Source organism: Plantimonas leprariae (assembly GCF_008802405.1).
Classification (GTDB): domain Bacteria; phylum Pseudomonadota; class Alphaproteobacteria; order Rhizobiales; family Rhizobiaceae; genus Plantimonas; species Plantimonas leprariae.
The window spans coordinates 1-56,812 of record NZ_VZDO01000016.1 but is presented as its reverse complement, the minus strand read 5'-3'; the positions used below and the strand labels follow the sequence as shown (position 1 = coordinate 56,812).

Genomic DNA, 56,812 nt, shown 5'->3' with positions numbered 1-56,812 from the left:
CGGCTTCCAGTTGCTTCTCGTCCTTCAGGAAGCCCTCTGCCGTGCCGGACGGAAAGGTCGGGCCGCTGGCGAGCACGAAATCCTGCGTCGTGTCGCGATGGCTGCCGAGTTTCTCGCCCTCGACGCCGAACACCTTGATCGCCATGCCGCGATGCGTGCCGACCCGGTCGGCCAGCGTTTCGCCGGGCCCTTGCGCGAAGCGGATGGCGACGTCGAAACTGCCGGAGGCGGCGAACAGCCCTTGCGCCAGCTCCGGCGGCAGGTCGGGATGGATCGTCAGCGTGCCGACGGCGAGAGCCGAGCTCTTGGCATGCGAGGCGCGCACCGCGTGCCGTTCGCGTTCCGCCACCTTCTCGGCCTGATGCGTCATCGCCTCGATGATGCCGTCGATGGTCTCGGCCTCGTCCGGCGTCGGCGTTTCGATACCCGGCTGGAAGCGGATGGGCTGGGCGATCGGCATCGGGTATCCTCATCCGCAGTCCCGACCCGGGACATCGCACCGGCGCGTCGCGCTCGGACGATCGGGTCAATGCCACCTGTGCGGTGGCTGAACTCAGCTGACAGAACGGCACTTGATCAAGGCAAGTTCCGGAGAGCAACCGGTTGCCGGCTATGGGAAAACGAGCCCTCTTTGCTTCGCTTGCCGAAGTTGGACGATGGGGCACGCTTTGTGGACGATAGGGCGCAAGCTGCCGGACAAGACCTTGTGTCCGTCAGGACGAGAGCGTTTCCGGCAGGAGCGTGTCCCGAACGCTCTCGGGCTCGCGCTCCTCCTGCCCGCCGACTTCGCGGTAGCGTTTGGGTTCGAGCCCGTACGCGGCCCGAAAGGCGCGCGAGAAATAGCTGCGGCTGGCATAGCCGATGCTCGTCGCGATGATGCCGACCGGCAGATCGGTGGTCGTCAGCAGTTGCGCGGCGAGCCGGAGCCGCACCTTGCCCACAAAGTCGATCGGCGTCTGCCGGAACGTCTGCGAGAAGCGTTCGGCGAACGCTGCCCGGCTCATGCCGGCGACCCGTGCCAGGCTCTCGACCGTGTGCGGGTTCGCTGGTCGCTCGACGACCGCGAGGACCGCCCGCGTCAGCCGCGGATCGCGCAAGGAAGCGGTGACGGGCGAGGTGTCGTCTGACATCAAGTGACGACGCAACAGAAGCACGAGGCACTGTTTCATCAGAGCTTCAGTCAGAGCCTGCGTGCCGACCGTGGGCCGTTCGATCTCGGCGCGCATCAAGGCAAAGGCGTTATCAAAACTGCGGTCGGCGGGAAGGTTCTCGATCAGCGGACCCTGCAGGGCGGCGAGCAGGCCGAGCGCACCGTCGTAGGTCGCCGGGATCATGCCGCAGACGAGCAGCGTGTCGCTGCTGCCGTCCCCGCCGGTGAACGTCACCAAGCCTTCGTGCTGGACGGCGCAACGCTCTTCGCCACGAACCTCGCCGACTGGCGTGTTTGGCTCGCCGATCGCGTGCGGCCGTCGGGCCGGAACGATGATGACGCTGCCCGCATAGAACGGCACCCAGGCGCCACCGTCGATCCGGACGCCGCCGCTGCCGTTCAGCACGTAGTGGACCGTGATCGCCTCGAACGGACCGAACGCCAAGCGCCAACCGCGCTGGATGCGGCACACCGAGGAAATGTGCAGCCGCACCGCCAGCGTGATCAACAGGCGGTCGAGGACGTCCCTGCTCACCTACGCTGCCCTCGATCGTAACCGAGGCGGTCTGACTGATTTCATCTGCATCAGCAGTACTCGCAAACGAGCCGTCGACTTGTGGATCGAGGGAAGCTTACCACCGCTAAGTAGGCAAGCCGTCTGTTCCCAATTCGAGCGTCGGCGTTGCGACCGTCGCCGCGACGCTGCTCGGCTGCCTACAGGATCTCTGGGCGTCTGCTTGGTCATCCCGCTTGCTCGCGGTCGCCTCTCCATGGCTGCTGCCTAGCGCTGGCGGAAGAGGAGGCAGTCGGCGCGGCCGGCGATTTTCGCCATCGATGGATCGCCGTGATGGAGCCCGCCTGAGGCGCGAAGCGGCGAGGCAAGTCGACGGCCGCGGGGCCGTAATCTCAGTAGGTAAACCAGAAGCGCAGCAGCGAGGCGTTGAAGTCGGCGCCGTCGTCCGGTCCATCCATTACCGCCGTGTAGGTGTGGCTCAGTGATACGCGCAGCTTTTCGGTCAGGTACCAGTTGAGGATGCCGGTGCCGGCGATCTCGGTGCCCGCGTCGGGTCCCGCATCGCTGAGGTCGAGGTAGTCGAGCCGGCCGCCGACCTCCAACGCGCCGAAGCCGTCCGGCCCGGCCGGCGCCTTTGGCTCGACCTTATCGAACGTGCCGGTGGAGCCGTCGTAGGTGCGGTGGTCGTCGGTCAGGAAGGCGAGCAGCCCGACATAGGCGCCGTGCAGGAACGGACTGCCTTTCTCGCGATCGTCGAGCGTCGCGAGCGTGTACTCGCTTTCCAGCGTGAAGCGGCCGACGCTCGCCGCGAGTTCGAGGTTCGCCGCCTCGTAGGACTCGACGGCGGTGAAGTCGCCGGTGGAGATCGTCGACACGTCGCTGAACAGGTCGAGGCCCGGATCTCCCGCGAACGACAGCGCCGGTTCCGGATCGAAGGTGCCGACGAGGCTGAGGCCGAGATGCACCGCCGCGTCGTCGGTGAGAACCGGCCCATAGGTCGCCCGTCCCATGACGCTCGTGCCTTGGCCAAACGGCTCGACGTTGACGTCGGTGCCGAAGACGCCGGCGCTGACGCTCCAGTTCCGCGCGCCGTAGAGGGCTGTCGCGCCGACCGTGGCGACGCCGAGATAGCCGCCCGGCTGCAGCGCAGAACTCTGGCTGTCTTCGTTGAAGAGGGCGGGGCGGGCGCTGGTGAGGTCCTGCAGCGAGAACAGCGCCTTCTGCTGCCCGACCTGCAGCGTCAGCTCGTCCGTCACCGCGTAGTTGAGGTAGCCGTAGACGACGGTCGGGTCCGGATCGGTCGCGAGGTCGAAGGTGAACTCGCCACCGAACCGGTCGAACTTGAAGTCGGTGTAGAGCCGCGCCCGGCGGTACTGGACGCGGGTGTCGTCGATGCCGTCCAGAAAGTCGTCCGGATCGGCGTCCGCGTGCCCGATCTCGAACTGAACGAAGGGCGCGAACATCACGTACCGATCGCCGGAACCGAAACGCAGCGGGTCCGGTCCCGAACCGGTATCCTCGGCCAGCGCTGCGCTGGCAGACATGCAGGCGCCGGCAAGCAGAGATATAGCGTACCGCACCGTTTCGGTTAAGGTTGCCGCTGCCACCGATGTCGATCTCATCCTGCCTCGCTGCCGAGCTTATGCGCAATGTCGGCAAACGAAGAAGGGTCTCAGCGGGTTGTCGGGCTTCTTTTGTTGGTCTGCCGGCGACTGGGAATGGCCCCGAGCATACGTGCCGATGCGAGCCTATGAGGCGGGGTGGATGGCAGTCGTCCGAACGTTGAGTGGTCGCCTGCTATGTCTGCTTTATGGAAGCTCGGGAATAGCGTTGAATGTCTTCAAGGGGTCGAAACCGGAAAGGCAGCTTTCCCGGCCAATCGACTGAAAGCTGCCGGGCGGCTTCCTCTCAAGATCAGAACTGGCATCGGCAGACTGCGCCAGCGTGCTACGTCGCGACATAGCCTGCATGCCGCAGCTGAAAACGCTCCCCCATCTGCGGCTCATGCAGCTGGTTCGGCGCTGGTTTCGACGCTGTATAGAAGAGAGGGGGAGATGGCCCGAAAGCTGGGCTCCGCCTGAGACCGCCCGCGCTCTCCCTAACCCCGCTGCCGTCCCCGTGCTCCCTGCCGCCGCTCCCGCCGCCGTACTCTTTGACGGCCTGACCGCCGTGTTCCGCACTGCTTTGCTTCCCCCTCTCTCACCAACAGCGGCACCCCAGATTCGGAGACCGGACACCACTCATTCCACCACCAACACCACAACTTCTCCCTCCCTCCGCGGAAGCGAGACCTACGACCGCCAAGCTCCGGCCGGCCGAAGGGAACCCGCACCGCCATGACCTGCAGCGTCTACTCCGCCGTCACCGCCACCATCCTCCAACAACTCGAAACCGCCGACCCCGCTACCTTCGTCTGCCCCTGGCACCGCCCTGGCGGCGCCGGCCTGCCGACCAACGCCCTGACCCGTCAGCCTTACCGCGGCATCAACATCCTGTCGCTCTGGTGCGGCGCGCGGCGATCCGCCTACGCCGACGACCGCTGGGCCACCTACCGGCAGTGGGCCGCCCTTGGCGCCCAGGTTCGTCGCGGCGAGAAGGGCACGTCTGTCATTTTCTACCGCGACCGCAACCCCAGTTCCGACGCCATCACTCCTGGCAGCAGCGCCGGCAACCAGCCGGGAAGAGGGCAGGACGCCTCCGCCGCTGCCGACGCCGACAAGACCAATGACACCGCCCGCTTCGTCGCCCGCGCCTCGACCGTTTTCAACATCGCCCAGGTCGACGGCTTCACCCCGAACGATCCCGCACCGCCGCCGGCCGAGCTCGATCCCACCCCGCGCTTCGACTCCTTCGTCGCCGCGACCGGTGCCGCCGTCTGCTTCGACAGCGACCACGCCGCCTACCTCCCCAGTGCCGATCTCATCCGCATGCCGCCGCGCCAGCTTTTTCTTGCCGCCGACGGTTACGCCGCAACGCTCGCCCACGAGCTCATCCACTGGACCGGCGCTCGCCACCGCCTCGACCGCGACCTCTCGATCCGCTTCGGTTCCAGAGCGTATGCGGCTGAAGAGCTCATTGCCGAGCTCGGCAGCGCCTTCGTCCTTGCCTCCCTCCAGCTCGCCGCAACGCCGCATCCGAACCACGCCGCCTACATGGCGAGTTGGCTGCCGCTCCTGCGCGCCGATCCGCGTGCCCTTGTCACCGCCGCCGCGCAAGCCTCCCGCGCCGCCGATTGGCTGACCACAATGGCGACAACGGACGCCTCCGCCGAACTCGTTAAGGGGGACGCCTCTTGACCCGTCCCGCCATCGCCATGTGGAAGCAGAGTTCGCGCCGCCGCCTGCAATTGTGGGAAGGCAACGGCCGGTTCGGCGAGCGGCTCTTCGCGACGCTCGACCGCCAGCCCAACGGTACCTGGCTCGGTAGCTACGGCGGCGAGCACGACCTCAGCTTCGTCACTCGCGAAGCCGGCATCGAGGCACTTAGCCGGCGCGCCGCCGCTGACCACGGTGTCGCGGTCTGGACCACAACCCGCATCATCGTCTCATACGCTTCATCCCAGCCCACTACCACGTGACGAGAAGGTTAGACGGAACATGGCGATGTAGAGCGCAAAGCGGTGAGCGCTTCTAAGCGGTTAGTCTCAGGAAGTGCTATTGCTTCGATCTTGCCTTTCGTTTCGACGGCCTTCAACGACAAGGTTTAGTCTAGATGTGCCGCCATTGGACAATTTTCGCTCTACGTGCACTGCGAGCTTCGCCGCAGGACGAGTTCGTGCGGCAGGATCTTGATGGACGCCTCGCCGTCGCCTTCGATGAGGCGTTTCAGACGGGCGACGGCGGCGACGGCCATCTCGCGCCTCGGCAGCCGCACAGTCGTCAACGGCGGATCGAAGACGGCGGAGAAGCCGAGATCGTCGAAGCCGGCGACCGCGATGTCTTCCGGCACGCGCAGGCCGCTCGCCTTCAGGGTCGTTACGAGCCCGTAGGCCGACTCGTCGTTGGTGCAGAACACCCCGTCGGGCCGCAGGTTCATCGCAAGGACATGGTGCGCGGCCGCTGCGCCGTCCTCCATGCGGAACCCGCTCTGCACGTAGAGGCCGTCGGCGCACAGGCCGCGATCCGCCAGTGCCGCCTCCCACCCTTTCCGCCGCGCGATGGCGACCGGCTCGGCCGGCGGCCCGCCGGCATGGACGATCCGCCGACAGCCGACGCCCGCGAGATGCGCCACCAGATCGTAGGCGGCCCGCCGCTCGTCGATCTCGACGCCGGCGATGCCGGTGCCGGGCGGCGTCGGGCTGAGGGTGCGCACGATCGGCAGATGGACTCCGGAGGCGATCCGCTCGGCGAGCTTGGGGGGACAATGGTCGGCCGTCAGCAGGACGCCGTCGATGCCGCCCGCCAGCAGCTCGTCGACGTAGCGGTCCGAACGGTGCAGGTCGACGCCGGTATGCGCGATCATGATGTCGTAGCCGCAGTCGTAGGCGGCTCGGTCGATGTGCATCAGAAGATCCGGGAAGTTCGGATTGGCGAGATCGGGGATCAGCACCAGCATCACGCGGCTGCGCTTCAGGCGCAGCGAGCGGGCGTGCCGGTTCGGCGCGTAGCCGGCGTCCTGGGCCGCGCGCGCGATGCGCTGCCGGGTTTCCTCGGGAATGCGCGGAGCGCCGGCCAGCGCTCGGCTGACCGTCGACGTGGAAACGCCGGCGAGCCGCGCGATGTCAGCCATCGTCGGCGCTTTCGCATTCGGTATTCGTGAGGGGTCCCGTCCCGGCATCTCGCATCGGCTGGCAAGCTTCTCGAGCCAGGCATACGGCGGCGCGGGATTGCGTGCAATCGATTGCGCTGCTAGCCTTCCATGCAATCGATTGCGCAAGCGTCGATCAGTGGAGACGGACCGGAAGGGCTCGCGTCCGGTCGCGGGAGGGAATGCGATGACGGCGCCGACCTTGTCGATCCAGCTCTATTCGCTTCGCTCTCTGGGCGGGTTGGAGCGCCAACTCGACGCGGCCGCCGCCGCGGGCTTCCGCTCGGTGGAGACGATCGGCAGCCATCTCGACGACGCCGGATCGCTGAAGCGGGCGCTGGCGGAGCGCGGCCTCGACGCGCCGAGCGGGCATGTCGGTATCGCGGCGCTTCGGCAGGACGCCGGCCGCGTCGCCGCGGCCGCCGGCGAGGTCGGGATCACGCAGCTCTTCATGCCGGCATTTCCCTCTGACGAGCGGAGCATGGACGCCGACGGCTGGACGCGGGCCGGCGCCGAACTCGGCGCGATCGCCGAGACCCTGCAGGCGCGAGGCGTCGCTCTCGGCTACCACAACCATCATTGGGAGTTCGCTCGCCTCGAAGGCGGCAAGCGCCCGTTGGACTGCTTGTTCGAGGGCGCGAAGGGCAGCCCACTGATCTGGCAGGCGGACATCGCCTGGATCGCCCGCGGCGGCGAGGACGCCGCCACCTGGCTGGCGAAGTATCGATCGGCTCTCGCCTCCGCCCACGTGAAGGACCAAGCGCCCGCCGGCGAGAACGAGGACGAGGACGGCTGGTGCGACGTCGGCGCCGGCACGCTCGATTGGCCGACGCTATGGGAGAAGGCGGCGGCCGACGGCGCGAAGCTCATGGTGGTGGAGCACGACAATCCGAAGGATCCGGCCGGCTTCGCCAGCCGCTCGTTCCGCTACCTCGAACGGTTCGAGCGGACGGGCTGAGAGAAGGTCTGGCGCCCGGCGGGAGGCCGGTGCCGTATCGAATTCGTGGAAAGTTTCGTTGAGGCGGGAGGAGCCGACGATGAAGCGCATATCGACACGCATGGGAATGGACCGCCGGTCGTTCCTTGGAACCTCCGCCGCGGCCTTGGCGGCGAGCCTCGCCGGCGGCAGGGCCTTCGCGCAGGGCGCCGAGCCGTTGACCTTCTGGGACATGGCGTGGGGTACCGGCCCGAACTACACGGAAGCCGCCCGCAAGCTCGCCGGCTCCTACAAGCCGGAAGGCGACGCGCTGGGCGTGCGCTACCAGTCGATCCCGTGGGCGAACTGGTACCAGACCTTTACCTCCGCCGCCGCGTCCGGCACGACGCCCGCGGTAAGTTCCGGCGCGGCCTTCCTGCCGTTCTACTTCCTGGAGGAAGGCGTCGCCGCCCCGGCGGACGATCTCGTGGCGCGGCTCGACAAGGAGGGCAAGAACGACTTCCTGCCCGGGCTTCTCGACGCGATGAAGACCGATGACGGCTATGCCGCGATTCCTTGGTCGCTGGACCTTCGCGTCGTCTGGTACCGGAAGTCGCTGCTGGAGAAGGCCGGTGCCGAACCGCCGACCGACTGGGACAGCTATGTCAAGGCCGGCGAGGCGCTGAAGAAGATCGGTCTCGTCGGGCTCGGCATGTCGGCCGGCAGCGCCACCACTGATGCGCAGCACACCGTTTCCGCCCTGATGATCAACAACGGTGGCGGCTTCTTCGCGCCGGACGGCTCGCTCGACTGCGTCACCGAACGCAACATCGAGACGCTCGACTTCATCAACGAGCTGGTGCGCAAGGGCATCATCGATCCCTATGCAGCGAGCTACACGTCGGACAACCTGAAGAGCGACTGGGCGGCGGGCCGCGTCGCAATGGGCTTCTCGCAGACAGGGCTCGACAAGATCCTGCCGGAGGACGCACGCAGCGACGCCGTGGTCGCCCATCCGATCAAGAGCCGGCGCGGCGATGTCGGCACCGTATCCTACATCAACCCGCTCTGGATGTTCACGACGACGCCCTCGCAGGAATCGTCCGAAGCCTTCCTCGCATGGTATCTCGACAACATGTCGGTGTTCTGGACGAGCGGTGTCAATCTCGACCTGCCGGTAAAGAAGAGCATCGCCGACCTGCCGGTGATTCAGAGCAACCCGAACCTCGTCGTCGCGGTGAACGAGTGGCAGCCGATCGGCAAGACCATCGGCGCGCAGGCGCCGCACGCCTTCGCGGCGCTGAACGCCGTCGACGGCGGCGCGGCGAGCGCGGCCTTCGTGCAGCAGATGGTGCAGGGGAAGACCAAGTCGCGCGACATGCTAGAAACGCTGGAAGCCAGCCTTCGCAAGGTCGTCCAGTAGCGCTCGCCGATGACAGAGGAGGCCGCGGGGACATTGCCGGGCGATGGGCGGCACATGGGGCGTTTCGCGCTTCGTCGACGCAGCGGCAGGAGCGTTCGTGCCGGGCAGCGCTCGGTGCTGGCCGGCCTCGCGTTGCCCTCGATCGTCCTGATGGCGGCGATCAATGCCTATCCGCTCGTCTTCGCTCTCGTGCAGTCCATGCACGGCGGCGGTCTCCTGCGTCTCGGCCGCTTCGTGGGCTTCAGGAACTACCTGAACGTCTTTGCCGACCCGGCCTTCTGGTCGGCGGCCACGTTCACGCTGATCTTCACGCTCTGCGGCGTGTTCGGCAGCTGGATCGTCGGCTTCGGCCTGGCGGTCCTGCTCAAACCCCGTTTCCCCGGCCGCAGCCTGTTCAAGGTGCTGCTGTTGCTGCCGTGGATCGTGCCGATCGTGGTGACCTCGATGAGCTGGAATTGGCTCGTCGCGACGCCCCGCAGTCTGCTGCCGTCCGTCATGGAGGGGTTCGGGCTTGGACCGGTAATGTTCCTCGCCAACCCGGCGATCGCCATGCTGACGGTCTGTCTGTTCAAGATCTGGATCAGCTACCCGTTCATGATGATGATGGGCGCGGCGGCGCTCGAGAGCATCGACAAGAGCATCTACGAGGCCGCGACGCTCGACGGGGCCACCCCGCGCCAGCAGCTCCGCCACATCGTTCTGCCGATGACGGCGCGATCGACCTTCATCAGTTGGATCCTGATGACGATGTTCTCCGTCAACGATTTCGCGACGATCTACCTTCTCACCGGCGGCGGCCCGGTGAACGCCACCACCTCGCTGATCGTCCTCGCCTACCGTTCGGTGTTCCAGGACTTCCTGCCGGGCTACGGCATCGCGATCTCGTTCGCGATGACGGCGGTGCTGGTCTGCCTGTCGCTGCTTCTGTTCCGGCAGGTGCGGAAGATGGACCTATGACGCTGGCGATTTCCGTGGCGAACCCAGCAGCGCGCCGCTCGCGGCGGCGGCGGGAATGGCTGCGCACCCTCGTCCTCCTCGCGATCACCCTCGTCCTCCTCGGACCGATCTTCGTGATCTTCGGTCTCGCCCTCAGGCCGCGCCTTTATTCGGCGCTGTCCGGTCCGACGCTCGACACCTTCGCCTACGTCCTGCGCAACACCGACATCCTTCTCTGGCTGCGCAACAGCCTCGGCGTGTCGCTCATCGCGACCGCCCTGTCGCTTCTCGTCGCCGCGCCGGCCGGCTACGTCCTGTCGCGCGGGCGCGGTCGGGTGGTCTCGCTCTATTCCACCGCGATCTTCGTCATCCAGAGCTTTCCGATCGTCGTCTTCGTGATTCCGATGTTCATCCTGCTCTCGAAGATCGGCCTCGTCGACACGCTGAGCGGCGTCGCGGTGATCTACGTCGCCTCCAGCGCGTCCGTCGCCTGCTGGATGATGGCGGCCTATTTCGACACGATCCCGACCGATCTGGAGGAGGCCGCCTGGATGGACGGCTGCGGCGTCTTCGGCGCGTTCCTGCGGATCGTCCTGCCCAACTCGCTGCCCGGCATCCTGTCGACCGCGATCTACGGCTTCCTCGTCGCCTGGAACGACTACCTAGTGGCGCTGGTCTTCCTGCGCACCGACAGCCGCTACACCCTGCCCGTCGGGCTGCAGACCTTCTTTCAGCAAAATCAGACCGATTGGGGACCGGTAATGGCCTGCGCGGTGATCATGCTCCTGCCCCCCGTCGTCATCTTCGCCTGCCTCAACCGCTTCTTCAGCGTCGGCGGCATTGGCGGCTCGCTTGCCGGACGCTGACGAGCAACCATCCGAGGAGGCCCGAATGGTCGAACAGAGCGAGCTTACGTTCCACGCCGACACCCTTCGCGCCGTGCTCGACCGCATCATCCCGGCCGACGACTGGCCCGGCGCGACCGAGGTCGGCGTCGACTGCTTCGTCCTAGCGCTCTGGCGCGACGGGCTGGTGCTGGAAGCGGCGGCGATCGTGGCGGGATTGGAGGCGATCGACCGCAACGCATCTGGGCTGTTCGCAAGCCTGTCGAGCGCGGAACGGGACCGGCTGCTGGCCGCCGTCGATCGCGAACCTTGGTTCCAGGCGCTGTGCGAGCTTGCGGCCGAGGGGTTCTACGCCGACCCCGGCAACGGCGCCAATCCTGACGCGGTGTCTTGGCGGATGATCGGCTACCGGCCGGGCCTGCCCGAAGGAGCGGACGGGCCGCCGGCAAATGCGCGCGACGCTGTCCGGGGAAAGCTGCGGGCATGACGAAGGCGGAATACGATGTCGTCGTGGTGGGCGCTGGAGCGGCGGGCGCGATCGCCGCCTGCGTCCTCGCCGAAGCGGGCCAGACGGTGCTCCTCGTCGAGCGCGGCCGGGTGCGCACCTACGGTGACAGCGGCCATCGCGACCACCTGCGCAACCACCGCCTCCAGGCCTACGGGTTCAATACCGGGCCCGACATCGAAGGCAATCCGCGCGTCTTCGTCGACCAGGCGGGCGAACGCCACGTCGTCAGGCCGCACGAGCCCGGCTACCACGTCAACGCCGCCGGGGTCGGGGGCGGGACTTTCGTCTACGGCGGCCTAGCCTGGCGGTTTCACCCGGACGATTTCCGCATGGCCTCGCTCTACGGCCGGCCGGCTGCCTCGTCGCTCACCGACTGGCCGTTCGGCTACGACGAGCTGGAGCCGTGGTACGAACGCGCCGAGCAGGAGATCGGCGTGTCCGGCGACGGTTCAGGCGACCGCAACGGCGGTCCGCGCCGGCGCGACTACCCGATGCCGCCGGTCGCGGCCAACCGCACCACGGCGCGGCTTGCGGCGGGAGCAGACGCGCTCGGCCTGTCGACCTTCGCGCCGCCGCTCCTCGTCAATACGGTGCCACGGGACGGACGGGACGCCTGCATCCGCTGCGGCTCCTGCGTCGGCTTTCCATGCCCGAGCGGCGCCAAGAACGGCACGCAGAACACCGCCTTGCCGCGGGCGCTCGCGACCGGTCGCTGCACGCTCCTTGTCGAGACCGTCGTCGAGGGGATCGCGACCGACGGGCGGGGAACGGTCGTCGGCGTCGACATCCTCACCGCGGACGGAGAATTCGCGCGACGGCGGGTCTCGACCCGCGCGGTGGTGCTGTCCGCTGGGGCGATCGAGAGCGCCCGCCTGCTGCTCATGACCCGGACGCGGCGCGAGCCGAACGGTCTTGGCAACAACGCCGATCAGGTCGGCCGCAATCTGCAGGGCCACTACTATCCGACCGTCTTCGGGCTGTTCGACGAGGACGTGCAGGACAGCCGCGGCCCGGGCGTCACCATCGCCACTACCGACTTCAACCACGGCAACGACGGCGTCGTCGGCGGCGCGATGCTGGCCGACGACTTCGTGATGCTGCCGATCATCCTGTGGAAGTCCGGCCTGCCGGACGACCTGCCGCGCTACGGTCTCGTCGCCAAGCGCTTCATGCGCGACAACTTCCGCCGCATCGCTCAGATCAAGGGTCCGGTGCACGAGATCCCGGACCCCGAATGCCGCGTCGCGCTCGACGGCGAGGTGCGCGACCGCTACGGCCGGCCGGTGGCGCGCCTGTCCGGCACCACGCATCCCGAAACCGTGCGAACCGCGGAATACATCCGCCGCAGGGCGGACGAGTGGATGCGGGCGGCGGGTGCCGTGCGCACCTGGAGTAAGCCGCCGCATCTCGCCCTGTCCGCCGGCCAGCATCAGGCCGGTACCTGCCGCATGGGCGACGACCCCGCTGTGTCGGTGACGGACCGTTTCGGCAAGGTCTGGGGTCACGAGAACCTCTACGTCTGCGACGCCTCGCTGCACCCGACCAACGGCGGCTACAACCCGGTGCTGACCGTGATGGCCTTGGCGTTTCGCAACGCCTCGTCGCTGGCGCAGGCGCTGAATTGAGGATCCGATCGAAGTCGCACGCCCATCCGCAAAACACGGAACGCGCCGGGGTCTCGGTCGGCACGCTCTACCAGTACTTTCCGAACAAGGAGGCGCTGCTGTTCGCGCTTCTCCAGCGCCACTTCGAGGCGATGGCGGAGGCCATCGAGCAGGTCTGCGTCGATGACACCCGGCGAGCGTTGTCCGATCTCGCCGACGGCATTGCCGACGCCTACGTTTCGGTGAAGGTCGCCCGTCCCGACGCGACGGTGGCTCTGTACCGCGTCGCTGGATCGATCGATCAGTTCAGGTTGTCGGTCGGTGTCTACAGGCGGCTCGAAGCTGCGGTGGTGCGGGTGCTGGGCAACGCCTTCGACGCGTCCTTCGCCGATCCGCAGCGGGTCGCGTTCACCCTTCTGTCCGCCCTGGCCGGCGTTTCGCGCGGCAGTTTCGGAGGACTGATCTCGGGGCCGGACGTTCTGGACAGACTACGCGCGGAAGCCCGACTGCTCGCGACTGTAGATAGGCGTGGGGTCTCAATGCCGATCGGCGTGATAAGCATTTGATCTCGCTAACCAGCAATCTTTGTGACCTCGGCGCCGATCCACACTTGATGCGGTCTCCTCGTTCGACCGCAAGTTTACCGACTGTCCATCGACGTCGTACGAAACGCGATTGACGTTGTCGAGCACCTGCTTGCACTCGATCTAACGCCCAACCTCATTGCGATATCGGCATGTACAATTTCTGCACCGATGCCGAGCGTTGCAGTTGTTACGATTGTCATGCGAATCGCGTCGCATGACACATACGCGTAGCCCACCTGCTGTTTCTGCCCGTTTAGATCGACCTTACCGGCAAGGAATGGCATGCCCTCCACATCCGAGACTGCACGAACCGTCGCCTTCGCGCGAGGAGCGAGCGTCGAGAACAGCCTGTTCTACATGGGCAGCCTGATGTCCGTTCTGGCCTCGACCGACGAGACGGGCGGAGCTTTCTCGTTGCTGGAATACCGGTCGCAGCCGGGGCACGAGCCGCCGCCGCACATCCACCTCGGACAGGACGAAATCCTCTACATTCTCGAAGGCGAGATCGAAGCGTACACCGCCGATCTGACGGCTGCCGTCGTGGGTGCTGGACAGTCGTTGTTCCTACCGCGCGATCAGGCCCACGCCTGGTACGTCACGAGCCCCAGGCTGCGGATGCTCATCATGACCAACCCGGCCGGAATCGACAGCTACTTCGCAACGATGGCCGAACCCGCAACCAGCCTGGAGCTGCCACCCGGCAGCGTCACCTACGTCATGGACGACCCCGCCCGCGCGATCGAGATCGGCGCTCGCCACGGTCTGCGGATCCTCACCCCCGACGAAACGCGCGAGTTGCTGCCAAACTATCCTGGCTTCGGCGCCACCGTGGCGGAGCGCCGTGCGGCAGCGGCAGCCTGAGGTCTCTTGGTGACGATCCTCGCGCGGCAACCCGGACGCCGCGCCGCACCTTCCAGCGTGGCGGGCGACGAGGCCGATGCCAGATGAGCCATAAGGTCGCGACACGCTGGTCGGTTCGTTTCGTGAAGGCGTTCGATGACGATCAACAACGACCGGCCGGGTTCGCATGCCGGGCAGGCGGTCTACTCGCCGGCGACGCTCGCCCTCTACGACGTCATGGTGCTCGGACTGTCCAACCGGTTCGTCTGGCGGTGCCCGACGGACCGGATCCTCTCCCTCTACGATCGAAGCGTCGCGGCGGATCATCTGGATATTGGGGTCGGCACCGGCTGGTATCTGGATCGCTGCCGCTTTCCGTCCTCCAGTCCGCGGATCGCGCTTCTCGACCTGAACGACGCGTCCCTCGATGCGGCGGCCGGCCGGATCGCCCGCTACGCACCGAGGCGCCGCCGCGCGGACGTGCTCCTGCCGCTGCCGACGGACCTTGGGTCCTTCGGTTCCATCGGTTTGAGCTATCTGCTGCACTGCCTGCCGGGCACCATGGCGGACAAGGCCGTCGCCTTCGACAACCTCGCGCCGCACCTCGCACCAGACGGCGTCGTGTTCGGTGCCACGCTCCTTTCCGCCGGCGTCGAGCGATCGGGGGCAGCCAAGACGTTGATGCGCTTCTATAACCGTCGCGGCATCTTTTCGAACGAGGGCGACGGCGCGGACGCGCTGCGTTCGGAACTGGAGGAGCGGTTCGAGCACGTCCTGATCAACTTCGTCGGATGCGCCGCCTTGTTCGAAGTGCGCCAGCTTAAGCGTCGGGCGTAGATCCCAGCGAGGTCCGGTCAGCTTGATACGAGCTGCAAGGACCGACGATCAGGCTCCGGCGGAGCGTTACTAAAGTAGCCGAGGAACCGTGCTCCGTGACGAAGTCGTAGCGGCCGTCCATGCATGACGTGCCATCGATTACGGCAACACGGAGACCAAGGATGACCTGCAAACGCGTCCGCCCGGCGGGCACCGAGCAAGGCAAGCAGGGACTGAGCTACTCGGTCGGCATTTCGGCGAAGACCGTCGGGGCGAAGGCCATCCACCTGCAGATCACAACGATCCCGCCCGGCGGCCGCGCCAAAGCGCACAAGCACGAGGGTCACGAGTCGGCAATCTACGGACTGCGGGGACGCTCGGGCTGCTGGTACGGCGAACGGCTGGAACACCATGCCTGGATCGAGGCTGGCGACTACTTCTACATCCCCGCCGACGTGCCCCACCTTCCCTACAATCCCAGCGGCGACGAACCGTGTCTCTGCATCGTCGCGCGCACCGACGCCGACGACCAGGAGAGCGTGACGCCGCTGCCGGACCTCGACGCCTTGATTCCCGATCGTCCGCCGACTTGACCTCCGTCGAACCGGACGGCTGCTTCGCATGGCGCATGCTCAATGCGCGACCAGCCGCTTACTGACCCAACCGGCTGCTCGCGACAGTTCCTGTTCGGGCCGATAGCTGACCGTCTGCTCTGGGGTTCGACAGGCGGATAAGCTGCCGATCAGCAAACGACCAAGGCGGGACGCGGAGGACGGCGCCGATATTTTGAATGTGAACGTCGTCCGCCGCAGTCGACCGTTGCGCTTTACCAGGCGTCCAGTCCGAGCAGCTTCCGGCCGAGGGGGGCGAGTTCGGCGGTGGAGGCGTTGCGCTTCTCCCAGTCGCGCGGATCGCCCGGGAAGGCGTCGCGCTGCGGATGGTCGAGTTCGCGCCAGAGGCGGATGCGCTCCTGCCGCTCCGCCGCGTTCCCATACTCGGCCGGATGCATCGAGATGTACTGCGCCATGCGGACCCGGTTGTCCGAATGGTTCGGCCGGACGCCGTGTGCTAGGAGCGAGTTGAAGATCATCAGATCGCCCGCCTCCATCTCGATGTTCTCGACGGCGTAGCCGGTCGTGTCGGGATGCATCGGATCGCGATCTTCCGGCTGCGTCTTCACCCATTCGTCGAAGTCGCGGAAGAGACCGGGCACGCACTGGAAGCCGCCGACGTCGCCGTCCTGGCGCTGGAGGCTGAGCACGCCCTGCACGCCGATCGGCAGCGGGCGGAGCGAGGTGTCGACGTCCCAGTGGATGAAGCCGTGCGGGCTGCCCTTCACCCGCTTCGGCGGGTTGAGATTCGCCCGGTCGATCGTCACCCACAGGTCCTCCCGGTCCCAGATGTCGACGAACGCGTCGTAGATCCGCCGCGCCTGGCGATTGTCCCAAAGGTACTGGTGGTTGTAGATCTCCACCATCCCGGTGTTGTTCAGCTCCTTCATCCTGTGTTCGCGGCGCTGCGGCGCGTACCAGGTGGTGGGATCGGCCGGGTCCTTCTCCTCGAAGCGCCACAGGAGGTCGACCAGCCGCGCGACGTTCTCCGCCGGCACCGCCCGGCGGACGATCACGTAGCCCTTCGTCGTCCAGTGTTGCCAGTCGGCCTCGGACAGGACGCGCAGCGGCAGGGTCTTCCGGATGTCCTTGAGCGGCGTCGTCGCCGCGGCGCTGGTCGGATGGCTGTCGAGGGGCGCATTGTCTGCGAGCATGGCGGTATCTCCCGTTGCGATGCCGGCATGATGGCAGGCGGGCCGCAGCCGGTGTTGTAGCGTCCCGGCCGGTTCCGGTACTATTCCGGCGTCCGGCGGTGCGGTTCCGGCGGCAGGCATCGAGACCATGCGCCCGCTCTTCGAGAAGCAGCCGATCCCCGACGGGCAATCCTGGCGGTTCTTCGACCGCCGGCTGGCGGACGGCATTCCGTTCATCTGGCACTATCACCGCGAATACGAGCTGACGCTGACGCTGAACAGCGTCGGGCAGCGCTTCGTCGGCGACCATGTCGGCCCCTACGGCGACCGCGATCTCGTGCTGCTCGGCCCCGACATCCCGCACACCTGGTCGTCGACGGCGAAGCTCGACGAGGCGGCGCCGCACGTCGCGCTGGTGATGTTCTTCCGGGCCGAATGGATCGACGGCCTGATGAAGGCAATGCCGGAACTGGCGCCGCTTAGCTCCATGCTGGCGGCCTCGCGCCGCGGCCTCCGCTTCTCCGCCGGTGCGATCGAAGCCGCACGTCCGGCGGTCGAGGCGATGCGCCACCTCGCCCCGGCGGCCCGCCTGTTCCGGCTGCTCGAACTCCTCGTCCTGCTGGCGGAGGATCGCGGCTGCGAGCCGCTGGCCAGTCCCGAAGCGCAGCAGTCGCCGCTGCCCGGCGACGAGCGGCCGAGGCTGGAGCGGGTGCTCGACCATATCCACGCGCACTACGGGCAACGCCTGCGGATCGACGATCTCGCCGACCTCGCGCATCTTAGCGCGTCCGGCCTTCATCGCATGTTCAAGCGCCATGTCGGGCAGACCGTCACCGATTATGTCGGGCAGCTGCGGATCGGCCGCGCCTGCCAGTTGCTGATCGCCTCCGACATGCCGATTGCTCACGTGGCGAGTGATGCCGGCTACGCGAACCTGTCGCTGTTTAACCGGCAGTTCCAGCGTGCGCGAGGCGAGACGCCGCGAAGCTTCCGTCGGAACTTCCGACGAGGGATGAGCTTCAAGAACATGAGGTGATGGTTCGCCTCCGAAGCTTCCGAACCAGAGCTTCTTCCCGAGTTTCCATCACCGCGAAGCGCTCTCGCAACGTTCGAAACGCCCCATGGCGTTCGCAGCAGCGGGCCGAAAGCCGACAGGCGGCTTTCGGGCGGTAGTGGAGGAAAGCGGACTTCCCGCCTATGACCCGATCTTGCCGTCGCGATGTGTTCAAAGGACATCTTGCGAGCTGACCGGGCGGGCGCACTTGGCGACGCTGTTGGCATACGCACCAACGCCGCCTTGCAGCCGCGCCGGCATTGCTCGCGAGGCCGACACTGTCGGACAAGAACTGATGCGGATCCTCGACACGCCACCCACCGCCGCCTCTAGGCCGCTGCGCCGGAGCCGATCCGCTCCACGATGGCGACCATCCCCTTCGCCAGTTCCCGCTCGCCCATGACGACGTGCCCGGCGCCGAGCTGGCGCAGATGCTCCACTTCCGCATCGAAATGGGCCCGCGCGACGATGTCGATCGACGGATTCGCCGCGCGCGCCTGCTCGACGATCTGGCCCGCATCGAACACGTTGGGGATCGCGATCACGATCGAGGTCGCGGCGCCGAGGTTCGCCAGAGCCAGCACGTCCGGCGCCGCGCCGTTGCCGATCACCATCTCGACGCCTTCCTGCCGCAGGCGCGCGACCCGCTCATCCGCGTCCTCGATGACGAGGAACGGCCGGCCGGCGGCGCGAAGGCCGGCGGCGACGATGCTGCCGACCCGCCCGTAGCCGACGAGGACGACGTGCCCGGCGAGGCGCGTCGGCTGCGCGTCGCCCTCGTCCGGCGGCGCGGGCGCGGTTTCCGCCGGTCCGTCCTCCGCTCGCTCCACCTCGACTGCCGCGCCCACGACCCGCACCCGGTCGATGGCGAGCTCGGGATGTTCCGGATCGGCGGGACGGTCGACTTCCGCCGTGGCGGCATGCGGCGCGGCGCGCACGATGCGCGCCTCGATCCGCGGCTTGGCGCGCTCGCAGATCCAGAAGACGAGCGGGTTGAGGATGATCGAGATGATCGCGCCGCCGAGGATCAGGTCGCGGCCCGCCTCGGGCAGGAGCCCGAGCCCGACGCCGAGTTCGGCCAGAATGAACGAGAACTCGCCGATCTGCGCGAGGCTCGCCGAAATGGTGAGCGCGGTGCCGATCGTCTTCCGGAACGCCAGCACGATGACGAAGGCGGCGACGGACTTGCCGACGACGATGATGAGAACCGTCGCCAGAACCGGCAGCGGCTCGCGAACGATGATCCAGGGGTCGAACAGCATGCCGACCGACACGAAGAACAGGACGGCGAAGGCATCGCGCAGCGGCAGGCTTTCGCGCGCCGCCTGGTGGCTGAGCTCGCTTTCCGCCAGCACCATGCCGGCGAAGAAGGCGCCGAGCGCCAGCGACACGCCGAAGAGCTGCGCGGCGCCGAAGGCGACGCCGAGCGCGATCGCCAGGACGCCGAGCCGGAACAGCTCGCGCGAGCCCGAATGCGCGATGCGATGGAGCACCCAGGGAATGGCGCGGCGGCCGATCACCAGCATCAGGCCGACGAACACCGCGACCTTGAGCAAGGTGATCGCGACCGTGCCGGCCAGGCCGATCTCGATGCCGAGAGTCCGGCCGACGACGGCAAGCAGCGGATCGTGCGACCCGGCCTCGCCGCCACCGATGCTGGCAGCTGCAGGAATAAGCACAAGGGCGAGGACCATCGCCAGGTCCTCGACGATCAGCCAGCCGACCGCGATCTTGCCCCGTTCGGTATCGATGAGGCGGCGGTCCTGCATCGCCTTCAGAAGAACCACCGTGGAGGCGACCGAAAGCGCCAGGCCGAAGACGAGGCTGCCGCCAGTCGGCCAGCCGAGCAGCCAGCCCAGCCCCCATCCGAGCAGGGTCGCGATGGCGATCTGCGCGAGCGCGCCGGGAACGGCGACGCCGCGGACCGAAAGGAGGTCCTTCAGCGAGAAGTGCAGGCCGACGCCGAACATCAGGAGGATGACGCCGATCTCCGCCAGTTCGGAGGCGAGGCCCTGGTCGGCGACGAAGCTCGGCGTGTGGGGCCCGACCAGGACGCCGGCGACGAGATAACCGACGAGCGGCGGAAGCCTGAAGCGATTGGCCAACGCTCCGAGGAGGAAGGCCAGCACGAGGCCGCCGACGATCGTCGAGATCAGGGGCGTGGCATGGGGCACAAGGCTCCTCCGGCGTCAGACGAGCCGAAAGCACGTCGGGGGTGGGTTTCACGGCTTTAGAGGCGGAACCCGCATCGTTCCAGCCGGCAGGTCCCGGGGCCGTCGTCCTTGCCGGAACCCTAGCGTGGCAGACGCGACAACCGCGAGAAGGGTTCGATCGATCAGCGGATCGAACGCGAGATCGCCTCGGCCATGAGATCGAGCGTGCAGGGCGCCTGGTCGACATACGGAGCCCCGCGGCTCGGTCGCTCCGACAGGAAGCGCGTGAACGCATAGCGGCGGATGAGGGGCACGCGCTCGGCCTTCGCGGTCGCCTCGATCTCGGCGATGTATGGCCCGTAGATGCTTTCGTGCCGCACCTTCGGCACGAACGGCGGGTCGATCAGCAGCAGATCCGAGCCCGCATCCTCGACCCACTCCGATGCCCGATCCAGGGTATCGCCGAACTCCTCCACGTCGCTGGCGGCCAGCGCATCGCGTACCCCGACCTGCCAAACCACGAGATCCGGATCGGTCTGCGCCGTGATGGTGCGTAGGCTGCGCGCGTCATCCTCGACGAGTCCGGCCGACAGCACGGAGTCGACCTCGAACCGAATGCCGGGCATCCGCCGCTTCAACGCGACCTGCAAGGATGCTTCCGGCACGTCCGAGGAAGCCAGCACGAGGATGCGAACCGGCTGCCGGTGCGCGACGAGATTCTCCGTGTGATCGAGGTCGCCGGACAGCCGGAGATACGGGTCGGGGGCACCGCAAGCGACCACCGCACCGCTTGCCGCCAATTGCGCGGTGGCACCACCGGTGACGGCGAGGGCCGCGGTCAGAGCGACCGCCGCGACGCGGCAGGCGAGGTTCGTTGCGATCGATGCCATTCCAGCACTCCGGCGAGAATGATTTGGGCGAGTATGCCGGATGTGACCAGCATCACGTCGATGGAAAGCGCGCCGCCGGTTTGCGTGCGGATCATCTGGCCGGCGATGGCCCAGACCGTGCCGAGGCAGAACACCGGCAGCGAATGCCGACCGAGGATCAGCAGCGGCTTCATCACCTCGCTGGCTCGCAACCAACGCTCCATCGGTAGCAGCGACAGGACGCAGGCCAGCGCCAGCACATGAAGCAACCGGGGCAGGTAGAGGTTCGTCTTGTCGAAGTCCCAGATGAAGCGCGGTAGCCATTGCGGGTTCCAGCTCGGATAGAAGCCGCTGACAATCCAGACAGCAGCAACCGCCACGTAGGCGGCCGCACTCCAACGGAGCGGCCGCGTGATCGATATCGTCCGGCCGCTGGCGATCGCGTCGCCGATCAGGATGCCGATCACGAACAGCAACTGCCAGCACAAGGGGTTCAGGAACCACCAGCCGTCCGCCGGGAAAGTCGACAGGTTCAGCCAGAACAGTTGCGCGACGACATAGAGGCCGGCCGAGGCGAGAAGCAGGGTGCGCGGGCCGTGGCGGCTGAGAAGCCAGAAGGCAGCGGGCGCGCCGAGCAGCAGCACGATGTAGAGCGGCAGGATGTTGAGGTAGGCCGGTTGCAGACCGAGCGTCGCCAGCCCAACGAGGCCCGGCACGGTGTCGTTGATCAGGATGTCGAGGTGCAGCATCTCGTAGAAGCGCAGATCCCCGGTGATCGCCACCGAGCGCGCGATCACCGCGGCGCAGAGCACGATCAGGACGATCTGCGCCATGTAGAGCTGAAACGCCCGCTGCACGATCCGGAACGTCCCGCTAACCGCTTCGCCGCGCCGAAACAGCGGCAGGTAGACGAAGGCCGCCGCGACGCCGGCCAGCAGCACGAACACCTCGGTCGCGTCGGAGAAGCCGAAGTTCTTGTGCGTCAGGTGCTCGAAGACATTGCCGGGCATGTGGTTGACGAAGATCGACAAGAGCGCGAGCCCGCGCCAGAAGTCGACGGTCAGGACCCGACTGGGCGAGCGCTCCGGTTGAGGGGCAATCGTCAAATGCTTCGTCCAGTTCGCTGAAGGGCGACGGCCCGCGTGGCGGTCCCGCTCCGGAATAACCCTATCCCGTCGGGCTCTGACGGCGTCAACACGAAAAGGTCAGGGCTGCCTTGCAGCATCGGCACTTTGCACGGCCGCCCACATGGCACAGGTTCGGTCGCGGGCGACGTTGTAAATGCCGTCGTCCGATGCAACGCCGCTCGTCCAAGGAGAACCGATGGTTCGTCTTCGCCGCGCCGCCCGGCCTACGCTCGCTATCCTCTCGTCGGCAGTCCTTTCGGCATGCGCTACCTCGCACAGCTTCAACGACGTCGAGGTCGCCAGATCCGCATTGCTCGGCTTCACGCAGGAGGACATTCGGATGTGTGCGGGCTTTCCCAGCCGCACGTCCGAGGACGGCAACACCGCGATCTGGAGCTACGAGTCGACCGAGCGCTCGGGCGGCGTGAACCTGTCGGCGCCGATCTTCTTCGGGGCGGCAAGCACCAATCTCAGCCTGCCGTCGGGCGGTTCGTGCCGGGCGCAGTTCCGCTTCGTGGACGGTCTCGTTGACCGGATCGCCTACGCCGGCGACAACGACAGCGCCCGGGGTCGCGACACGCTATGCACACCGATCGTCGATGATTGCCTAACGTACGGTCGCTCTTACGGAAAGGGTAGATACGCAGAAAAGCAACGCCCGCCTCCAAATGCCGACTGACGCTCGAGAGCCACGCCTCGCCGCCGCAACGGGGTGGACGTGCTTCGCGATCAGCCACCTTCCTTCGCGTAGTCCGGAAAGTCCTCGATGGCGCGTCGCCGAACCGATGTCATCAACTCAGCCATCGCCTCAGCCGACCGGGGTGTTGAGGAGTTGTTGTTCCCACAGGTAGGCGATGCCGCTGCCGGCGGCATGCTGCAGCATCACCTCGTTGAGCGCGGCGGCCGTTTCGCTGCGAGCCCAGTCACGCTGCCATTCGGCCGCCAGCGCCATCCATGTCATCATGTTCGCACCGGCCGCAATCATTCGCTGGATGGCCACCTCGTGCGCTTCGGCGGAGGTGCCGCCGGATGCGTCGGTAATCACCGTCACGTCCCAGCCTTCGCCGAGCGCCTGGATTGCCGGCATGGCAACGCAGATCTCCGTCCAAAGCCCGGCGATGATCAGTTGCTTGCGGCCCGTCGCCTTGACCGCGTCCACGACCTTCGGGTCTTCCCAAGTGTTGATGAAGGTCCGGTCGATGACGTCCTGTCCCGGAAACACATCGGTGATTTGGGGAAAGATCCGACCGCCACGATCGGCAATCACGCTGGTCAGAATGGTCGGCACGCCGAAGACCTTCGCGGACTTCGCCAAGGCAGTCGCGTTGTTCACCGCCGTGTGCGGGTCGTGGCTGTTCAAGTTCGTCAGCTGGTACGGCTGGTGGTCGATCAGGACGAGGACGGAGTCTTCGGGCCGAAGCAGCGAAGCGAGTCCGTTGCGATAGGTCATGATGGAGTCCTGTTCTGTCGGTACGAGTGGAGTTCGGGTTCGAGAACGGCGGCCGATCTCGGTGCCGCGTCCGGAGCGGGTATTGCCGTTCCACCAGCCGCTGCGGTAGCGCCGTCCGGCGACAAGCTGTGTCGCGGAACGGGGAACGCGCCGTGGACGTCGAGGATCTCGCGACATTCGTCGAAGTCGCCGATGCCGGCGGCGTCTCGGCCGCCGCACGCCGGCTTGGGCTATCCAAATCGATCGTCAGCCGGCGGCTGTTCAGGCTCGAGGCGGAACTCGGCGTTCAGCTCCTGGCGCGCACCACCCGCGGCGCGGCGCTGACGGAAGCCGGCGTCACCTTCAGGGATCATGCCGCCAGGGTCGGTGCCGAGCTCGACTCGGCGCGGGATGCGATCCTGCCCGACGGCGATCTGCGCGGCCGCATGCGCGTCGCCATGCCATTGTCGTTCGGCCCGACGCACTTCGCGCCCGTGCTGGCCGAGATGGCCCGGCGCCATCCGCGGCTGCAGATCCATACCGTCTACAGCGACCGTTTCGTCGACCTCATCGGCGAGGGCTTCGACTGCGCGATCCGGGTCGGATACCTGCGCGACTCCAACCTTGTCGCACGCCGCATCGGCTCGATCTATGGCAAGCTCGTCGCGAGCCCGGACTACATCGCGGCGCACGGCGCGCCCGAAATGCCCCATGATATCGCCGCCCACGAGGCGCTGCTGCAGGGCACCGAAGCCTGGCAGTTCATGGACGGCGGCGCGGTCGTCACGGTGAACCCTCAGGGACGCTTCAAGGCGGACAACGGCATCGCGCTCGCCGTGGCGGCGGCCGCCGGCCTCGGCCTCGCCTGGCTTCCCGATTGCGTCGTCTACGACCACGTGGCCGCCGGCGCGCTCGTGCCGATCATGACGGGCTACCCGCCGCCGACGGCTGGCGCCTACGTGATCCGACCGCCGGGCCGGCACCCCGAGCGCAAGGTCCGCCTTCTCACCGAACTCCTGATCGAACTCTTCGAGACCGACCCGCGCTTCGCCGAGATCGGCCGATAGCGCGGACGGCACGCCTCGCGGTTCACCGCCAGCGTTCCGTATTTTGCGATACGGTTGCGCGCGTTCCACGGCTAGCGGCGCCAGCCCTTGCTCGCTAGGTCCGGCCGTCCGACGGCTTCTGCAACTGCTTCGATGATGCCTGTCTGTTGGAGTCGGCACTTGTCGAACCCACAGGCGTCGAAGCAGGGTTCGGCAATACGAGAGGTGGAAACGCGCATGAGCTGGAACCCTGCGGTCGAGCCGGGCTGTCCCGACGAGGTCGGCATCGATGCGATCGAAACGCTGATCGTGCCGCGCTCGCGTGACATCGGCGGCTTCGAAGTCCGGCGTGCCCTGCCGGCGCCGAAGCGCCAGATGGTCGGGCCGTTCATCTTCTTCGACCAGGCCGGGCCGGCCGAGTTCCTGACCGGCCAAGGCATCGACGTGCGCCCCCACCCGCATATCGGGCTCGGCACCGTCACCTACCTTTTCCGTGGCGACTTCCATCATCGCGACAGCACCGGCGCCGACCAGGTCATCCGTCCCGGCGCACTGAACTGGATGGTCGCCGGGCGCGGCGTTTCGCATTCGGAGCGAACCTCCGCCGAGAGCCGGAGCGGACCGCACAGCCTGCTCGGCATTCAGACCTGGCTGGCGCTGCCCGAGAGCCATGAGGACGTAGCACCCAGCTTCGAACACTACGGGAAGGAGACGCTGCCGGTCATCGAGAGCGGGGGCGTCTCGGTCCGGCTCATTCTCGGGAGCGCCTACGGTGCGGTCGCCCCAGCGACGCTGTTCTCGCAGGCCTTCTACGCCGACGTGAAGCTTGAGGCGGACGCCCGCCTGCCGCTGCCGGACGATCACGAGGACCGGGGCGTCTACATCGTCGAGGGCTCGATCCGGATCGCCGGGCAGGACTTCGAGGCGCCGCAGATGATGGTGTTCCGCCCCGGCGACCGGATCACGGTGGCCGCCGGCGACAGGGGCGCACGGCTGATGATCCTTGGCGGTGCGACGCTTGCCGGACCACGCTACATCTGGTGGAACTTCGTCGCTTCTTCCCAAGAGCGCATCGAGGCGGCCAAGGCCGAATGGCGCGCCGCGAACTGGGGCGTGGGGCGCTTCGATCTGCCGCCCTTCGACCGCGACGAGCACATCCCGCTGCCGGACTGACCGGCGCGGACGAGACGATCCTCGAACCTGACTGGGCGTTCGGGGGCCGCATCAAAAAGGCCGCAGACTGGCCGAAGGCTGACGGAGGAAACGCGATGAACGAGTGGCCCCCCCTCGATTACGTCGGCTGGCGCGAGACGTGCTCGGCGCTGCACCTTTACCTGCAGGTCGCAGGCAAGTACCGGCTGGCGCATACGCCGTGGCTCAACCATTCCTGGCACGCGACCTTCTACGTGACACCGACCGGACTCACCTCGTCACCGATCCTCGACGGTTCGGGCATCGAGATCACGTTCGATTTCCACGATCATATTGTCTTGGGCACAAGTGGGGACGGCCGCCGCGCCTCGCTCGCGCTCGGGCCTACCACGGTCGCGGCGTTCCACGCCGACTTCATGCAGCTGGTCGCGGAACTCGGCGGCACGCCAACCTTCGACGGAAGCCCGAACGAGGTGTCAAACCCCGTACCGTTTGCGGAAGATCACCGCGACCGGCCCTACGACCGCGACGCCGTGGAGCGTTTCCACCGGGCGCTGATGGCGGTCGACCGGGTGTTCAAGCAGTTCCGCACCGCGTTTCTTGGCAAAGCCAGTCCGGTACACCTGTTCTGGGGCAGCTTCGATCTGGCTGTCACCCGCTTCTCGGGGCGGCGAGCGCCGCTGCATGGCGGCGGCATCCCGGCGCTGCCGGACGACGTGGCGCAGGAAGCCTACGACCGCGAGGTGTCCTCGGCCGGCTTCTGGCCGGGCGGCGGCGGCATCGACTACGCCGCCTTCTACGCATACGCCTATCCTGCGCCGAACGGGTTTCGGGCAGCCACGGTTCAACCCGAGGCGGCCTTCTGGCACGAGGGTCTGTCGGAGTTCGTCCTGCCCTACGAGGCGGTGCAGGCGGCGGCCGATCCCGACGCGGCGCTTCTGGCGTTTCTCGGCTCGATCTACGAGGCCACCGCCGATGCGGGTGGCTGGGATCGCGAGCTCCTGGAGTGCGCGGAAGGACGGCCGGGCCGGGTGCGGCCGGCAAGCCCGGAACTGCCGAAGACCGCTTCGCCCTCGGCCGACGAGCCAGTCGAGCGCGAGGATGGCGCCGCGAAGGGGCGCTACAAGCTCATGGTCGAGGGGATCGAAGCCGAGATGACCTACAGCCGGGCCGGCGAGAAGCTGCTCATCATCGACCACACCGAGGTGCCGGCGGCGCTGCGCGGCCGCAAGGTCGGCGAGCGGCTGGTGCGCCAGGCGGTCGAGGATGCCCGGCGCGACGGCGTCGCGATCATCCCGCTCTGCCCGTTCGCCAAAGCCCAGATCGACCGCCATCCCGAATGGCAGGACGTCCTGCGCCGATCATGATGCGGTAGGTTGGAAGCTACGCTTCGTTCCAACACGTTCCGGCGGTACAGACTATTACTCGGTCCGGGCCGGAAAGCCGACTGACTGCTTTCGGGTACGAGCGGTTGGAAAACTGCCGTACGGCTTCCGAAGCGGGAGGGGAAAGCGGCGTCGGTGGACGTCTCAATGCATCAGTAGGCATCGATCGGCTACGTTGGTGCCAGAGCATGGCGGACATTTCCGGAGGACGATGCTGCGCACACCTGTCGTCTTCGGCCTTGCCTTGATCGTCGCGGTCGCCGCAGGCGGGGTGTGCCGGGCGGACGAGACGTCGCGGGCCTTCATTTGCTCGATGATCGACGGCGCGGCGGCGCGGCATGCGCTGCCGGCCGCCTTTCTGACCCGTCTCATCTGGCGCGAAAGCAGCTTCCGGTCCGGCGTGCGCAGCCGTGCGGGCGCGCAGGGCATCGCGCAGTTCACGCCCGCCACGGCCGGCGAACGCGGACTTGTGGACCCGTTCGACCCAGAAGCGGCGATCCCCGCCTCGGCCTCCTATCTTGCGGATCTCAAGGGGCGCTTCGGCAGCCTTGAACTCGCGGCCGCCGCCTACAACGCCGGCCCCAATCGGATCGCCAGGTGGAGGAACGGACAGGCCAGCCTTCCCGACGAGACGCGCGCCCATGTCCGCTTCATCACCGGCACGGATCTCGCCGCTCCGGATGATGATGCTTCCACACAGCCGGACCCTCTGGTCGCCGACTGCCTCACGACCCTCGCAAGCCTGCGCGTCGAGGATGCGCCGTCCTCAGGCGGCGCGCTGGCGGAAGCGACGCTGCCTTGGGGAGTCCAACTCGTGGCCGGACCCAGGAAGGCGAAAGCGCTGCAGGACTATGCGATCCTGCAGCGGCAATATGCGAGCGTCCTCGCCGACCACGATCCGACGGTGATCGCGACGAGGCTCGGGGGCAGGGGCAATCGATCCTACTACAGGATCCGCATCGCCTTCGAACGGCGGACTTCGGCCGACGGCCTATGCCGGCAGATGCGCAAGGCCGGCGCCGCGTGCCTCACCGTCCGGAACTAGATCCTATCTCCGGGACCTCCTTGCAGCCTTCGTGGCAACCGCGTCGGGGCCTGGTTGTGTCATCGGATCGAGTGGGCGATCGCGTCACCCAGTAGATCCAATGTGCATGGTGCCTGGTCGATGGTCAGGAGGGCTCGGATCGGCGCCAACGCGGACAGCCCCGCGCCTTCGATCGCGATGCGGCGCTCGACAAAGCGGTAAGGTTGTTCTGGCCGCTTTGATAGCCATTCAACGGTCTATTCCCGGGAAAAGAGATAGAGGCTGGAGCCAGCCCGTGCTGGATGGCGATCTTCCAACTCGCTGCCAGCGCGGACGGTCCGGCCGCCAGGCATGGGAAGGACGGGCCGGAAGCCGCCGGTCCGCTTAACGGCGGTATCGCGAGAAAGCTGACCTTCGCGTTACGACCCAATATCGCTGGAGGGGGCCAGCTTGTGGCGTCTTCGGAAGCAGACTTCCACGGAACGCTACGCGAACTGTTCGAATGATTTTTGCAGAGCCTCCGCCATGCCCTCGACGGCCGCGTTCGCCAGTCGAGGGTTGCGCTTGAGAACGACCCGCGACGCATCGATCTGGCTGAATCCCTCGTCCGCCGTCAGTTCCCGGCACCCGACGGGGATGTTGCTGCGCGATAGCGGCGTGATGGCCAATCCGGAGGAGACCGCAAGTTTCAAGCCGCCGCTCGTATCGCTGGTGTAGACCACCCGGTAGGGCGCGTTGCGCTTCTCCAGCGACTTCAGCGCGAAGTCCGTGCACCAGCCTGAGTTCGTGTACAGCGCGATCGGCAACGGTGTCCGTTTGTGCATCCCGTAGGCATCGGACGTCGTCCAGACCGTCGGGTCGATCATCAGGACTTCGGCATCGGACCGGTCCTGCCAGTCGAACACAACGGCGAGGTCGAGATCGCCACGGTCGATGCCCGCCATGTTGCCGTCCGAACGGCCATAGCGGGCGGTGATGTCGACGCTCGGGTGCAGCCTCGCGAACTTGCTGAGCGCCTGGCCGAGAACGGCATGGCCGTATTCCTCCGGAAGCCCGATGCGGACGCGGCCCTGGAGCGCCGGTGTCCTGAACGCGCCGGCGGTCTCGTCGAGCAGAGAGACCACCCTGCGGGCGTTTTCCAGAAGCTCACGTCCCGACTGGGTCAACCGCACGCCTCGCGGGCCACGCTCGAAGAGCGAATGCCCGATCAGCTCCTCAAGACGCTTGATCTGCAAGCTGACGGCGGACTGCGTGCGACCGACGATACCGGCGGCTCGCGTGAAGCTCCCGGTATCGTGGACGGCGACGAAAGTGCGAAGCAGATCACTCTCCAACACTACAGCCTCCATGAGCACGGCTTATGGGAGCAATTTGCTAAATTCGTTTTCTCAATGTCAACGGCCGGGGCTATCTGAATGTCAGACCCGTCGATCGGCGATCCGCAATGTTCATTTCAGCCTTGTTCAAACTCGAGCTGAGGATCCCCCCACCGCCGCTCGGATGGCTCCTTCCGGAAAGGGATGCGGCACTCGAGGAACTCATCCTGCGGAAGGACGACCGCATGCTCGACGATGCCGGCTTATCAAGGTACCAAGCGATGGGCGTCAGCCGTTACATGTGGTCGGAACTCAGGCGCGGTCGGCCGTGACGAAACGCAGCTCCGCGATCACCGGCAGCACGGCGGCGCGAGGCGCCACGATGGTCCTGATTGCCACGGTCGCCTGGAGTTTCGCCGGGGTCTTCACCCGATCGCTGACGCTCGACGTCATGACGACCGTGGCGCTCCGGGCTCTGGCCGGCGGCACGATGCTGTTCCTGGCGATGCTTCTTCGGCGTGGCCCCGGAGCGTTCGGGGATCTGATCGCCATAGGCCGCGTCGGCTGGTTCGCGGTCGTGCTTAGCGCCGTCGCCCAGGCTGCGACGACCGCCGGACTGTTCATGACCAGCGTCGCGCACGTCACCGTCATCTACGCGACGTGCCCGTTCCTCGCGGCGATCATCGCGCGCCTCTGGCTCGGCGAGGTCATCCCGCGGGCGACGCTCCTTGCCATCGTCGCGTCGATCTCGGGCGTTCTCGTGGTCATGTCGGCATCGACCGCCTCCGGTACGCTCGTCGGCGACGCGGTTGCGTTGGTGATGACGCTCTCGTTCGCAACAATCATCGTCCTGTCGAAGGCGCACCCCGACCTCAGGCTGTTCGAAGTGACGATCGTCAGCGCCTTCCTGACTTTCGGCCTGTTCATCCCCTTCGCCAGCGACGTGAACCTCGACGCCGCGAACGTCGCGATCGTCTCTGCGTACGGGCTGACCAACATGGTCGTCGCGTTCTTCCTGTTCATCAAGGGCGCGCGCCACATCCCCGCGGCGACGAGTGGGCTGATCGTCACGCTCGAGATCGTCCTCTCGCCGTTATGGGTCTGGCTGTTCTTCGACGAGACCGTCGATGCTGCCACCTTCCTCGGAGGCGCGATTGTCCTGGCCGCGGTCATCGGACACCTCGTTCATTCGCTCTCCAGAGGTGCGCGGATCCCCGTTCCGGCGTTGATCGAACAGGGCCATGGATAGCGGCCTCGGCAGGGCGGGCGCCCGGCGGGCAAGCGAGAGCGGAGATGCTTCGTTGCTGGTGCCGGTGACGGTGGCACTCGCCAACTTCATGACGGGTCTCGACCAGAGCGTGATCGTCACAGCCCTACCAGCCATAAGCCTGAGCCTGCATGCGACGCCCTCGGCACTCGGTCTTGCCGTCACCGCCTATCTGGCAGCGCTGGTGATCGCCTTGCCGCTCGGAGGCTGGGCGTCCGAGCGCTTCGGCATGCGGAATGCCTATTGCCTTGCGGTGCTGGCCTTCACGCTGGCCTCGGTGCTGTGCGGCCTCGCGCAAACCCAGCCGCAGCTGGTCGCGGCACGGCTGCTTCAGGGAATGGGCGGTGCGCTGATGGGAACGATCGGACAGGTGGCGATCCTTCGCAGCTTCGCCCGACATCGTACGCTGAAGATCAACACCTTCACCTCCCTGGCGAGCCAGATGGCGCCGATGGTCGGCCCCATCATCGGCGGTCTGTTGACGACCTATGTCTCGTGGCGGTGGATCTTCTTCGTCAATCTGCCGGCGGGCGTCCTCGTCCTAATCATGGCCACCCGGCTCTTCCCTCGTCCGGCGCAAACATTGTCTCGGCCGTTCGACGCGATCGGCTTCCTGCCTGGCGGCACGGGCACGGCGTTACTCGTCTTCGGGATGAGCGGCCTCGCCGACAGTGGCCTTGCAGGATGGCTCGCGGCGACTCGGCTACTGGTGGCCGGCCTCCTGCTAGGGCTGGCGGTCCGACACTGTCGGCGGGTGTCCCACCCGATCGTCGACTTGACCATCCTGCGCTTTCGCACGTTCCGGATCAGCCTCTCGCTGCACCGGGCGCGCAACCTTCTCGTCAAGCAGCACACGCAGCTCGTGAACATGATCCGAGCTCTCCTGGCCGAGTTCGGCATCGACATCGCCGAAGGTCTGGAGCGGGCGCTAGGATTGGCGCGGCGGATCGCAGCGAAGGAGACCGTGCCGGACGTGCCCGCTGTCGCGCTACAGATCCTCGCTCTTCTGTGCGGTCAGGTTCTGGACACCCATGCCCGCCTCCAGGCGATCGACCGCTCCCTTCTGGCTCTGCAACGCAGCGACGACGTTGCCCGGCGCCTGTCGACGATCCCGGGCATCGGCCCAGTCGGCGCCACGGCGCTGGCCGCGTCGGTTGCCGACCCCACCCAGTTCCGCTCGGGTCGCGAGTTCGCCGCTTGGCTGGGACTGACGCCCTCGCAGAAATCGAGCGGCGGCAAGGATCGCCTCGGTCGCATCACCAAGATGGGCGATCGATACCTGCGCAAGCTCCTGGTGGTCGGAGCAACCTCGCTGATCCGGCGCGCTAGGCACAAACCCGACACGGCCGACCCACGCTTTATCGCCCTTCTCGCCCGCAAACCGGTGCGGGTGGCGAGCGTGGCCATGGCCAACAAGATGGCGCGCATCGTCTGGGCGATCATGGTGCGCGGCGAGATCTACCAGACACGCCACGCACCTATGCTGGCGGGTTGAAGGCCGGAGGGCACAGAAGGTCGTCAGCAAGCAGTTCGAGCCGATCGGCTTTACAAAGTTGTGAGAGCGACGCGATGTGATGGCGCCACCGGTCAGGCCGGAAACGGGGACAACCCACGGACGGACAGAGGCGTCATAGCCTGATAAGCCGATTGGGACCCTGTTCGCCGACCCCATCAGGGCCAGCAGCTTGCCTTTGGCTGCATCAACAGGCCGGACAGAAGACTGCACCCGACCAAAGCGCCAAAGCTTCAAATCCCCTCTTGCAACAGGGGAGCCATCCACAGAGGACATCCTCAGTCGAACTCTCCGTACGAACGACAAGGAGCGCTAGCGTCTTCCTTGTCGTTCAGGAGGTCGCTTTGGTGACGTTCGCTTGCCCGCTGTCTGCGCGGCGAGTTCTTGCTCGATGAGTTACGGCATGAAGCCGAGGACGCTCCAGCGCAACGGAAGGAATATCGAGCAGACGGACACCGATAGAGGAAACGGTCTTGCGGCCGTCGGAGTAGGCAGCCTCGTTTCCGGTTCCGACGAGAAACATCGAGACCCACAGCCGTCGACAGCGTACATCCCGTTATGACGGCAACCGCCAAGCTCGAGCGGACCTGCAAACGCCTTGAGACGGAATAAAATACTCCACCATTTCGCTATATTGATATGTGCTTCCTTCTAGCGGTTCCAAAACAGCCTATCGTGCCGCTCGACCCTTGAGGGTCACGCATCCGATCGGCATCGTATGACGAAGCAGCTTCACCTCAACCTCTTCGTGCACGGGCGCGGACACCACGAGACCGCCTGGCGCCATCCCGGCTCCACGCCCCTCGCCCTGACCGACATACGCTACTATCGCGAGCTGGCGGAGAAGGCGGAAGCGGCGGCCTTCGATTCCATCTTCTTCGCCGACGCCCTCGCGGTCAGCGACGAGATCGGGCACGTGGCGAAGGGTGGCCTCGAGCCGATCACGATCCTGGCGGCCATCGCCGGCGCCACGAGCCGCGTCGGCCTCATCGCGACGGCGTCGACCACCTATACCGAGCCCTACAACCTTGCCCGCCAGTTCGCCTCGCTCGACCATATCAGCAACGGCCGCGTCGGCTGGAACATCGTCACGTCCTGGGTGCAAGGCGCGGGACCGAACTTCGGCTACGACGCACAGATCGAGCACGCCGAGCGCTACGAGCGCGCCACCGAATTCGTCGAGATCGCCGAGAAGCTCTGGGACAGCTGGGCGGACGACGCGGTCCTCGACGACCGCGCGAACGGGCGCTTCGCCGATACCGGCCGCATACGCAAGATCGGCCATCGCGGTCGCTGGAAGAGCGTCGCGGGACCGCTGAACATCTCGCGCTCGCCGCAGGGGCGGCCGGTGTTCGTCCAGGCCGGCTCCTCCGCGACCGGCCGCAGCTTCGCCGCGCGCTTCGCGGAGGCGGTGTTCACCGCGCACTTGGAAAAGCAGACGGCCGCCGACTTCTATCGCGACATCAAGACCCAGGCAGCGGCGCTCGGGCGCGACGCCGAGCGGATCCTCGTCCTGCCGGGCATCAGCCCGACGATCGGCTCCACCGAAGAGGAAGCGCGTCGCCTGTCGCGCGAGCTCGACGAGCTGTCCGATCCGGCGGTCGGGCTCGACCGGCTGTCGAACCGCTTCGGCGGGCACGACTTCACCGGGCTCGACCTCGACCGCGTCCTGTCGCCCGACGACTTTCCCGATCCGCGAACCGTCCAGGCCGCGCAAAGCCGCGCCGCCTCGATCGTCGAACTCGTGCGCCGCGAGCGGCCGACGCTGCGCGCTCTTCTCCACGGCCTCGCCGGGGCGCGTGGACACTTCGCGGTCGCCGGAACCCCGGAACGGATCGCCGACATCATGGAGGATTGGTTCCGATCGGGCTCGGCCGACGGGTTCAACGTCATGCCGCCGATCCTGCCGCTGCTGTTCGACACGTTCGTCGACGAGGTCCTGCCGATCCTGCGCCGGCGCGGCCTGTTCCGCACGGCTTACGAAGGCGCGACGTTGCGCGATCATTTCGGTCTCGAGCGGCCGGAAAGCCAGTTCTTCCCGCCGGCGGCGACCGCGCAGCTCCGGGCGGCCGAATGACCCTCTGCCGAGTGCGAGGCGAGGTCGTACCGCGGCGGGCGAAACGGGAGCGCGGGTCATGTTCATGACGAAGGCGTTCCCGCCCGCTCCCACGCGCGCCGACCCGCCGAACACGGTGCCGCGCCTGCGGATCACGGGTCTGCGGAAGCGGCTCGGCAACACCGACGCCGTCGCCGGCATCGACCTCGATGTCGCCGCCGGGGAAAGCGTCGTGCTGCTCGGGCCCAGCGGCTGCGGCAAGTCCACGACGCTGCGGCTCATCGCCGGTTTTCTGCAGCCGGATCGCGGCGAGATCGCGCTCGACGGCGCGAGCGTCGCGACGGACGGCTGGCAGCTTCCGCCCGAGCGGCGGCATCTCGGGATGGTGTTCCAGAACTATGCCGTCTGGCCGCACAAGACTGTGTTCGAGAACGTCGCCTATGGCCTGCGGATCGCCAAGCGACCCGGGCGCGAGATCGCCAGCCGGGTCGAGCGCATGCTGGAAACGGTGGAACTCGGCGGCATGGGCGGCCGGCGACCGTCGGAACTCTCGGGCGGACAGCAGCAGCGCGTCGCACTCGCCCGTTCGCTGGTGACCGAGCCGACGCTGCTCCTTCTCGACGAACCGCTGTCGAACCTCGACGCGGCGCTGCGCCAGACGATGCGCTTCGAGCTGAAGAGCCTGCAGCGGCGACTCGGGGTCAGCACGCTCTACGTCACGCACGACCAGGAGGAGGCGCTGGTTCTCGCCGATCGGATCGTGGTGATGAACGCCGGCGGGATCGAACAGGTCGGCACGCCGGAGGACATCTACCGGCGGCCCGCCTCGCGTTTCGTGGCGAGCTTCGTCGGCTCGGCGAACATCCTCGAAGGCACCGTCACGGCAGTTCTGCCGCAGCAGGATCGGGCGCGGATCCGCCTCGACGCCGGTCCCGAATTCGATGCGGCGATCGCGCCGGGAGCCCTCGCCTCGATCGGCGTCGGCGATCGGCGGGCGGCGGTTCTCCGGCCGGAAGAGATCGAGCTCGTCCATGCCGGGCCGCCTGCCGGCATCGCGGTGATCGAAGCCGCCCACTTCCTCGGCAACCGCTACGAAACTCGGCTCGTCGCGAACGGGGTCGCCGTGCGGGCGGAGGCGCGGACCCCGCCGGTCGGGGAAACGGCGACGCTCACTGTCGCCGACGGCGCCGGCTGGATCATCGCATGATCCTCGTCGGCCGGGCTCCGGCAACCGTCTCGCTGCTAGCCCCCTTGAGGTTCCGCCTGCGATCGGCGGTCTCGCAGCCGATCCGGCTCGTCGTCGTCGGCGGCGCGATCGCCGTGCTGCTCGCGATCGTCGCCTACCCGCTCGCCTACCTTCTGAAGTTCAGCCTGACTGACCCTTCCGGCAGGGCGAGCCTCGCGACGCTGCGCGAACTCGTCGCCGAGCCGGGCATGACGGACGCCGTGCTGAATTCGACGCTCCTCGTTCTTTGCGTGACGGCCGCGGCGCTGGCGCTCGGCGTGCCGCTGGCTTGGCTCGTCGCCCGGACGGACGTGCCGGGCAAGGCCATCGTCGCGGGCGCGGCCGGCGTCGCCTTCGTGATCCCGACATTCGTTACCGTGATCGCTTGGATGTTCCTGGCGGCGCCGAATTCCGGCTACCTCAACAAGCTCGTCCGCGCCGCGACCGGTTCTCGCGCGCCGGCCTTCGACGTCGTCTCGTTTTCCGGCCTCGTCTTCATGGAAGCGGTGCATCTCTACCCGCTGGTGTTCTTCGCGGTCACGGCGGCGCTCGCCAACGTCGACGCGAGCAACGAGCAGGCGGCGCAGGTGCTCGGCGCCGGCCGGCTGCGGACGCTCCGCACTATCACGCTGCCGCTCGTCCTGCCCGCCGTCCTCGCCAGCGCGATCCTGGTGATGCTCGACACCCTGTCCTCCTTCGGCGCGCCGGCGGTGATCGGCACGATGGCGAACTTCCAGGTGCTGACCACGAAGGTCTACGATCTCGTCGCCTACCCGCCGCGGTTGAACCTCGCGGCGGCGACGGCGATGCCGATCGTCGCCTTCACGCTGCTCTGCCTCGGCGCGCAGCGCCTCCTGATCGGCCGCGACGACTACCGCACGCTCACCGGCAAGGCGGTTCGCGACGAGCCGGTGCGGCTCGGCCGCTGGCGGCCGCTCGCGACGGTCTTCGTCGCCGCCGCCGTGCTCGTCACCGCCGTGCTGCCGGTCGCGGCGCTGGCGCTCCTCTCGACGCTTCGCGCCTTCGGTCTGCCGGTGAAGGCGTCGAATCTCGTCCTCGACCATTACCGCACGATGCTCGACCCGAGCTTTCCGGGTCTCGGCGCCATGCAGAACAGCCTGATCCTCGCGCTCGCGACCGCGACCGTCTGCGTGACGCTCGGCACGATCTGCGCCTGGGTGGTGGAGCGCTCGCGCCTGTTCGGGCGTGGGGCGATCACGACCCTGATCATGATCGCCTACGGCTTTCCGTCCATCGCCTTCGGCCTCGGGATCATGCTCGGCTATGTCGGGGCCTTCTACGGCACGCTGACGATCCTGCTCATCGCCTACGCCGCCAAGCAGCTTCCGGTCGCCTACGTCATGATCCGCAGCGGCCTGAAGCAGATCACGGCGGACCTCGAGGAGGCGGCGCGCATCTCGGGCGCGAGCTGGCTGCGGACCCTCCTCGACATCACGCTGCCGCTGGTGAAGGGCGCGGCGGGCATCGCCTGGATCCTGATCTTCTCGCTGTCGCTGCGCGAACTCTCGATGTCGGTGCTCCTCAGCCAGACGGACACGCAGGTCATGTCGACGATCATCGTGCAGTTCATCCAGGACGGCGCGGTGGAGCCGGCGGCCGCCCTGTCGATCGTGGTGGTCGCGGTCAGCCTCGCCGTACTCCTCGTCGTCTGGCGCTTCACCGGCCGCAGCGCGACCGAGTTCCACTGATGCCGAACGAACAGCGGACGATGCCAGACACCCGCCCTTCCCCGGTTCCGCCCGGCGATTTCGACGAGCGCTTCGACGTCGTGGTGGCGGGCTTCGGCTTCGCCGGCGCGGCGGCCGCGATCGAGGCGGCGGACAGCGGCGCCAGCGTCCTCCTCCTCGAAAAGATGCCCGATCCCGGCGGCATCTCGATCTGTTCCGGCGGCGGCGTCAGGATCGTCACCGACATCGAGCGCGGCCGGCGCTATCTGCGCCAGACGGTCGGCCCCGACATTCCCGACGACGTTCTCGACGCCGTCTGCGAGGGCATGGCCGACCTCGAGCCCTACTTCCGCCGCCTGGCGGAGGCGAACGGCGCCACGATCGCCATCCGCGACCGGGGCGGCAACTATCCGTTCGAGGGGCACGACGCGCTCGGCATCCTCGAAGTCTCCGACATTCCCGGCTTCGACGCGGGGCGCGAATACCCGCACGTGCGCGGCCGGGCGCTCGGGCCGAACGTCTTCCGGCTCGTGCACGACAACGTCCGGGCGCGCGGCATCGAGGTTCGGCTGGAAACGGCGGCCGAGCGGCTGATCACGGGGCCGGACGGCGCGCTGCGCGGTCTCAGCGTCCGCACCGGCGCCGGCGCCCCCCGCCGCATCGCCGCCCGGCGCGCCGTCGTGCTCGCCACCGGCGGCTTCGAGGCGAACGGGGAGATGCAGCGCAAGCACTGGCAGATCCGCCCGGTGCTGACGGCGGCGACGCGCGGCAACACCGGCGACGGCATCCGCATGGCACAGGCGCTCGGCGCCGACGTCTGGCACATGTGGCACTTCCACGGCACCTACGGCTTCCGCCATCCCGATCCCGACTACCCCTTCGGCCTGCGCGTCAAGCGGCTGCCCGACTGGAACCCGACGGTGACCGAGCCGACGGTCGCGATGTCCTGGATCATCCTCGACGGCGGCGGCCGGCGCTTCATGAACGAGTACCATCCCTATCTGCAGGACACCGGGCACCGGCCGCTCGACCAGTTCGACCCCGCAACGCAGCGCTTCCCGAAGATCCCCGCCTTTCTCGTCACCGACGAGGCAGGCCGTCAGCTCTATCCGCTCGGCCAAGCCGTCCTCAACGACCGGGCGGTCGAGCCCTACCAGTGGAGCGCCGACAACCTCAAGGAGGTGGAGAACGGCATCCTCAAACGGGCGGACAGCGTCGAGGACCTCGCTCGCCTTCTCGGTGCCGATCCGACAGTGCTCTCGGCGAGCCTCGACGAATGGAACGCGACGGTCGCATCCGGCGGGCCCGATGTCCTCGGCCGGCCGACGCCCTCGATGCGACCGGTCGCGACGCCGCCCTTCTATGTCGGCGAGATCTGGCCGCTGGTGAACAACACGCAGGGCGGACCCGTCCACGACGCCGCCCAGCGCGTCCTCAACACCTATCGCGAGCCGATCCCACGCCTCTTCGAGGCGGGTGAGCTCGGCAGCATCTGGGGCTTCCTCTATCTCGGCGCCGGCAATCTCGGCGAATGCTTCGCGACCGGGCGCATCGCCGGGCGCAACGCGGCGGCGCTGCCGGCCTGGGATGCCGTGGAAGATGCGGACGCCGCGGCATGATCGCCCCTCGCACCATGGCGCTCGGCGCCTTCCTCTACCCGACCGGCCACCACGCGGCCGCATGGCGTCACCCGTCCGCACAGGCCGACGCCGGCATCAACTTCGCGCACTACGCGGCGGTGGCGAAGCTGGCGGAGGAGGCGAAGTTCGACCTCCTGTTCCTCGCCGACAGCGCCGGGGCGCGCGGCCACGACTGGAACTCGCTGTCGCGCTTCGCCACCCACTACGTGGCGCAGTTCGAGCCGCTGACACTGCTCGCGGCGCTGGCGACCGTCACCAGCCGCATCGGCCTCGTCGCGACGGCCTCCACCACCTACAACGAGCCCTACACGCTCGCCCGCAAGTTCGCGTCGATCGACCATATCAGCGGCGGACGCGCCGGCTGGAACCTCGTCACTTCTGGCAACGAGGAGGAGGCGTACAATTTCGGTCTCGACGCCCATCCGCCGCATGCCGAGCGCTACGCGCGGGCGACCGAGTTCGCCGCGGTCGTTCGTGCCCTCTGGGACAGCTGGGAGGACGACGCGTTTCCGCGCGACAAGGCGAGCGGCATCTTCCTCGACCCGGCGAAGATGCATCCTCCCAACCACGCGGGCGAACGCTTCAAGGTGCGGGGTCCCCTCAACATACCTCGCCCGCCGCAAGGCTGGCCGGTCCTCGTCCAGGCCGGCTCGTCGGAAGCCGGACAGGAACTCGCGGCGGCGACCGCGGAGGTCGTCTTCACCGCGCAGCAGACGCTCGCCGAGGCGCAAGCCTTCTATCGCGGCCTGAAGGAACGCCTGCCGCGATACGGCCGGCATGCGGACGAGGTGAAGATCCTGCCCGGCATCTTCCCGGTGGTCGGTGCGACGGAAGCCGAAGCCCAGGCGAAGTTCGACGAGTTGCAGGAGCTGATCCACCCATCCGTCGGGTTGACCATCCTCGAGCACCGCCTCGGCGTTTCACTGTCGCACCTGCCGATCGACGGGCCCCTGCCGGAAGCGGTGGACGAGATCAACGCAAGCAAGAGCCGCCAGACGCTGATGCTCGACCTTGCGCGACGCGAGGGCCTCAGCATCCGCCAGCTCGCGCTGCGCGTCGCCGGCGCGCGCGGTCACTGGCAGGTCGTCGGAACGCCGGAACAGATCGCCGACGCGATGGAGGAGCGATTTCGCGAAGGCGCGGCGGATGGCTTCAACGTCATGCCGCCGACCCTGCCGGGCGGCCTCGAGGATTTCGCCCGGATGGTCGTTCCGGAGCTGCGGGCCCGCGGGCTCGTGCGCGCCGATTACGAGGGCGCGACGCTCCGCGACCATCTCGGCCTCGCCCGCCCCGCCGACCGCGCCGGTCGCGCGCAACACCCATCCGCTGCGGTCTGAGCCGCGCGCCTTTGCCAGGAGGCCTTCCGTTGATCCGCACCATTCCGAACGGCGTCGCCCGTTCGCTCGCAGCCCTGGGGCTCCTCGCGCTGTCCGGCCTCGCGGCCGCCGCCGACACCCTGCCCGAGCGCTTCGCCGATCTCTACTCGGCCGCGTCGAAGGAAGGCGAGGTCGTGTTCTACAACGCCTACCGGAAGGAGACGAACGCCGCGCTTTCCGCCTTCTGGCGCGAGAACTTCCCCGATGTGGCGCTGAAGATCGTCCAGAAGCAGACGCTGGACCTCATCCCCGCCATCGAGGCGGAAAAGGCGGCGGGCGCGACGCGGCCCGACGTCGTTCTGATCAACGAGAAGTCCGTCGCCGACGACTGGGTGAAGCGGGACTTTCTGGAGCCCTACGAGGTCAAGGAATTCCACGGCATCGAGCCTGAGTTCAAGCAGGCGAGCGGCGCCTACTACGTGCCGACCGTGTTCCTCTTGACGGCCGCCTACAACACCGAGACTTATCCCGACGCCTCGGCGCTGCCGAAGAAGCTCGCGGACTTCGCCGACCCGAAATGGAAGGACCAGCTCACCTTCTCCGACCCGAAGGTCGCAGCCTCGAACCTTACCTTCCTGATCGCCTTCCTCGACACGAAGAAGACCGACTGGGAGACGCTCGCCAAGCTCGCTGCGCAGAACATCCTGTTCAATCGCGGCAACGCCGAGTCCGTGCGGATCCTCGCCTCCGGCGAGCGCACGCTCTCGCCGATGACGTCCTCGCAGAACGTCGTCACCGCCAAGGAGCAGGGACAGCCCATCGATTTCTACGTGCTCGACGAGGGCGCCGTGGTGGTCGAGCAGCAGAGCGCCATCTTCAAGGGCGGCCCGCATCCCGCCGCCGCCAAGCTGCTGCAGGAGGTGCTGGTCAGCCCGGAAGGCCAGACGCTGGTCGCGAAGGCCGGCTCGTACTGGCCGACGAGCGAGAAGGCGACGCCGCCCGACCGCCTGCCGAAGCTCGAGGACCTGAAGCCGCTCTACGCCGATGTCGAGATCGGCGGCGACGAGGCGAAGCAGGTGCTCGCGAAGTTCGGCGAGGTCTTCGGCCGCAAGTAGCGGGGAACGGCAAGCCTGTCCCTGCCAGTCAAGGCAGGTAGGTGCCGCCGTTGACGTGGATGGTCTGCCCGGTGACGAAACGGGCCTGCGGTCCGCAGAGATAGCGAACCGCCGCGGCGACCTCTTCCGGCGTGCCGCGCCGGCCGACGAGGGTCCGGCGCGTCGCGTGATGGGCGGGATTGCTCGGCGCGCTCGCGCCGCGCACGGTGTCGATCATGCCGGGGCTGACGCAGTTCACCGTGATGGCCTGCGGCGCGAGGTCGTGCGCCAGCGCCTTGGTCAACCCGACGAGCCCCGCCTTCGCGGCGACCACGTGCACGCGCTTCTCGGCGCCCGTGTGCCCGGTGAGGCCGCCGATGTTGACGACCGAACCGGCGCCCGAGCGCTTCAGCTCGGGCAAACAGGCTTGCGTCAGGAGGAACGCGCCGTCGAGGATCGTGCCCAGCACTTCGCGCCAGTCGGAATAGTCGACCGTACCGAACTCCGCCTCGCGCCGGACGGCCGCGTTGTTCACCAGGATGTCGATCCGTCCGAAGGCCTGCAGCGCTGCCTTGGCGATCCGTCTGGTGTCCTCCGGCTTCGCCACGTCGCCGAGCGCGACGGCGGCACGGCCGCCAGCGGCTCGGATTTCGGCCGCCACCGCCTCGGCCTCCGGTTTCGAACCACGAGCGTGAACGAGGATTGCCGCACCGGCTTCCGCCAAGGACAGCGCGATCGCGCGACCGATGTTGCGGCTACTGCCGGTCACTATCGCGATGCGCCCCGCGAGTTCGCCCTTCGCTTCCAACGACAAGATCCTTTCCCATCCGATCCACACTTCGAAACGCGGATACGGCGGCGTGCACGGCGCGTGAAGCGGTCCTGTACAACGTCGTCGATAGCGCGTCGGCGACCAGTTTCGCCTGATCACCCGCTTAGGACGAACGAGCGGTTCGGCCGACGGCACGCAATCTCAAATTATCTATTAATTTGGTAGTTTTTTCCTCCCCGCCCCGCACGGCTGCGCCTAACCTCCGTGCCGAGCCCGTCGATGTTGAGGCCGAGCCCGCCGAAGTTGAGCACGATGGCAGAGACCTTGATCGTTCCCGGCCTTTTCGGTTCGCCGAAAGGACATTGGCAGCATCACTGGGCGAGCGACGATCCAACGGCCGAGCTCGTCGAGCAGGAGGACTTCGGGCATCCGCAGCTCGCCGACTGGATCCATACGCTGGAAGCGCGGATAGCGGCCAGCCCGCCGGGCGTCGTCCTCGTCGGGCACAGCCTCGGCTGCGCCCTCATCGCGGCGCTCGCAGACCGGCCGACCGCCGCGCATGTCGGCGGCGCGTTGCTCGTCGCGCCGGCGGAGGTAAAGCCTTTGGCCGACACGCACCCGGCCGTGATCGAGTTCGCCGCGGCGCAGCGCGTCGAACTGCCCTTCGCCTCAATCCTCGTGGCGAGCCGCAACGACCCGTTCATGGACATCCGGGCGGCCGAGCGGCAGGCGAGGCGCTGGGGATCGGCGTTCCTCGATCTGGGACAGGTCGGACACATCAACATCGCGAGCGGCTTCGGGCCGTGGGACGAGGGGCGAACCATCGCCGACGGCCTTCGCGGTCGCTTGGGCCGGCATGTTCCGCCGGCGTCGAGCGTACGCCCCCCTCGCCGCGACTCCTACGCCCTTTTCGGTGCCGCTGCCGGGTTCGGCGGCCGAGCCTTCGGGAGACAGACAGTACGATGACCCTGCATTCCGTCCCTGCCGCTTTCCGTCGTTCCGGCGCGGCCGCCGAGGCCGTCCAGGCGCCGACGCCGGCGCGCGGGCTCGGCCTCAAGCAGGCCATGCGCACGCTCGCCGGCGGTGTCAGCGTCGTGACCGCCGGCATCGGCGACGGCCGCACGGGCGCGACCGTGACATCGGCGCATTCGCTGTCGATGGAGCCCGAGACGATGGCGGTGAGCATCAACCTCGCCTCTTCGACCTGGGAAGCAATCCGCCGCCACGGACTTTTCTGCGTCAACGTGCTTCGCGCCGACCAGCGGGCCGTCGCCGACCGCTTCGCCGGCTTCGGCGGCCTGAAGGGCGCGAGCCGCTACGAGGGAGCGGACTGGCACCCGCTCGTCACCGGCGCCCTCGCTCTCGAAGGCGCGCTCGCCGCCATCGACTGCGAGGTCGAGCACGTGATCGAGCGCCACAGCCATGCACTCGTTCTGGGAACGGTCCGGGCGGTCGAGGTCTCGCAGGGACCTGGCCTCGTCTGGGTGGACGGCCGGTACGCCGAACTCGCCGAACGCTCCGACTGAACCGGGGGCTACGGCGGGTTCCGCCGCCACGCGCCGGCCCGATGCCTGCCACGAAGGAGGATGTCATGCCTGCAGCCAAGCGTCGCCAGATCCATCTGAACGCCTTCCTGCGCAATGTCGGCCAGCACGAGGCGGCATGGCGCCTGCCGGAAACCGACGTTTCGGCCGTCACCGACATCGAGCACTACCGTCGCCTCGCGCGCCTCGCGGAAAAGGCCAAGCTCGACGCGATCTTCTTCGCCGACCATCCAGTGCTGAAGGACCGCTCGCAGGACCGCCCCTGGGACTCGCTCGACCCCTTCACGCTGATCGCGGCGCTTTCCGGCGTCACGGAGCGCATCGGCCTCGTGGCGACGGCCTCCACCACCTACAACGACCCCTACGGCATCGCTCGCCGCTTCGCGACGCTCGACCATGTCAGCCGCGGCCGCGCCGCCTGGAACGTCGTGACGACGGCGAACGCGGAAGCCGCCGCCAACTTCGGCTTCGAGCACCATCCGGACCCGGACGCGCGCTACGGGCGGGCGGCCGAGTTCCTCGACGTCGCCTTCGGCCTCTGGGACAGCTGGAACGACGACGCCATCGTCGGTGACAAGGCGGGCGGCGTCTTCGTCGACCCGGATCGCATCGACCGCCTCGACCACGCCGGACCGCACTTCCGCGTCGCGGGACCGCTCGAGATCCCCCGCTCGCCGCAGGGGCGTCCCGTCATCTTCCAGGCCGGCTCGTCGGAGCCCGGCAAGGAACTGGCAGCCCGCTACGCCGAGGCGATCTTCACCGCTCAGCCCGTCCTCGACGAGGCGCAGGGGTTCTACGCCGACATCAAGTCCCGAGTCCGGGCGCACGGGCGCGATCCCGACAAGGTGCTGATCCTTCCCGGCCTGTCGTTCTTCATCGGCGGCACGGAAGCGGAAGCGAGGGCACTGCAGGACACGTTCGAGAACCTGACGCTGCCGACCTACGGCCTCGCCCAACTCGCCCGCATCACCGGCATCGACTTCTCTAACCACGACCTCGACGCCGTTGTCCGCGTGCCGGCGCGCGAACAGGGCGGCAACCAGAAGAGCCGGCACGACCTCGTCCACCACCTGACCGCGACGGAGACGCTGACGCTCCGCCAGCTCCTGCGCCGCCTCAGCGCCGGGCGCGGCCACCGTATCGCGACGGGGACACCCGAGCAGGTGGCCGCGACGATCGTCGAATGGTTCGGGAACGGCGCGGCGGACGGCTTCAACCTCATCCCGCCGGCCCTGCCCAGCTCGCTGGAGAGCTTCGTCACGGAAGTGCTGCCGATCCTGAGAAGCCAGGGTCTGTTCCGCGAGGACTACGAGGGCACGACGCTGCGCGAGCATCTGGGGCTCGACCGCCCCTCCAAGGCTCGTCGCGTCGCCGCCGGGTTCGCGGCCGCGGCCGAGTGAGCCGGAAGGGAGGCCCCCGATGACCTTCATCAGCTTCACCACGCCCGCCGCCTTCCTGCGGCGCGCCTCCGCCCGAAACGCGCCTCCCCCTGCGGCGTCGCGAGCGCTCCTGCCGCGAGCGCCGCTGCCGGGGCAGCGCCTCCTCGGCCCGGCTCTCGTTCTCCTTCTCTGGTACGTCGCGTCCGGGGCCGGCTGGATCTCGCCGGCGAAGATGCCCGGCCCCGACGCCGTCATCGCCTCGTTCGCCGAGATGGTCGGCAGCGGCACGCTCGCCACCGACATCGCCGCGTCGCTGCAGCGCGCCGCACTCGGCCTTTCGATCGGCATCGCTACGGGCTTCGTCCTGGCGGTGATCGCCGGGCTGACCCGGCTCGGCGACGCGCTCGTCGACGGCCTCGTGCAGGTGAAGCGCTCCATCCCGAACCTCGCGCTGATCCCGCTGTTCATCATCTGGCTCGGCATCGGCGAGGCGATGAAGATCGCGATCATCGCGCTCGGCACGATGGTACCGATCTACATCAACACCCATGCGGGCCTGCGCGGCATCGACCGGCGCTATGTCGAACTCGGCCAGACGGTCGCCCTGTCACGCGGCCGCTTTCTCCGTCACATCGTCTTTCCGGCTTCGCTGCCGGGCTTCTTCACCGGCCTCCGGCTCGCCGTCACCCATTCCTGGACCGCGCTCGTCGTGGTCGAGACGGTCAATGCGACGAGCGGCATCGGCTTCATGATCACGCAGGCCCGGATCTACGGCCAGACCGACGTCGTGCTCGTCGGGCTGGTCCTCTACGGTGTCCTCGGCTTCGGCTCGGACGCCCTCGTGCGCCTCCTCGAACGGAGGGCCCTGTCGTGGCGTCAATCGCTCGATCATTGACGGAGACGCGCCCGTCGGCGGTACGGATCGCCGGGCTTCGGCGCGGCTTCGACGGACGCGCCGTCCTCGACGGGATCGACCTTGAGATCGGTCAAGGCGAGTTCGTCGCGCTTCTCGGCCGCAGCGGTTCGGGCAAGAGCACCATCCTGCGCGCCGTGGCCGGCCTCGACGCAGATGTCGAGGGCAGGATCGACGTGCCCGAGCGCCGCTCCGTTCTATTCCAGGACTCGCGCCTCCTGCCTTGGATGCGGGTGCTCGACAACGTCATACTCGGACTGGCGGGAACCGGCATACGCGACAAGGCGCGCCACGCGTTGTCCGAAGTCGGCCTCGCCGACAAGGCGGACGCCTGGCCGAAGACGCTGTCCGGTGGCGAGCAGCAGCGCGTCGCGCTCGCCCGCTCGCTGGCCAGGGATCCCGAATTGCTCCTGGCCGACGAGCCGTTCAGCGCGCTCGACGCGCTGACGCGTCTCAAGATGCACGGCCTCCTGCAGCAGTTGCGGCGCCGGCACGCGCCGGCGGTGCTGTTCGTGACCCACGACGTGGAGGAGGCGCTGCGCCTCGCCGACCGCATCGCGATCACCGCGAACGGCCGCATCTCCTTCGACCACCCGGTCGGGAATGCACGGAGCTCGCCGGAACGTCTCGACGCGCTTCGCCGTGAAATTCTCGACCGTCTCGGCGTGCCGAGCCACTGATCAAACCGGAAAGGATTCCCGATGCTGAAACGTTCGATGGCCGGGGTGTTCGGCCTTGCGCTCGCCTTCGCAGGCTCCGCCCATGCCGAGGAGCCCAGGATATCGGTCGAGGTGCCGGCGGGCGTGAAGCTCGTCCTCGCCGACGACGCCAACAACGCCGCGAGCCTCCTGAAACTTTCCGGCGAAGGCGACAAGCTCGCCTCGGAGGTGTCGTTCGCGAACTTCTCCAGCGGGCCACTCCGGCTGGAGGCGATCCGCGCCGGCGCGGCGCAGGTCGGCGCGGTCGGCGACGTGCCGCCGATCCTGGCGCAGTTCTCCGATGCGGACGTGGTGATCGTCGGTGCCGTCATCACTTCCGGCGACTCCACGATCTTCGCGACCGCGCCGGACTCCGGCATCAAGACGCATGCCGACCTGAAGGGTAGGAAGGTGGGCATCAACGTCGGCACGTCGCAACAGGCGACCGTCCTGCGCAACCTTCGGGCCGCCGGCCTTTCGATCGCGGACATCGAGCCGGTCAATCTCGGCCTCGCCGAGTTCGCCGACGCGCTTCGCGCCAACCAGATCGACGCCGCAGTCCTGAAGCAGCCGGACCGGGCGCGCTACCTCGCCTCGGTCGCGGGCACCGACGCGAAGGAGATCCCCGACGCGCCGGGCGCCAGCTCGAACCTGAAGTTCCTTTACGCCAGCAAGACGGCGCTCGCCGACCCCGCCCAGGCGGCGGCAATCCGCGATCTCGTGGTCCACTGGTACCGCGCGCATCTCTGGAAGAACGCGAACAAGGACGTCTGGATCGCGGAATACCTTCGCAAGGACCAGCGCCTCGGTCCCGACGACGCCCGCATCGTCGCCGACAGCGACGGCTCGGCGACGCGCATACCGGCATGGCGGGAAGCGCTCGCCACGCAGCAGGACACGATCGACCTCCTGCAGGCCGCCGGTCAGTTCAAGGGTAAGGAACTGAGGGCCGAAGGAGAATTCGATCCGCGGTTCGACGGCTTGAACGACAAGTCGCCTGCTGCGAACGACGAGAAGGCGGCGAACGCGCAGTAGGTCGAAGCGGGTGGCAGCATCGACCGCCCCCCGCGCGCCGATACGAGCTGGCGGAGCGACCGAAGGGCAATCCAAGATTGCGGTCTGAGCGAGACGTTTATTTCTCCTGCCGCCCGAGACCGGCCATCGCGTCCTTTGCGAGCTATCAGTCTATGAAATTAATATACCGATAGCTCGTGGGGACGCATCGAGTTGGGCCTTGCGTCACCGATGCGAGACCGTCTCCCGATGGTTCGCGACGCGGACATGGGAACCTTCGCCCGGCGAGGCTGCGACAGGAAACGACGACGATGTCCTACCGGCTGAGCCTTTTAGACAAGAGTCCGATCGCGGAAGGAGCGAGTGCCGCCGAAGCGCTGGCTAGTACCGTCGAGGCAGCCGAAGCCGCCGACCGGCTCGGCTACCACCGCTACTGGATCGCGGAGCACCACGGCAATCCGAACCTCGCCAGTTCCGCGCCTGAAGTCGTGGTCGCCCACATCCTGGCCCGGACGCGCCGCATCCGCGTCGGCACGGGCGGCGTCATGCTGCAGCACTACGCGCCCTACAAGGTCGCGGAAGTGTTCCGCGTCCTCGCGGCGCTCAGCCCCGGCCGCGTCGACCTCGGCATCGGCAAGGCGCCGGGCGGGCTGCCCTTCTCCACCCTCGCCCTCAAGGACGGCCGGGACGGCGGGCCGCCCGATTTCGAGCGGCAGCTTGCCGACCTCGACGCGTTCCTCGGCGTCGGCGTCCCATCCGATCATCGTCTCGCCGGCGCCCTCGCCTTTCCCGAACCGCGGCAAGCGCCGGAGCGCATCCTGCTCGGCGCGGGCGTCGCCAGCGCCGAGCTCGCGGCCCGCCAGGGCTGGCTGTTCTGCCATGCCGGCCACCTCAACGGCGACCCCGCCGAGGCCGAGCGCTCGTTCGCGGCCTACGAGGCGATCGCCGGCCGCAATCCGCTCCTCGCCGTGTTCGCGCTTGTAGCCGAAACGGGTCACTCGGCGCGTCGGCAGGTCGAGAATATCAGGATCTTCAAGGCGCACCTGCCGGGCGGGCGGGCGGTGAACCTGCCTTCGCTGGAAGCGGTGGACGAGTTTGCGCGGCAGGCCGGCGTCCGGCCCGAACGCGTCGAGGAGAACCGCCCGGAGATCGTCGCGGGCACCCCGGGGGAGGTTCACGCCGCGCTCGCCGCGATCCAGCGTCGCCTCGGGGTCGAGGAGTTCGTGATCGACACGCCGGTGGCCGACTTCGCCGCCCGTCTCGCCTCGATCGAGCTTCTTGCCGGCCAAGTCCGGCCGCTCGCGGCCTGAGACGAAGGAGAATTGCCATGACGGCCAAGCGCGTCATCCTCGGCCTGATGCTCCACGGCGCCGGCGGCAACATGAACTCGTGGCGGCACCCGTCCGGCCCGGCCGACGCCAGCGTCAACCTCGGCTTCTACGTCGACCAGGCGCGCCGTGCGGAGAGCGCGGGCTTCGGCTTCGTCTTCGTCGCCGACGGTCTCTACATCAACGAGAAGTCGATCCCGCACTTCCTCAACCGCTTCGAGCCGCTGACGATCCTCTCGGCGCTCGCGACGACCACTTCGCGCATCGGCCTCGCCGGCACCGTCTCGACCTCCTACAGCGACCCGTTCACGATCGCCCGCCAGTTCGCCTCGCTCGACCTGATCTCAGGGGGCCGCGCCGGCTGGAACGTCGTGACGACGCCGCTGGAGGGCTCGGGACGGAACTACGGCCGGCCGCATCCTGATCATGCGCTCCGCTACGAGATCGCCGACGAATACCTCGAAGTGACGCAGGGGCTCTGGGACTCGTGGGACGACGACGCCTTCCCGCGCGACCGCGAGAGCGGCACCTTCTTCGAACGGGACAAGCTGCACCGGCTCGACCACAAGGGGCGCTTCTTCCAGGTCGAGGGACCGCTGAACATCCAGCGCTCGGCACAGGGGCAGCCGGTGATCTTCCAGGCCGGCTCGTCCGAGGACGGGGTGAAGCTGGCGGGCAAATACGCCGACGCGGTGTTCACCCATTCGCCGTCGCTGGAGGAAACGCGGGCGTTCCGCAATCAAGTCAGAGCCAGCGCGGTCGCGCACGGCCGCACCTCGGACGAGGTGAAGGTGCTGCCGGGCATCCACCCGATCGTCGGCGGGACGCGCGAGGAAGCCGAGCGCAAGTACGAGATCGTCCGCGACCTCGTCTCCTTGCCCGACGCCCTCGCCTATCTCGGCCGCTTCTTCGATCATCACGACTTCGCGCAGTACGATCCCGACGCCCCCTTCCCCGAACTCGGAACGATCGGCGAGAACAGCTTCCGCTCCACCACTGACCGGATCAAGCGTGAGGCGCGAGACAAGGGTCTCACCTTGGGCGAGGCAGCGCGCGAGGCGGCGACACCGCGCCCGAACTTCCTCGGCTCCGGCGAGGAGGTGGCCGAAACCATCGTCCGGTGGGTGGAGGAAGGCGCGGCGGACGGCTTCATCGTCGGCTTCCCGGTCTCGGCCGAGGGGCTGGAGGACTTCGAGCGCCACGTCGTCCCGGCGCTGGAAGCGCGCGGCGTCTACGACCGTGCCCTGGCCGAGCCGACGCTGCGCGGCAATCTCGGCCTGTCGCGCAAGGCGAGCCGCCATCGCTCGCCGGCCGAAGCGGCGGCGCCGCGCGTGTCGGCATGAGCGCTCGCACTTCCCCGGCCGAGGCGATCTCCGCTAATGCCGGCGAGTTCGTCGCCTTGCGCCACGATCTCCACCGGTACCCGGAGCTCGCCTTCCAGGAGGAGCGCACCTCCGACAAGGTGGCCGGGCTGCTGGCGAGCTGGGGCTACGAGGTCTCGCGCGGTATCGGCGGCACGGGACTGGTCGGCACGCTCCGGCGCGGCCATGGCAAACGCTCGCTCGGCATCCGCGCCGACATGGACGCGCTGCCGATCGCCGAAGAAACCGGCCTGCCCCACGCCAGCGCCACCGCCGGCGCGATGCACGCCTGTGGCCACGATGGGCACACCTCGATCCTCCTCGCCGCCGCGCGGTATCTGGCCGAGGAGGGCCGCTTCTCCGGCACGCTGAACCTCATCTTCCAGCCGGCCGAGGAGATCGGGCAAGGCGCGCGGCGGATGATCGACGACGGCCTGTTCGAGCGCTTTCCCTGCGATGCGGTGTTCGGGCTCCACAACTGGCCGGGTGTTTCGGCCGGTCGCTTCGGCTTCGTTGCCGGCCCGGCGATGGCGTCCGTCGACTGGGCGCGCATCCGGGTGCGCGGGCGCGGCGGGCATGGCGCCGAGCCGCATGCCGCGGTCGATCCGGTGGTGGTGGCGGCCCATGTCGTGACAAGCCTCCAGACCATCGTCTCGCGCAACGCCGCGCCGCTCGATCTGGCGGTGGTGACGGTCGGCTCGATCCACGGCGGCGCGGCCGCCAACGTCATTCCCGACGCGGTCGAAATGCTGCTGACGACGCGAGCCTTCCGGCCGGAGATCCGCACGCTCCTGGAAAGACGGGTGAAGACGATCGCGACGCTCCAGGCCGAAAGCCTCGGCGCGAGCGCCGAGATCGAATGGAAGCACGGCTTTCCGAGCGTCACGAACCACGAGGCCGAGACCCGGTTCGCCCGGAACGTCGCCCTCGAAGCCTTCGGGGAACCGGGCATCGTGCCCGATTTCGCGCCCCGCACCGCGAGCGAGGACTTCGCCTTCATGCTCGAGGCGCGGCCGGGCAGCTACCTCTTCGTCGGCAACGGCGACAGCGCCCCGCTCCACAGCTCCCGCTACGACTTCAACGACGCCGTCATCGAACCGGCCGCCGTCTACTGGGCGACGCTGACGGAAACCTTCCTGGAGGCATCGGATGCCTGACGTCATCCTGGCGACGACCCCGCTCGATCCGCTGGCCCGGCCGCTGATCGACGACCTGATCCGCGAATACGACCACCGCTACGGGAACTTCTTCAATGCCGCCGGCGCGGCGGAGGAGCTGAACCGCTATCCGCCGGAAGCCTTCGCCCCGCCGGACGGCAACTTCCTGCTCGTCCTGCGCGACGGACAGACGATCGCGGGCGGCGCCTTCAAGCGCTTCGACGAGCGCACGGCGGAAGTGAAGCGCATGTGGACGCGCCGCGACCTGCGCCGCCAGGGACTTGCCGCCGCCGTGCTCGCGGAACTCGAAGCCCAGGCCCTTCGCCAAGGCTACGACCGCTTCTACCTCACCACCGGCTTCCGCCAGCCGGAAGCCGTCCGGCTCTACCTGTCGCTCGGCTACACGGCGCTGTTCGACGTCGCCGCCGATCCGGAAACCTATCGCCACCTGCCGTTCGAGAAGGAGCTGCGGCACCCCGCACCTCGAGCGGCGAGCGCGGTCGCTCTACCCCTGCAGCAGACCGCGACACCTCCGGAGGCGGCCGCCCGATGAGCCTTTCCGCACCCTTCGCCGACCGCTTCGGCGGCTCGGCCGCGACAGGCGAGCCAGCCGGGCGCCCGCGGCTCCGCATCGTGCCCGCCCGCCATCCCTGGCGCACCGTCGGCACCGTCGCGGCGCTTCTGGTCGTCGTCGCCTGCATCCAGTCGACACTGACCAATCCGCGCTGGGGTTGGGACGTCTTCGCGCAATGGTTCTTTGCCGAGCCGATCCTCGTGGGCCTCGGCCGCACGCTGCTTCTCACCGCGCTCGGAACCGCGCTCGGCTTCGCCTGCGGAACGCTTCTGGCGCTGGCGCGCGTCTCGGGGCCGCCGGTCGTCTCCGCAGTGGCCTTCGCCTACGTCTGGCTCTTCCGCTCGATCCCACTGATCGTGCTGCTCCTGATCCTCAACAACCTCGGCTACCTCTACGAGACGGTGCGCCTCGGCGTGCCCTATACCGACATCACCTTCGCGTCCTGGTCGACGACGCAGCTCGTCACGCCCTTCGCCGCCGCGATCATCGGATTGACCCTAAACCAGGCCGCCTATTCGGCCGAAATCATCCGCGGCGGCATCCTGTCGGTCGACCAAGGGCAGACCGAAGCCGCCTCCGCCCTCGGCCTGCCGCGCACGCATCAGGCGCGGCGCATCGTCCTGCCGCAGGCGATGCGCTCGATCCTGCCGGCCGCCTTCAACGAGATCATCGGCCTCGCGAAGGGCACCTCGCAGGTTTACATCATCGCGCTGCCCGAGCTGTTCTACACGGTGCAGGTGATCTACCGGCGCAACCTCGAGGTGATCCCGCTCCTGATGGTCGCGACCGTCTGGTACCTGGTGATCCTCACCGTCCTGTCGCTGGTCCAGCGATCCGTCGAGCGGCACTACGCCCGCGGCGCCCTGCGCAACCCACCGCCGTCGGTCTTCTCCAAGCTCTTCGGCGCCCGAGCCGCAAACGAGCGGAGCCTCGCGCCGCTCCGGGTCGACCCGTCCTCGGCGGGTGCGGCGGTCGAGATCCGCAACGTCTCGAAGCGGTTCGGCGAGCTCGCCGTGCTGAAGGACGTATCGTTGTCCCTGCCGCCCGGCAGCGTCACCGCGATCCTCGGGCCGTCGGGCTCCGGCAAGTCGACGCTGCTCCGCACGATCAACCACCTGGAGCGCGTCGACGCGGGTCTCGTCGCCGTCGACGGCGAGCTGATCGGCTACCGCCGCGACGGCGACACGCTCTACGAGCTGCAGGAACGGGATATCCTGAAGCGCCGCGCCGACGTTGGCATGGTGTTCCAGAGCTTCAACCTGTTCCCGCACATGACGGCGTTGGAGAACGTCGCGGAAGCGCCGGTCGCCACGGGCCGATCGAGCCGGGCGGAAGCGCAGGCGTTCGGCCGCGAGCTCCTCGCCCGCGTCGGTCTCTCTGACAAGGCCGGCAGCTATCCGCGCCAGCTGTCCGGCGGCCAGCAGCAGCGCGTCGCGATCGCGAGGGCCTTGGCGCTGCGGCCGAAGGTGCTCCTGTTCGACGAGCCGACTTCGGCGCTCGACCCGGAGCTCGTCGGCGAGGTGCTCGACGTGATCCGCGAGCTCGCCCGCACCGGCACGACGCTGGTCGTGGTGACGCACGAGATCGGCTTCGCCCGCCAGGTCGCCGACCGCGTGGTGTTCATGGAAGCCGGCGAGGTGCTGGAATCCGGTTCGCCTGCCGAGGTCCTCGGCGTGCCGAAGCACCCGCGCACGGGCGCCTTCCTCGCCAAGGTGCTCTGAACGCCGACAGGCGCGCCGCCGCAAGATCCGTTCGGGCCCTTCAGTGGTCCGGACGGTCGCATGCCCATCCCGGAACGAACCCAAGGAGACACGCCGTGCCTTCATTCTCTCCGCGCGCCCTGTCGGCGGCCTTCGCACTGAGCCTGACGCTCGGACTTGCGGCCGGCGCCCGCGCCGACGACCTCAAGGTCGACCTCAGCCCCGAGCAGCCGGACCGGATCCGGGCCGAGCCCGTCCAGGCGGCGATCGACCTCCTGCCGAAGGCGTACCAGTTCGTGACGCCGGGGACGTTCACCGTCGCCACGAACCCCGGCAACCTGCCCTTCTCCGTCTACGCCACCGACACCGAAACGCCCGTTGGCGGCGAGCCCGACCTCGCCCAGCTCGTCGCCGACAGCCTCGGCCTGAAGCTGAAGGTCGTCGGCGTCGCCTGGGCCGACTGGCCGCTCGGCGTCACCTCCGGCAAATACGACGCCGTCGTCAGCAACGTCACGGTGACGGAAGCGCGCAAGGAGAAGTTCGACTTCTCCACCTACCGCGCCGACCTCCTCGGCTTCTACGTCGCGACGGACAGCGAGATCGGAAAGATCGAGAAGCCGGAGGACGTCGCCGGCCTGAAGATCGCCGTTTCCTCCGGCACGAACCAGGAGGAGATCCTCATCCGCTGGTCGAAGGCGAACGAGGCAAAGGGCCTGAAGTCCGCCGACATCTCCTACTACGACGACGAGGCGGTGCAGGATCTGGCGCTCGAGTCCGGCCGCATCGACGCCTATCTCGGGCCGAACTCCACCTCCGCCTTCAAGGCGGCCCGCAGCGGCAAGACGCGCCTCGTCGGCACATTCTCCGGCGGCTGGCCGCAAACCGCGGAGATCGCCGTCACCACGAAGAAGGGCGCCGGCCTCGCCGACGCGATCACCGCCGCGATCAACGCCCAGATCGCCAACGGCAACTACGCCAAGGTGCTGGCGCGCTGGAACCTGTCGGCCGAGGCCGTGAAGGAGTCCCGCACCAACCCGGCCGGCCTGCCGAAGAGCTGACGGCCGGCAACGCGCCGCGCCGGTTCCTCTCCCGGCGCGGCGCCCCTCGCCATCGCAGTGTTCGGAGCACCAGTCGGATGCGTTTCAGACCCTTCACCCGTCTCGCCGGCGCTGGCCTCGCCCTTCTCGTTCTCGCGAACGGTCCGGCCGCGGCGCAGTCCGACTTCGACCTTTCGCCGGAGCAGCCGGGGCGCCCCCACCACGAGCGGGTCGCGGCGGCCGTGGACGCGGTTCCCGAAGGCTTCGCCTTCGTGCGGCCCGGGTACCTGACAGTCGCCGTGAACCCCTCCGGTGGTCCGCCGATCGCGACCTACGCGACCGATGCCGCGACGGTCATCGGCGCCGATCCCGACTACGCCTCGCTCGTCGCGGACAGCCTCGGCCTGAAGCTCGACCTCGTCCCCGTCGCCTGGGCCGACTGGCCGCTCGGCCTGACCTCCGGCAAGTACGACGCGGTGATCTCCAACGTTGGAGTGACGGAGGAGCGCAAGCTGAAGTTCGACTTCTCCTCCTATCGGCAGGGCCTGCACGGCATATTCGCGAGAAAGGGATCCGGCATCGGCCGCATCGCCGAACCGAAGGACATCGCCGGCCTCCGGATCATCGTCGGCGCCGGCACCAACCAGGAGCACATCCTCCTCGAATGGGACCGGCGGAACCTCGCGGCCGGGCTGAAGCCGGCGGAGCTGCAGTATTTCGACAACGAGGCGACGGGCCTCGTCGCGCTCCGGTCCGGCCGGGCGGACGCGATCGTCCAGCCGAACGGGCAACTCATCTTCATCGCGGCGCGCGACGGCAACATCGAGCGGCTCGGAACGCTCAGCGCCGGCTGGCCGGAGCGCTCCGACGTCGCCATCGCGACGCGCAAGGGGTCCGGCCTCGCGGACGCCCTGACCGCCGCCACCAACGCGCTGATCAAGGACGGTTCGCTGCAGCGCGCCCTCGACCGCTGGCAGCTCGGCGAGGAGATCCTGCCACGCTCGCAGACCAATCCACCGGGGCTTCCGAAGTTTTGAGCGCGGGCGCGCCCCGGCTTCCTTGATTTCCGGAGGCGCGATGCCCCTGTCCCACATCGAGCATCTCGCCTTTCTCGTTCCGGGCAACTACGACGACGAGGACCCGCGGCGCGGCCTCGCGGACACGCTCGAGCTGATCGAGCTCGGCGAGAGGCTCGGCTACGACAGCGCCTGGGTGCGCCAACGGCATCTGGAACGCGGCATCTCCTCGGCCGCGACGTTCCTCGCGGCGGCGACGCAGCGCACCCGGCGCATCCAGCTCGGCACCGCGGTGATCCAGCTCGGCTACGAGAACCCGTTCCGCCTCGCCGAGGACCTGTCGACCGTCGACGTACTATCCGGCGGCCGGCTGCATGTCGGAGTGTCGGTCGGGCCGCCGCCGTTCGCGGACCTGATCGCCGAGTTCGTCGATCCGAGCCCGGAAGCGGACTATGGACACGGGCGGGCGGAACGACTGGCATCGGCCCTCGCGGGTGCGCCGCTATCGCTCGATGCCGCGAGCGGCAACGCGGCAGGACGCCAAGTCCCGCGCCTGCGGCCGCACGCGACGGGGCTGACGGATCGCCTCTGGTACGGCGGCGGCTCCCTTGGCTCGGCCGCCTGGGCGGGGCGGGCCGGCTTCAACCTCCTCACCGGCAACATCGTCGCCGGCGAGGCGACGAGCGACTTCTTCACTGCTCAGACGAATCTGATCCGTTGTTTCCGTCAGGCGTGGGCAGGCCGGCGACCGGCGCGCGTCGCGCTCGGCCGCGTGATCCTCCCGACGCAGGGCGCGTCCGAAGCGAAACGCCGGCTGTACCGCGACTTCGCGGCATCGCGCTACGAGCGGACGCTTGCGCCGCAGGGGCCGCGCCGCACGTTGTTCTTTGCCGACATCGTCGGCACGGGCGAGGAAATCCTCGCGACGCTGGCGCGTGATCCGGTTCTACCGCTGGTCTCGGAATTTCGCTTCGAACTACCATACGAATTCGAGGCGGATGATTACGCCCAGATCCTTCGCGACGCCGTCGACATCGCCGCGCTGGCCAGCAAACCGTTCCACGCAACATCTACAAAATAGGTAGATTTACCTCGGTTCGCTCAATGACCTCGATCATCCTCTTGCCGTGAGCGGCGCGCCGACCGCCCGAACAGGGCGGGCGCCGACGATGGAATTTCGAGAGGGGTTCGGGGAATGCGACGGACGAAGACACTATTCGCGGCGCTCGCGGGCACGGTCGCCCTCGTCATGTCGCTCGGCGCCCAGGCGGCCGACAAGCATGTGACGGTCGCCTACCAGACCGACGCGCTGCCCTCGTCGGTGGCGATCAGCAAC

The 56,812-nt window shown here is 68.0% G+C and carries 50 protein-coding genes and 3 pseudogenes (1 of these 53 cut by a window edge); 42 read left to right on the top strand and 11 right to left on the bottom strand.

The features are described 5' to 3' along the window. The 3 genes from F6X38_RS17925 to F6X38_RS17915 form a co-directional block, all read right to left on the bottom strand. Positions 1-460 carry the beginning of a catalase family protein gene (locus F6X38_RS17925; protein WP_150972060.1) on the bottom strand. 632 nt of this gene lie to the left of the window's left edge, so only the first 460 of its 1,092 coding nucleotides appear in the window; it begins with the start codon at positions 458-460; the stop codon falls past the left edge of the window. Between the two features lie 253 nt (positions 461-713). Continuing rightward, positions 714-1,685: an AraC family transcriptional regulator gene (locus F6X38_RS17920; RefSeq protein WP_150972058.1), complete on the bottom strand. Its 972-nt coding sequence runs from the start codon at positions 1,683-1,685 to the stop codon at positions 714-716. A 371-nt stretch (positions 1,686-2,056) separates the two neighbouring features. Continuing rightward, entirely contained in the window at positions 2,057-3,208 is a 1,152-nt protein-coding gene (locus F6X38_RS17915) for an OprO/OprP family phosphate-selective porin (RefSeq protein ID WP_161992816.1), read from the bottom strand. Positions 3,209-4,000: 792 nt separating this feature from the next. On the opposite strand from F6X38_RS17915, the gene F6X38_RS17910 reads away from it, so the two are divergent. Both F6X38_RS17910 and F6X38_RS17905 read left to right on the top strand, forming a co-directional pair. Then, positions 4,001-4,960: an ArdC family protein gene (locus F6X38_RS17910; protein WP_150972054.1), complete on the top strand. Its 960-nt coding sequence runs from the start codon at positions 4,001-4,003 to the stop codon at positions 4,958-4,960. Next, a complete protein-coding gene (locus tag F6X38_RS17905; protein ID WP_150972052.1) occupies positions 4,957-5,241 on the top strand; it encodes a hypothetical protein in 285 nt (94 codons plus the stop codon). The genes F6X38_RS17910 and F6X38_RS17905 overlap by 4 nt, the downstream gene beginning before the upstream one ends. A gap of 161 nt (positions 5,242-5,402) precedes the next feature. Here F6X38_RS17905 and F6X38_RS17900 read toward each other — a convergent pair whose 3' ends face one another. After that, positions 5,403-6,392 carry a LacI family DNA-binding transcriptional regulator gene (locus F6X38_RS17900; protein ID WP_161992815.1) on the bottom strand — a complete coding sequence of 330 codons (990 nt, stop codon included), beginning with the start codon at positions 6,390-6,392 and terminating at the stop codon, positions 5,403-5,405. Positions 6,393-6,597: 205 nt separating this feature from the next. Here F6X38_RS17900 and F6X38_RS17895 point away from each other — a divergent pair, with 205 nt between their 5' ends. The 10 genes from F6X38_RS17895 to F6X38_RS17850 all read left to right on the top strand — a co-directional run bounded on the left by F6X38_RS17895 (position 6,598) and on the right by F6X38_RS17850 (position 15,478). Beyond that, entirely contained in the window at positions 6,598-7,368 is a 771-nt protein-coding gene (locus F6X38_RS17895) for a sugar phosphate isomerase/epimerase family protein (protein ID WP_150972049.1), read from the top strand. 79 nt (positions 7,369-7,447) lie between these two features. Then, complete coding sequence (locus F6X38_RS17890) at positions 7,448-8,749, top strand: ABC transporter substrate-binding protein (RefSeq protein WP_150972047.1); 1,302 nt, start codon at positions 7,448-7,450, stop codon at positions 8,747-8,749. Between the two features lie 9 nt (positions 8,750-8,758). Next, the gene (locus tag F6X38_RS17885) at positions 8,759-9,706 is read left to right on the top strand and encodes a carbohydrate ABC transporter permease (RefSeq protein WP_150972045.1); all 948 of its coding nucleotides are present in this window, start codon (positions 8,759-8,761) and stop codon (positions 9,704-9,706) included. Next, positions 9,703-10,551 (top strand): carbohydrate ABC transporter permease, encoded by an 849-nt coding sequence (locus F6X38_RS17880; RefSeq protein ID WP_150972043.1) that lies wholly within the window; start codon positions 9,703-9,705, stop codon positions 10,549-10,551. The genes F6X38_RS17885 and F6X38_RS17880 overlap by 4 nt, the downstream gene beginning before the upstream one ends. 25 nt (positions 10,552-10,576) lie before the next feature. Further along, positions 10,577-11,017: a gluconate 2-dehydrogenase subunit 3 family protein gene (locus tag F6X38_RS17875; protein WP_150972041.1), complete on the top strand. Its 441-nt coding sequence runs from the start codon at positions 10,577-10,579 to the stop codon at positions 11,015-11,017. Beyond that, positions 11,014-12,663: a GMC family oxidoreductase gene (locus tag F6X38_RS17870; RefSeq protein ID WP_150972040.1), complete on the top strand. Its 1,650-nt coding sequence runs from the start codon at positions 11,014-11,016 to the stop codon at positions 12,661-12,663. Before F6X38_RS17875 ends, F6X38_RS17870 begins: the two co-directional genes overlap by 4 nt. Continuing rightward, complete coding sequence (locus F6X38_RS23990; RefSeq protein ID WP_246191417.1) at positions 12,660-13,208, top strand: TetR/AcrR family transcriptional regulator; 549 nt, start codon at positions 12,660-12,662, stop codon at positions 13,206-13,208. Before F6X38_RS17870 ends, F6X38_RS23990 begins: the two co-directional genes overlap by 4 nt. Positions 13,209-13,511: 303 nt before the next feature. Continuing rightward, positions 13,512-14,090, top strand: a complete 579-nt coding sequence (locus F6X38_RS17860) for a cupin domain-containing protein (RefSeq protein ID WP_150972038.1) — start codon at positions 13,512-13,514, stop codon at positions 14,088-14,090. Positions 14,091-14,225: 135 nt separating this feature from the next. Next, on the top strand, positions 14,226-14,906 hold the full coding sequence (locus F6X38_RS17855; protein WP_150972036.1) for a class I SAM-dependent methyltransferase: 681 nt from the start codon (positions 14,226-14,228) through the stop codon (positions 14,904-14,906). A 161-nt stretch (positions 14,907-15,067) separates the two neighbouring features. Next, positions 15,068-15,478 (top strand): cupin domain-containing protein, encoded by a 411-nt coding sequence (locus F6X38_RS17850; RefSeq protein ID WP_150972034.1) that lies wholly within the window; start codon positions 15,068-15,070, stop codon positions 15,476-15,478. A 233-nt stretch (positions 15,479-15,711) separates the two neighbouring features. Here the strand turns inward: F6X38_RS17850 and F6X38_RS17845 are convergent, their stop codons facing one another. Further along, positions 15,712-16,650: a phytanoyl-CoA dioxygenase family protein gene (locus F6X38_RS17845; protein WP_150972032.1), complete on the bottom strand. Its 939-nt coding sequence runs from the start codon at positions 16,648-16,650 to the stop codon at positions 15,712-15,714. A gap of 127 nt (positions 16,651-16,777) precedes the next feature. Between F6X38_RS17845 and F6X38_RS17840 the strand changes: the two genes are divergently transcribed. Beyond that, positions 16,778-17,665 (top strand): helix-turn-helix domain-containing protein, encoded by an 888-nt coding sequence (locus tag F6X38_RS17840; protein WP_150972030.1) that lies wholly within the window; start codon positions 16,778-16,780, stop codon positions 17,663-17,665. 347 nt (positions 17,666-18,012) lie between these two features. On the opposite strand, the gene F6X38_RS17835 is transcribed toward F6X38_RS17840, so the two are convergent. The 3 genes from F6X38_RS17835 to F6X38_RS17825 form a co-directional block, all read right to left on the bottom strand. Continuing rightward, the gene (locus F6X38_RS17835; RefSeq protein ID WP_150972028.1) at positions 18,013-19,857 is read right to left on the bottom strand and encodes a cation:proton antiporter domain-containing protein; all 1,845 of its coding nucleotides are present in this window, start codon (positions 19,855-19,857) and stop codon (positions 18,013-18,015) included. A 161-nt stretch (positions 19,858-20,018) separates the two neighbouring features. Next, positions 20,019-20,726, bottom strand: coding sequence for an SGNH/GDSL hydrolase family protein (locus tag F6X38_RS17830; RefSeq protein WP_150972026.1), 708 nt, complete (start codon positions 20,724-20,726; stop codon positions 20,019-20,021). After that, a complete protein-coding gene (locus F6X38_RS17825; protein ID WP_161992814.1) occupies positions 20,675-21,811 on the bottom strand; it encodes an OpgC family protein in 1,137 nt (378 codons plus the stop codon). Before F6X38_RS17825 ends, F6X38_RS17830 begins: the two co-directional genes overlap by 52 nt. 217 nt (positions 21,812-22,028) lie before the next feature. Between F6X38_RS17825 and F6X38_RS17820 the strand changes: the two genes are divergently transcribed. Then, entirely contained in the window at positions 22,029-22,511 is a 483-nt protein-coding gene (locus F6X38_RS17820; RefSeq protein WP_150972023.1) for a hypothetical protein, read from the top strand. Positions 22,512-22,640: 129 nt separating this feature from the next. Here the strand turns inward: F6X38_RS17820 and F6X38_RS17815 are convergent, their stop codons facing one another. Continuing rightward, positions 22,641-23,282, bottom strand: a complete 642-nt coding sequence (locus tag F6X38_RS17815) for a hydrolase (protein ID WP_150972021.1) — start codon at positions 23,280-23,282, stop codon at positions 22,641-22,643. 152 nt (positions 23,283-23,434) lie between these two features. On the opposite strand from F6X38_RS17815, the gene F6X38_RS17810 reads away from it, so the two are divergent. The 4 genes from F6X38_RS17810 to F6X38_RS17795 all read left to right on the top strand — a co-directional run bounded on the left by F6X38_RS17810 (position 23,435) and on the right by F6X38_RS17795 (position 27,889). Beyond that, a complete protein-coding gene (locus tag F6X38_RS17810; protein WP_150972019.1) occupies positions 23,435-24,328 on the top strand; it encodes a LysR family transcriptional regulator in 894 nt (297 codons plus the stop codon). 216 nt (positions 24,329-24,544) lie between these two features. Further along, the gene (locus F6X38_RS17805; protein WP_150972017.1) at positions 24,545-25,480 is read left to right on the top strand and encodes a pirin family protein; all 936 of its coding nucleotides are present in this window, start codon (positions 24,545-24,547) and stop codon (positions 25,478-25,480) included. Between the two features lie 95 nt (positions 25,481-25,575). Beyond that, complete coding sequence (locus F6X38_RS17800) at positions 25,576-26,826, top strand: DUF5996 family protein (protein WP_150972015.1); 1,251 nt, start codon at positions 25,576-25,578, stop codon at positions 26,824-26,826. A gap of 229 nt (positions 26,827-27,055) precedes the next feature. Then, positions 27,056-27,889, top strand: a complete 834-nt coding sequence (locus tag F6X38_RS17795; protein ID WP_150972013.1) for a lytic transglycosylase domain-containing protein — start codon at positions 27,056-27,058, stop codon at positions 27,887-27,889. A 464-nt stretch (positions 27,890-28,353) separates the two neighbouring features. Here F6X38_RS17795 and F6X38_RS17790 read toward each other — a convergent pair whose 3' ends face one another. Continuing rightward, positions 28,354-29,217, bottom strand: coding sequence for a LysR family transcriptional regulator (locus F6X38_RS17790; RefSeq protein WP_150972011.1), 864 nt, complete (start codon positions 29,215-29,217; stop codon positions 28,354-28,356). Here F6X38_RS17790 and F6X38_RS17785 point away from each other — a divergent pair. The 9 genes and pseudogenes from F6X38_RS17785 (at position 29,216) to F6X38_RS17745 (ending at position 41,004) form a co-directional block, all read left to right on the top strand. Further along, entirely contained in the window at positions 29,216-30,433 is a 1,218-nt protein-coding gene (locus tag F6X38_RS17785; RefSeq protein WP_150972009.1) for a DMT family transporter, read from the top strand. The genes F6X38_RS17790 and F6X38_RS17785 overlap by 2 nt on opposite strands. Further along, positions 30,426-31,049, top strand: a pseudogene (locus F6X38_RS24315) (MFS transporter); the annotation flags it as partial. The gene F6X38_RS17785 and the pseudogene F6X38_RS24315, both read left to right, overlap by 8 nt. Positions 31,050-31,262: 213 nt before the next feature. Next, positions 31,263-31,946 (top strand): annotated as a pseudogene (locus F6X38_RS24310) (IS110 family RNA-guided transposase); the annotation flags it as partial. A 736-nt stretch (positions 31,947-32,682) separates the two neighbouring features. Beyond that, a complete protein-coding gene (locus F6X38_RS17770; RefSeq protein WP_150972002.1) occupies positions 32,683-34,041 on the top strand; it encodes an LLM class flavin-dependent oxidoreductase in 1,359 nt (452 codons plus the stop codon). A 58-nt stretch (positions 34,042-34,099) separates the two neighbouring features. Next, the gene (locus F6X38_RS17765) at positions 34,100-35,227 is read left to right on the top strand and encodes an ABC transporter ATP-binding protein (protein WP_246191416.1); all 1,128 of its coding nucleotides are present in this window, start codon (positions 34,100-34,102) and stop codon (positions 35,225-35,227) included. Then, positions 35,224-36,954, top strand: coding sequence for an ABC transporter permease (locus F6X38_RS17760; protein WP_150972000.1), 1,731 nt, complete (start codon positions 35,224-35,226; stop codon positions 36,952-36,954). Before F6X38_RS17765 ends, F6X38_RS17760 begins: the two co-directional genes overlap by 4 nt. 20 nt (positions 36,955-36,974) lie before the next feature. Beyond that, the gene (locus F6X38_RS17755; protein WP_150971998.1) at positions 36,975-38,552 is read left to right on the top strand and encodes an FAD-dependent oxidoreductase; all 1,578 of its coding nucleotides are present in this window, start codon (positions 36,975-36,977) and stop codon (positions 38,550-38,552) included. After that, positions 38,549-39,910: an LLM class flavin-dependent oxidoreductase gene (locus tag F6X38_RS17750; RefSeq protein ID WP_202618017.1), complete on the top strand. Its 1,362-nt coding sequence runs from the start codon at positions 38,549-38,551 to the stop codon at positions 39,908-39,910. Before F6X38_RS17755 ends, F6X38_RS17750 begins: the two co-directional genes overlap by 4 nt. A gap of 29 nt (positions 39,911-39,939) precedes the next feature. Further along, on the top strand, positions 39,940-41,004 hold the full coding sequence (locus F6X38_RS17745; RefSeq protein ID WP_202618016.1) for an ABC transporter substrate-binding protein: 1,065 nt from the start codon (positions 39,940-39,942) through the stop codon (positions 41,002-41,004). Positions 41,005-41,032: 28 nt separating this feature from the next. Here the strand turns inward: F6X38_RS17745 and F6X38_RS17740 are convergent, their stop codons facing one another. After that, complete coding sequence (locus tag F6X38_RS17740) at positions 41,033-41,797, bottom strand: SDR family NAD(P)-dependent oxidoreductase (RefSeq protein WP_246191415.1); 765 nt, start codon at positions 41,795-41,797, stop codon at positions 41,033-41,035. A 270-nt stretch (positions 41,798-42,067) separates the two neighbouring features. On the opposite strand from F6X38_RS17740, the gene F6X38_RS17735 reads away from it, so the two are divergent. The 15 genes and pseudogenes from F6X38_RS17735 to F6X38_RS24230 form a co-directional block, all read left to right on the top strand. Beyond that, a complete protein-coding gene (locus tag F6X38_RS17735; RefSeq protein ID WP_150971996.1) occupies positions 42,068-42,721 on the top strand; it encodes an alpha/beta hydrolase in 654 nt (217 codons plus the stop codon). Continuing rightward, positions 42,718-43,281 carry a flavin reductase family protein gene (locus F6X38_RS17730; protein WP_150971994.1) on the top strand — a complete coding sequence of 188 codons (564 nt, stop codon included), beginning with the start codon at positions 42,718-42,720 and terminating at the stop codon, positions 43,279-43,281. Before F6X38_RS17735 ends, F6X38_RS17730 begins: the two co-directional genes overlap by 4 nt. Before the next feature lie 65 nt (positions 43,282-43,346). Further along, positions 43,347-44,699, top strand: a complete 1,353-nt coding sequence (locus tag F6X38_RS17725; protein WP_150971992.1) for an LLM class flavin-dependent oxidoreductase — start codon at positions 43,347-43,349, stop codon at positions 44,697-44,699. A gap of 19 nt (positions 44,700-44,718) precedes the next feature. Then, positions 44,719-45,573 (top strand): ABC transporter permease, encoded by an 855-nt coding sequence (locus F6X38_RS17720; protein WP_202618015.1) that lies wholly within the window; start codon positions 44,719-44,721, stop codon positions 45,571-45,573. Continuing rightward, entirely contained in the window at positions 45,570-46,271 is a 702-nt protein-coding gene (locus F6X38_RS17715; RefSeq protein WP_246191414.1) for an ABC transporter ATP-binding protein, read from the top strand. The genes F6X38_RS17720 and F6X38_RS17715 overlap by 4 nt, the downstream gene beginning before the upstream one ends. 21 nt (positions 46,272-46,292) lie before the next feature. Next, positions 46,293-47,324 carry an ABC transporter substrate-binding protein gene (locus F6X38_RS17710; RefSeq protein WP_150971986.1) on the top strand — a complete coding sequence of 344 codons (1,032 nt, stop codon included), beginning with the start codon at positions 46,293-46,295 and terminating at the stop codon, positions 47,322-47,324. A gap of 290 nt (positions 47,325-47,614) precedes the next feature. Continuing rightward, positions 47,615-48,613 carry an LLM class flavin-dependent oxidoreductase gene (locus F6X38_RS17705; protein WP_150971984.1) on the top strand — a complete coding sequence of 333 codons (999 nt, stop codon included), beginning with the start codon at positions 47,615-47,617 and terminating at the stop codon, positions 48,611-48,613. Positions 48,614-48,630: 17 nt separating this feature from the next. Further along, a complete protein-coding gene (locus tag F6X38_RS17700; RefSeq protein WP_202618014.1) occupies positions 48,631-49,974 on the top strand; it encodes an LLM class flavin-dependent oxidoreductase in 1,344 nt (447 codons plus the stop codon). Next, positions 49,971-51,149 carry a M20 aminoacylase family protein gene (locus F6X38_RS17695; RefSeq protein WP_150971980.1) on the top strand — a complete coding sequence of 393 codons (1,179 nt, stop codon included), beginning with the start codon at positions 49,971-49,973 and terminating at the stop codon, positions 51,147-51,149. Before F6X38_RS17700 ends, F6X38_RS17695 begins: the two co-directional genes overlap by 4 nt. Beyond that, the gene (locus tag F6X38_RS17690) at positions 51,142-51,702 is read left to right on the top strand and encodes a GNAT family N-acetyltransferase (protein ID WP_150971978.1); all 561 of its coding nucleotides are present in this window, start codon (positions 51,142-51,144) and stop codon (positions 51,700-51,702) included. The genes F6X38_RS17695 and F6X38_RS17690 overlap by 8 nt, the downstream gene beginning before the upstream one ends. Further along, complete coding sequence (locus tag F6X38_RS24155) at positions 51,699-53,444, top strand: amino acid ABC transporter permease/ATP-binding protein (RefSeq protein WP_150971976.1); 1,746 nt, start codon at positions 51,699-51,701, stop codon at positions 53,442-53,444. The genes F6X38_RS17690 and F6X38_RS24155 overlap by 4 nt, the downstream gene beginning before the upstream one ends. A gap of 95 nt (positions 53,445-53,539) precedes the next feature. Beyond that, positions 53,540-54,481: an ABC transporter substrate-binding protein gene (locus F6X38_RS17680; RefSeq protein ID WP_425482880.1), complete on the top strand. Its 942-nt coding sequence runs from the start codon at positions 53,540-53,542 to the stop codon at positions 54,479-54,481. Positions 54,482-54,558: 77 nt separating this feature from the next. Then, positions 54,559-55,497: an ABC transporter substrate-binding protein gene (locus F6X38_RS17675; protein ID WP_150971974.1), complete on the top strand. Its 939-nt coding sequence runs from the start codon at positions 54,559-54,561 to the stop codon at positions 55,495-55,497. Between the two features lie 40 nt (positions 55,498-55,537). Then, positions 55,538-56,557, top strand: a complete 1,020-nt coding sequence (locus F6X38_RS17670) for an LLM class flavin-dependent oxidoreductase (protein ID WP_150971972.1) — start codon at positions 55,538-55,540, stop codon at positions 56,555-56,557. A gap of 114 nt (positions 56,558-56,671) precedes the next feature. Then, a pseudogene (locus tag F6X38_RS24230) lies at positions 56,672-56,812 on the top strand (taurine ABC transporter substrate-binding protein); the annotation flags it as partial.

Bases quoted from the DNA above. Each gene is read 5' to 3' on its own strand.
- F6X38_RS17880 (WP_150972043.1), top strand. From the start codon at position 9,703: ATGACGCTGGCGATTTCCGTGGCGAACCCAGCAGCGCGCCGCTCGCGG.
- F6X38_RS17670 (WP_150971972.1), top strand. From the start codon at position 55,538: ATGCCCCTGTCCCACATCGAGCATCTCGCCTTTCTCGTTCCGGGCAAC.
- F6X38_RS17705 (WP_150971984.1), top strand. From the start codon at position 47,615: ATGTCCTACCGGCTGAGCCTTTTAGACAAGAGTCCGATCGCGGAAGGA.
- F6X38_RS17690 (WP_150971978.1), top strand. From the start codon at position 51,142: ATGCCTGACGTCATCCTGGCGACGACCCCGCTCGATCCGCTGGCCCGG.
- F6X38_RS17800 (WP_150972015.1), top strand. From the start codon at position 25,576: ATGAACGAGTGGCCCCCCCTCGATTACGTCGGCTGGCGCGAGACGTGC.
- F6X38_RS17760 (WP_150972000.1), top strand. From the start codon at position 35,224: ATGATCCTCGTCGGCCGGGCTCCGGCAACCGTCTCGCTGCTAGCCCCC.
- F6X38_RS17765 (WP_246191416.1), top strand. From the start codon at position 34,100: ATGTTCATGACGAAGGCGTTCCCGCCCGCTCCCACGCGCGCCGACCCG.
- F6X38_RS17890 (WP_150972047.1), top strand. From the start codon at position 7,448: ATGAAGCGCATATCGACACGCATGGGAATGGACCGCCGGTCGTTCCTT.
- F6X38_RS17750 (WP_202618017.1), top strand. From the start codon at position 38,549: ATGATCGCCCCTCGCACCATGGCGCTCGGCGCCTTCCTCTACCCGACC.
- F6X38_RS17675 (WP_150971974.1), top strand. From the start codon at position 54,559: ATGCGTTTCAGACCCTTCACCCGTCTCGCCGGCGCTGGCCTCGCCCTT.
- F6X38_RS17895 (WP_150972049.1), top strand. From the start codon at position 6,598: ATGACGGCGCCGACCTTGTCGATCCAGCTCTATTCGCTTCGCTCTCTG.
- F6X38_RS17725 (WP_150971992.1), top strand. From the start codon at position 43,347: ATGCCTGCAGCCAAGCGTCGCCAGATCCATCTGAACGCCTTCCTGCGC.
- F6X38_RS17845 (WP_150972032.1), bottom strand. From the start codon at position 16,650: ATGCTCGCAGACAATGCGCCCCTCGACAGCCATCCGACCAGCGCCGCG.
- F6X38_RS17700 (WP_202618014.1), top strand. From the start codon at position 48,631: ATGACGGCCAAGCGCGTCATCCTCGGCCTGATGCTCCACGGCGCCGGC.
- F6X38_RS17770 (WP_150972002.1), top strand. From the start codon at position 32,683: ATGACGAAGCAGCTTCACCTCAACCTCTTCGTGCACGGGCGCGGACAC.
- F6X38_RS17820 (WP_150972023.1), top strand. From the start codon at position 22,029: ATGGTTCGTCTTCGCCGCGCCGCCCGGCCTACGCTCGCTATCCTCTCG.
- F6X38_RS17885 (WP_150972045.1), top strand. From the start codon at position 8,759: ATGACAGAGGAGGCCGCGGGGACATTGCCGGGCGATGGGCGGCACATG.
- F6X38_RS17695 (WP_150971980.1), top strand. From the start codon at position 49,971: ATGAGCGCTCGCACTTCCCCGGCCGAGGCGATCTCCGCTAATGCCGGC.
- F6X38_RS17730 (WP_150971994.1), top strand. From the start codon at position 42,718: ATGACCCTGCATTCCGTCCCTGCCGCTTTCCGTCGTTCCGGCGCGGCC.
- F6X38_RS17915 (WP_161992816.1), bottom strand. From the start codon at position 3,208: ATGTCTGCCAGCGCAGCGCTGGCCGAGGATACCGGTTCGGGACCGGAC.
- F6X38_RS17720 (WP_202618015.1), top strand. From the start codon at position 44,719: ATGACCTTCATCAGCTTCACCACGCCCGCCGCCTTCCTGCGGCGCGCC.
- F6X38_RS17840 (WP_150972030.1), top strand. From the start codon at position 16,778: ATGCGCCCGCTCTTCGAGAAGCAGCCGATCCCCGACGGGCAATCCTGG.
- F6X38_RS17870 (WP_150972040.1), top strand. From the start codon at position 11,014: ATGACGAAGGCGGAATACGATGTCGTCGTGGTGGGCGCTGGAGCGGCG.
- F6X38_RS17850 (WP_150972034.1), top strand. From the start codon at position 15,068: ATGACCTGCAAACGCGTCCGCCCGGCGGGCACCGAGCAAGGCAAGCAG.
- F6X38_RS17860 (WP_150972038.1), top strand. From the start codon at position 13,512: ATGCCCTCCACATCCGAGACTGCACGAACCGTCGCCTTCGCGCGAGGA.
- F6X38_RS17900 (WP_161992815.1), bottom strand. From the start codon at position 6,392: ATGGCTGACATCGCGCGGCTCGCCGGCGTTTCCACGTCGACGGTCAGC.
- F6X38_RS17855 (WP_150972036.1), top strand. From the start codon at position 14,226: ATGACGATCAACAACGACCGGCCGGGTTCGCATGCCGGGCAGGCGGTC.
- F6X38_RS17910 (WP_150972054.1), top strand. From the start codon at position 4,001: ATGACCTGCAGCGTCTACTCCGCCGTCACCGCCACCATCCTCCAACAA.
- F6X38_RS17785 (WP_150972009.1), top strand. From the start codon at position 29,216: ATGAGCACGGCTTATGGGAGCAATTTGCTAAATTCGTTTTCTCAATGT.
- F6X38_RS17735 (WP_150971996.1), top strand. From the start codon at position 42,068: ATGGCAGAGACCTTGATCGTTCCCGGCCTTTTCGGTTCGCCGAAAGGA.
- F6X38_RS17815 (WP_150972021.1), bottom strand. From the start codon at position 23,282: ATGACCTATCGCAACGGACTCGCTTCGCTGCTTCGGCCCGAAGACTCC.
- F6X38_RS17710 (WP_150971986.1), top strand. From the start codon at position 46,293: ATGCTGAAACGTTCGATGGCCGGGGTGTTCGGCCTTGCGCTCGCCTTC.
- F6X38_RS17805 (WP_150972017.1), top strand. From the start codon at position 24,545: ATGAGCTGGAACCCTGCGGTCGAGCCGGGCTGTCCCGACGAGGTCGGC.
- F6X38_RS24155 (WP_150971976.1), top strand. From the start codon at position 51,699: ATGAGCCTTTCCGCACCCTTCGCCGACCGCTTCGGCGGCTCGGCCGCG.
- F6X38_RS17875 (WP_150972041.1), top strand. From the start codon at position 10,577: ATGGTCGAACAGAGCGAGCTTACGTTCCACGCCGACACCCTTCGCGCC.
- F6X38_RS17755 (WP_150971998.1), top strand. From the start codon at position 36,975: ATGCCAGACACCCGCCCTTCCCCGGTTCCGCCCGGCGATTTCGACGAG.
- F6X38_RS17790 (WP_150972011.1), bottom strand. From the start codon at position 29,217: ATGGAGGCTGTAGTGTTGGAGAGTGATCTGCTTCGCACTTTCGTCGCC.
- F6X38_RS17830 (WP_150972026.1), bottom strand. From the start codon at position 20,726: ATGGCATCGATCGCAACGAACCTCGCCTGCCGCGTCGCGGCGGTCGCT.
- F6X38_RS17795 (WP_150972013.1), top strand. From the start codon at position 27,056: ATGCTGCGCACACCTGTCGTCTTCGGCCTTGCCTTGATCGTCGCGGTC.